51 protein-coding genes (2 of these 51 running past the window's edge) are annotated in these 57059 nt (G+C 68.1%); 30 read left to right on the forward strand and 21 right to left on the reverse strand.

Annotated features, from left to right (window positions below; genetic code table 11):
• Together H7X47_RS16555 and H7X47_RS16560 are read right to left on the reverse strand one after the other, a co-directional pair.
• A protein-coding gene (locus H7X47_RS16555) for a trypsin-like peptidase domain-containing protein (protein ID WP_193369828.1) crosses the window boundary here: on the reverse strand, positions 1-1291 show its 5' portion. It extends 23 nt beyond the left edge of the window; the window shows 1291 of its 1314 coding nt (coding positions 1-1291); its start codon is at positions 1289-1291; the stop codon falls past the left edge of the window.
• A gap of 65 nt (positions 1292-1356) precedes the next feature.
• Complete coding sequence (locus H7X47_RS16560; RefSeq protein ID WP_193369829.1) at positions 1357-2214, reverse strand: DUF1194 domain-containing protein; 858 nt, start codon at positions 2212-2214, stop codon at positions 1357-1359.
• A gap of 208 nt (positions 2215-2422) precedes the next feature.
• On the opposite strand from H7X47_RS16560, the gene H7X47_RS26140 reads away from it, so the two are divergent.
• The 9 genes from H7X47_RS26140 (at position 2423) to H7X47_RS16600 (ending at position 9010) form a co-directional block, all read left to right on the forward strand.
• Positions 2423-2557 (forward strand): hypothetical protein, encoded by a 135-nt coding sequence (locus tag H7X47_RS26140; protein WP_264373099.1) that lies wholly within the window; start codon positions 2423-2425, stop codon positions 2555-2557.
• A 12-nt stretch (positions 2558-2569) separates the two neighbouring features.
• Positions 2570-3190: a sulfite exporter TauE/SafE family protein gene (locus H7X47_RS16565; protein WP_227010552.1), complete on the forward strand. Its 621-nt coding sequence runs from the start codon at positions 2570-2572 to the stop codon at positions 3188-3190.
• 145 nt (positions 3191-3335) lie between these two features.
• Positions 3336-4418: a pseudaminic acid synthase gene (pseI, locus tag H7X47_RS16570; protein WP_193369830.1), complete on the forward strand. Its 1083-nt coding sequence runs from the start codon at positions 3336-3338 to the stop codon at positions 4416-4418.
• Positions 4415-5119 (forward strand): pseudaminic acid cytidylyltransferase, encoded by a 705-nt coding sequence (gene pseF, locus H7X47_RS16575; protein ID WP_193369831.1) that lies wholly within the window; start codon positions 4415-4417, stop codon positions 5117-5119. Before pseI ends, pseF begins: the two co-directional genes overlap by 4 nt.
• Positions 5116-6000, forward strand: coding sequence for a methyltransferase domain-containing protein (locus H7X47_RS16580; protein ID WP_193369832.1), 885 nt, complete (start codon positions 5116-5118; stop codon positions 5998-6000). The genes pseF and H7X47_RS16580 overlap by 4 nt, the downstream gene beginning before the upstream one ends.
• An 11-nt stretch (positions 6001-6011) precedes the next feature.
• Positions 6012-6767 (forward strand): class I SAM-dependent methyltransferase, encoded by a 756-nt coding sequence (locus tag H7X47_RS16585; RefSeq protein ID WP_193369833.1) that lies wholly within the window; start codon positions 6012-6014, stop codon positions 6765-6767.
• Entirely contained in the window at positions 6764-7378 is a 615-nt protein-coding gene (locus tag H7X47_RS16590; protein ID WP_227010553.1) for a GNAT family N-acetyltransferase, read from the forward strand. Before H7X47_RS16585 ends, H7X47_RS16590 begins: the two co-directional genes overlap by 4 nt.
• 5 nt (positions 7379-7383) lie before the next feature.
• A complete protein-coding gene (locus H7X47_RS16595) occupies positions 7384-8352 on the forward strand; it encodes an ATP-grasp domain-containing protein (RefSeq protein ID WP_319633622.1) in 969 nt (322 codons plus the stop codon).
• Entirely contained in the window at positions 8336-9010 is a 675-nt protein-coding gene (locus H7X47_RS16600; protein ID WP_193369834.1) for an HAD family hydrolase, read from the forward strand. The genes H7X47_RS16595 and H7X47_RS16600 overlap by 17 nt, the downstream gene beginning before the upstream one ends.
• Here H7X47_RS16600 and gph read toward each other — a convergent pair.
• The 8 genes from gph to H7X47_RS16640 form a co-directional block, all read right to left on the reverse strand.
• Positions 9007-9732, reverse strand: coding sequence for a phosphoglycolate phosphatase (gene gph / locus H7X47_RS16605; RefSeq protein ID WP_193369835.1), 726 nt, complete (start codon positions 9730-9732; stop codon positions 9007-9009). The two genes, H7X47_RS16600 and gph, sit on opposite strands and share 4 nt — an antisense overlap.
• The gene (gene cbbX / locus H7X47_RS16610) at positions 9729-10685 is read right to left on the reverse strand and encodes a CbbX protein (RefSeq protein WP_193369836.1); all 957 of its coding nucleotides are present in this window, start codon (positions 10683-10685) and stop codon (positions 9729-9731) included. The genes gph and cbbX overlap by 4 nt, the downstream gene beginning before the upstream one ends.
• Before the next feature lie 98 nt (positions 10686-10783).
• Positions 10784-11209, reverse strand: a complete 426-nt coding sequence (locus H7X47_RS16615) for a ribulose bisphosphate carboxylase small subunit (RefSeq protein ID WP_193369837.1) — start codon at positions 11207-11209, stop codon at positions 10784-10786.
• A gap of 11 nt (positions 11210-11220) precedes the next feature.
• The gene (locus H7X47_RS16620) at positions 11221-12681 is read right to left on the reverse strand and encodes a form I ribulose bisphosphate carboxylase large subunit (RefSeq protein WP_193369838.1); all 1461 of its coding nucleotides are present in this window, start codon (positions 12679-12681) and stop codon (positions 11221-11223) included.
• Between the two features lie 31 nt (positions 12682-12712).
• Positions 12713-13792: a class II fructose-bisphosphate aldolase gene (fba, locus tag H7X47_RS16625; RefSeq protein ID WP_193369839.1), complete on the reverse strand. Its 1080-nt coding sequence runs from the start codon at positions 13790-13792 to the stop codon at positions 12713-12715.
• A 34-nt stretch (positions 13793-13826) separates the two neighbouring features.
• Positions 13827-15845 carry a transketolase gene (tkt, locus tag H7X47_RS16630; protein WP_193369840.1) on the reverse strand — a complete coding sequence of 673 codons (2019 nt, stop codon included), beginning with the start codon at positions 15843-15845 and terminating at the stop codon, positions 13827-13829.
• 30 nt (positions 15846-15875) lie between these two features.
• On the reverse strand, positions 15876-16751 hold the full coding sequence (locus H7X47_RS16635) for a phosphoribulokinase (RefSeq protein ID WP_193369841.1): 876 nt from the start codon (positions 16749-16751) through the stop codon (positions 15876-15878).
• Positions 16752-16768: 17 nt separating this feature from the next.
• Positions 16769-17836 (reverse strand): class 1 fructose-bisphosphatase, encoded by a 1068-nt coding sequence (locus H7X47_RS16640; RefSeq protein ID WP_322096505.1) that lies wholly within the window; start codon positions 17834-17836, stop codon positions 16769-16771.
• A gap of 182 nt (positions 17837-18018) precedes the next feature.
• Between H7X47_RS16640 and H7X47_RS16645 the strand changes: the two genes are divergently transcribed.
• From H7X47_RS16645 to H7X47_RS16690, 10 genes are all read left to right on the forward strand, one after another.
• Positions 18019-18933, forward strand: coding sequence for a LysR family transcriptional regulator (locus tag H7X47_RS16645; RefSeq protein WP_227010554.1), 915 nt, complete (start codon positions 18019-18021; stop codon positions 18931-18933).
• A 240-nt stretch (positions 18934-19173) separates the two neighbouring features.
• Complete coding sequence (locus H7X47_RS16650; RefSeq protein WP_193369843.1) at positions 19174-20166, forward strand: HlyD family secretion protein; 993 nt, start codon at positions 19174-19176, stop codon at positions 20164-20166.
• 5 nt (positions 20167-20171) lie between these two features.
• Positions 20172-22904, forward strand: a complete 2733-nt coding sequence (gene rbbA / locus H7X47_RS16655; protein WP_193369844.1) for a ribosome-associated ATPase/putative transporter RbbA — start codon at positions 20172-20174, stop codon at positions 22902-22904.
• A 2-nt stretch (positions 22905-22906) separates the two neighbouring features.
• Positions 22907-24031 carry an ABC transporter permease gene (locus H7X47_RS16660; RefSeq protein WP_193369845.1) on the forward strand — a complete coding sequence of 375 codons (1125 nt, stop codon included), beginning with the start codon at positions 22907-22909 and terminating at the stop codon, positions 24029-24031.
• Between the two features lie 76 nt (positions 24032-24107).
• The gene (locus tag H7X47_RS16665) at positions 24108-25139 is read left to right on the forward strand and encodes a sodium:calcium antiporter (protein WP_193369846.1); all 1032 of its coding nucleotides are present in this window, start codon (positions 24108-24110) and stop codon (positions 25137-25139) included.
• Positions 25140-25237: 98 nt separating this feature from the next.
• Positions 25238-25915 (forward strand): hypothetical protein, encoded by a 678-nt coding sequence (locus H7X47_RS16670; RefSeq protein ID WP_193369847.1) that lies wholly within the window; start codon positions 25238-25240, stop codon positions 25913-25915.
• Positions 25916-26059: 144 nt separating this feature from the next.
• Complete coding sequence (locus tag H7X47_RS16675) at positions 26060-26800, forward strand: hypothetical protein (protein ID WP_193369848.1); 741 nt, start codon at positions 26060-26062, stop codon at positions 26798-26800.
• Positions 26801-27070: 270 nt separating this feature from the next.
• Positions 27071-27613: an ATP-dependent zinc protease family protein gene (locus tag H7X47_RS16680; protein WP_319633623.1), complete on the forward strand. Its 543-nt coding sequence runs from the start codon at positions 27071-27073 to the stop codon at positions 27611-27613.
• A complete protein-coding gene (gene rimK, locus H7X47_RS16685; RefSeq protein WP_193369850.1) occupies positions 27610-28515 on the forward strand; it encodes a 30S ribosomal protein S6--L-glutamate ligase in 906 nt (301 codons plus the stop codon). Before H7X47_RS16680 ends, rimK begins: the two co-directional genes overlap by 4 nt.
• Before the next feature lie 122 nt (positions 28516-28637).
• Positions 28638-29792 carry a succinylglutamate desuccinylase/aspartoacylase family protein gene (locus H7X47_RS16690; protein WP_193369851.1) on the forward strand — a complete coding sequence of 385 codons (1155 nt, stop codon included), beginning with the start codon at positions 28638-28640 and terminating at the stop codon, positions 29790-29792.
• Between the two features lie 10 nt (positions 29793-29802).
• Here H7X47_RS16690 and H7X47_RS16695 read toward each other — a convergent pair whose 3' ends face one another.
• The gene (locus H7X47_RS16695; protein WP_193369852.1) at positions 29803-30579 is read right to left on the reverse strand and encodes a response regulator; all 777 of its coding nucleotides are present in this window, start codon (positions 30577-30579) and stop codon (positions 29803-29805) included.
• Complete coding sequence (locus H7X47_RS16700; protein ID WP_193369853.1) at positions 30557-32311, reverse strand: ATP-binding protein; 1755 nt, start codon at positions 32309-32311, stop codon at positions 30557-30559. The genes H7X47_RS16695 and H7X47_RS16700 overlap by 23 nt, the downstream gene beginning before the upstream one ends.
• Before the next feature lie 289 nt (positions 32312-32600).
• Here H7X47_RS16700 and H7X47_RS16705 point away from each other — a divergent pair, with 289 nt between their 5' ends.
• Positions 32601-33944, forward strand: coding sequence for a mechanosensitive ion channel family protein (locus H7X47_RS16705; RefSeq protein WP_193369854.1), 1344 nt, complete (start codon positions 32601-32603; stop codon positions 33942-33944).
• Here the strand turns inward: H7X47_RS16705 and H7X47_RS16710 are convergent.
• Positions 33941-38308: a translocation/assembly module TamB domain-containing protein gene (locus tag H7X47_RS16710; RefSeq protein WP_193369855.1), complete on the reverse strand. Its 4368-nt coding sequence runs from the start codon at positions 38306-38308 to the stop codon at positions 33941-33943. The genes H7X47_RS16705 and H7X47_RS16710 overlap by 4 nt on opposite strands.
• 1 nt (position 38309) lies before the next feature.
• Positions 38310-40208, reverse strand: a complete 1899-nt coding sequence (locus H7X47_RS16715) for an autotransporter assembly complex protein TamA (RefSeq protein WP_193369856.1) — start codon at positions 40206-40208, stop codon at positions 38310-38312.
• 464 nt (positions 40209-40672) lie between these two features.
• Between H7X47_RS16715 and H7X47_RS16720 the strand changes: the two genes are divergently transcribed.
• The 5 genes from H7X47_RS16720 (at position 40673) to H7X47_RS16740 (ending at position 45221) form a co-directional block, all read left to right on the forward strand.
• The gene (locus H7X47_RS16720; protein WP_193369857.1) at positions 40673-41626 is read left to right on the forward strand and encodes a homocysteine S-methyltransferase family protein; all 954 of its coding nucleotides are present in this window, start codon (positions 40673-40675) and stop codon (positions 41624-41626) included.
• Between the two features lie 31 nt (positions 41627-41657).
• Positions 41658-42542 carry an alpha/beta fold hydrolase gene (locus tag H7X47_RS16725; RefSeq protein WP_193369858.1) on the forward strand — a complete coding sequence of 295 codons (885 nt, stop codon included), beginning with the start codon at positions 41658-41660 and terminating at the stop codon, positions 42540-42542.
• Between the two features lie 34 nt (positions 42543-42576).
• Positions 42577-43893 carry an O-acetylhomoserine aminocarboxypropyltransferase/cysteine synthase family protein gene (locus H7X47_RS16730; RefSeq protein WP_193369859.1) on the forward strand — a complete coding sequence of 439 codons (1317 nt, stop codon included), beginning with the start codon at positions 42577-42579 and terminating at the stop codon, positions 43891-43893.
• A 233-nt stretch (positions 43894-44126) separates the two neighbouring features.
• A complete protein-coding gene (locus H7X47_RS16735; protein ID WP_193369860.1) occupies positions 44127-44600 on the forward strand; it encodes a hypothetical protein in 474 nt (157 codons plus the stop codon).
• A gap of 132 nt (positions 44601-44732) precedes the next feature.
• Positions 44733-45221, forward strand: coding sequence for a YtoQ family protein (locus H7X47_RS16740; RefSeq protein WP_193369861.1), 489 nt, complete (start codon positions 44733-44735; stop codon positions 45219-45221).
• A gap of 97 nt (positions 45222-45318) precedes the next feature.
• Here the strand turns inward: H7X47_RS16740 and H7X47_RS16745 are convergent, their stop codons facing one another.
• From H7X47_RS16745 to H7X47_RS16775, 7 genes are all read right to left on the reverse strand, one after another.
• Positions 45319-45759, reverse strand: coding sequence for a hypothetical protein (locus H7X47_RS16745; RefSeq protein WP_193369862.1), 441 nt, complete (start codon positions 45757-45759; stop codon positions 45319-45321).
• A gap of 104 nt (positions 45760-45863) precedes the next feature.
• Positions 45864-46769, reverse strand: coding sequence for an N-formylglutamate amidohydrolase (locus H7X47_RS16750; RefSeq protein ID WP_193369863.1), 906 nt, complete (start codon positions 46767-46769; stop codon positions 45864-45866).
• 2 nt (positions 46770-46771) lie between these two features.
• On the reverse strand, positions 46772-47806 hold the full coding sequence (locus tag H7X47_RS16755) for an ABC transporter ATP-binding protein (protein WP_319633624.1): 1035 nt from the start codon (positions 47804-47806) through the stop codon (positions 46772-46774).
• Positions 47803-48807 (reverse strand): ABC transporter ATP-binding protein, encoded by a 1005-nt coding sequence (locus H7X47_RS16760; protein WP_193369864.1) that lies wholly within the window; start codon positions 48805-48807, stop codon positions 47803-47805. The genes H7X47_RS16755 and H7X47_RS16760 overlap by 4 nt, the downstream gene beginning before the upstream one ends.
• Before the next feature lie 13 nt (positions 48808-48820).
• Positions 48821-49753 (reverse strand): ABC transporter permease, encoded by a 933-nt coding sequence (locus H7X47_RS16765; protein WP_193369865.1) that lies wholly within the window; start codon positions 49751-49753, stop codon positions 48821-48823.
• Entirely contained in the window at positions 49750-50727 is a 978-nt protein-coding gene (locus tag H7X47_RS16770) for an ABC transporter permease (protein WP_193369866.1), read from the reverse strand. Before H7X47_RS16770 ends, H7X47_RS16765 begins: the two co-directional genes overlap by 4 nt.
• A gap of 98 nt (positions 50728-50825) precedes the next feature.
• Positions 50826-52442 carry an ABC transporter substrate-binding protein gene (locus H7X47_RS16775; protein WP_193369867.1) on the reverse strand — a complete coding sequence of 539 codons (1617 nt, stop codon included), beginning with the start codon at positions 52440-52442 and terminating at the stop codon, positions 50826-50828.
• 229 nt (positions 52443-52671) lie between these two features.
• Here H7X47_RS16775 and H7X47_RS16780 point away from each other — a divergent pair, with 229 nt between their 5' ends.
• From H7X47_RS16780 to H7X47_RS16800, 5 genes are all read left to right on the forward strand, one after another.
• Positions 52672-53631, forward strand: coding sequence for a LysR family transcriptional regulator (locus H7X47_RS16780; protein ID WP_193369868.1), 960 nt, complete (start codon positions 52672-52674; stop codon positions 53629-53631).
• Positions 53632-53659: 28 nt separating this feature from the next.
• Positions 53660-55210, forward strand: coding sequence for a M81 family metallopeptidase (locus H7X47_RS16785; RefSeq protein WP_193369869.1), 1551 nt, complete (start codon positions 53660-53662; stop codon positions 55208-55210).
• On the forward strand, positions 55210-56181 hold the full coding sequence (locus tag H7X47_RS16790) for a M14 family metallopeptidase (RefSeq protein WP_193369870.1): 972 nt from the start codon (positions 55210-55212) through the stop codon (positions 56179-56181). Before H7X47_RS16785 ends, H7X47_RS16790 begins: the two co-directional genes overlap by 1 nt.
• Before the next feature lie 34 nt (positions 56182-56215).
• Positions 56216-56821 carry an HAD family hydrolase gene (locus H7X47_RS16795; protein WP_193369871.1) on the forward strand — a complete coding sequence of 202 codons (606 nt, stop codon included), beginning with the start codon at positions 56216-56218 and terminating at the stop codon, positions 56819-56821.
• 72 nt (positions 56822-56893) lie between these two features.
• Positions 56894-57059, forward strand: the 5' end (the start) of a protein-coding gene (locus H7X47_RS16800) for a CDP-alcohol phosphatidyltransferase family protein (protein ID WP_193369872.1). It continues 440 nt past the right edge of the window; only the first 166 of its 606 coding nucleotides appear in the window; its start codon is at positions 56894-56896; the stop codon falls past the right edge of the window.

Consider the following 57059-nt stretch of genomic DNA (forward strand, 5'->3'; position numbering starts at 1 on the left):
GCTCCACGCGGAACACCAGGTTGCCGAGGCGCAGCTCAGCGCCGGGCTTGAGCAGCGCCGCGCCGTTCTCGGGGTCGACCGGCTTGGCGTCGATGGCCGTCCCGGTTTCCGAATGCAGGTCCTTGATCCCCAGCTCCTCCCCCAGCGGCACCAGTTGCGCGTGGCGCCGGTCGATGCCGTCAGCGGCCAGGCAGCGATCGCAGGCGGTGTCGCTGCCGATCACCAGCCCATGCGGCGCCCGCCGCAGATCGTCTTCGTCGATGACGATGTCGATCGGCCGGCCCTCCTCGACCGCATCGCAGTGCAGCCTCCAAGTGATCTTGCGCGGCTTGCTCCCGGCTCGCGGGTGCAGGATGAGGTGGCCGAGGGCGCGCGCGCCGTTACGCGCGGCATCGCGGCTGATCACCACTACGTGAATCACGCGCCGCGGCCAATGTTTCACCAGGAGCAGCACAAGAACGAGAAGGACGACAACCGCCGCCGCGGCGTACCAGGGATAGTTTGTCGAGGCGACCCCGAAGATGACGCGGCAGACCTTCGGTGAGCCGCTGTAGGGCACGTCCAGTTCGTTCAGCTTCTCGATCAGCACCGAGACATGCGAGGCGAAGAACACCCCCTGGATGACGTCGTAAACGATCGGCAGGCCGGTCGGCGTCACCAGCATCGCCATCTCGCGCTCGGTGTTGATACCGACGACCTGGCCGCAGGGGTTGACGATTGGCCCGCCGCTGTTGCCCGGATTGGTGGCGGCGGAATGCTGGATGATGCGGATGCGCGCGCTCTCGGCGGTCCAGGCGCCGACAAAGATGCGGTTGGCCATGCCGGCGGTGAAGCTCATGCCGGCGCCGGCGCCGAGCCGCGCGCCGGCCGCCGGATAGCCGATGGCGAAGATCTCGCTGCCTTGTGCCGGGAGGTCCAGATCGGCTTCGCTGAGGGTGACTGGCGGCCGTTCCAGGCCCTCGACCTTGAGAACTGCCAGGTCTTCCTCGGGATAGGTCCCGACCACGGTGGCACTGTGGCGGGCCGCCGGCGCGGCGCCGCTTTCCAGCACAAAGAGTTGCCAGCCGGCTTCGATATGCGGCCGCAGCATGTGAAAGGCGGTTGCCACATGGCCCTCGGCGCTGACCAGGAAGCCGCTGCCGCTGGCCCGCCTCTCCGGTCCCTCGACCAATACCTGCACCATGCTCGGCTCGACCATGCGCGCGACCGCGGTCGGCTCGATGGCGGCGGCCGGCCCCGCTGCCAGCAGGCAGACCGCGCCGAGGACGAATCGTGTGCTGCGGTGTGACATGGCCCTGATACTAAGCCAAGAGCGTTCTCTTGGGAAAATCTACTCCTTTATTATCCTGGCCGGGGCTAGAAGTCTTCGTTCCGAGATCGCAGCAACTGCTCGCCGATGTCGCAGGGCGGGCTGATACGGGCGTCGCCGTCGTCGATGAACTGGGCGGGCCGGAGCGGCGGGACCGGCCTGGCGGGAGGAGGAGTCAAGCCGGCGATCTCCAGGATCAGCTTGCGGCGGATCGCGCTGGCGAAGGCGGTGAAATCCTCGGCCACGACAATGAAGGCCGCCGGACCGCCGATGACGCAGTCGCGGTAGTAGAGGTCCAGATTGGGGATGTTGTAGCGCGAGAAGGGTCCCGTGCTCTGGTCCAGGATCGGCAGGCCGTTGATGGTGATGCCCTTCTTCACGGCGCGGTCGCGGGCGTGGATCACCAGGTCGCCCCAGTTGTTGGGACCGTCGCCGGAAACGTCGATCACCTGGCGCGTGCCCTCGAAGCCATTGTCCTTGAACAGGGCGGCGCCGAAGTCGATGGCGCCGCTGATGGAGGTGTAGTGCGCCGGACCGGGGCGCCGCGAGGCCAGGGCGGCGGCGAAGCGCTCGGCGGCGGCCGGGGATTCGATCAGTGTCCAGTCGACGATGAGTTGGGTGTGCGCCGAGTTGGCCCACTCGAAATAGGTGACCGCGATGCGCCCCAGGATGCCGCCGCCGATGGCGTCCACCACCAGGGGGTCGCGAAAGGCCTGCACGTAGCCCTGGCGCTGCAGCTGCGCCTCTTCGGAGTCGACGCTAAGCGAAACGTCCACGGCCAGCACCAGCTCCAGGTCCACCGCGATACGCGCGCGAGCCTGAGCCGCGGAGCCTTGGGCCGGTGCCTGGATCGGGGCGAGGGCTGAGAGCAGCAGCGCCGCGAGGAAACCTCCGATCCGCACCATCAACACCTCCTTGGGGTGGACGACCCTGCTAGCATGCCACCGCCCAGGGGCCTGGTCCAGCGGGGGGCGGAGTCGTTCCAGGCTCCGGGGTTTCACTTCGCGGTGAGGCCGCCGGCGGCGCGGCGCGGCACGCCTGGCGGGGCGTTGCCTGTCGGGTGCTTCTGGGCCAGTCTCTCCTTCCCACCGTCAGTTGATCTGTCGCCTGCCTATGATTTCCGATCCCTGGTTCTACCTCGCCGCGGTGCCGGCCGTGATGATCGCCGGCATTTCCAAGGGCGGATTCGGCGCCGGGCTGGGCATGCTGGCGGTGCCGATGATGGCGCTGGTGCTGCCGCCGGTGTAGGTCGCCGCCATCATGCTGCCGATCCTCTGCCTCATGGACCTGGTTGGGGTCTGGGCCTACTGGAAGAAGTGGGAGCCGCGGGTGCTGACGCGCCTGGCCCTGGCCGCCGTTGTCGGCATCGCTGTCGGCACGCTGACCTTTCACGTCATGGCGCCCTGGATGATCCGCCTGCTGATCGGCGTCATCGCCCTCGGCTTTACCGCCAACTACCTGCTAAAGCGCCTGCGCCGCCGCCAGACCACCGGCTTTGCGCCGGGGCGGGCAAGCGGCTGGTTCTGGGGGGCGGTCTCCGGCTTCACCTCCTTCACCGCGCACGCCGGCGGGCCGCCGGTCAACGTCTACCTGCTGCCGCTGGGTCTGCCGAAGACCCAGTACCAGGCCACCACCGTCGGCTTCTTCCTGCTGGTCAACTACGTGAAGCTGCTGCCCTATACGGCGCTCGGCCTCTTCACCACGCAGAACCTGGCGACCTCGGCGGCGCTCTTCCCGGTTGCCGTCCTCGGCATCCTGGCCGGAATCTGGCTGCACAACCGCGTGCCCAGCGGTCTTTTCTATGCCGCCTGCTATGTCTTCCTGGCGATGACCGGCGTTAAGCTGATCTACGACGGTCTTGCGGGGGCGGGGCTGTTCTAGCCCGGAATGCCGAGGCCGGCCGGAAAAGCCGGAAAAATCTCCCTTCTTTGGCGACTTGCCGGGCTGGTGTTAAGGCTTGGGAAAACAAAATTAACCATTATGCGATACTAGAGCGAGGTGCGACGGTAAGAGATTGTTAAGGCCTATGGCTTCGATCAGGACGTTGGAGATCGACGGGCGCCGAATCGGCCCGGACGATCCGCCGTATATTATTGCCGAGATGTCGGGGAACCATAACGGCGACATCCGCCGGACCTTCAGCATTCTGGAGGCGGCGAAGGCCGCCGGCGCGGACGCGGTGAAGCTGCAGACCTACCGCGCCGACACCATCACCATCGACCACCACGGCCCGGAGTTCATGGTCGAAGGCGGGCTGTGGGCCGGCCGGCGTCTCTACGAGCTCTACGAGGAAGCGCACACCCCCTGGGAATGGCACCCGGAGATCTTCGCCCGCGCGCGCGAACTGGGGATCACGGTGTTTTCATCGCCCTTCGATCCGACGGCGGTCGACTTCCTGGAGAGCCTGGGCGCCCCCGCCTACAAGATCGCCTCGCCGGAGATCATCGACATTCCGCTGATCCGCAAGGCGGCGCGCAGCGGCAAGCCGATGATCATCTCGACCGGCATGGCGAGCCTGGAGGAGATCGAGGAAGCGGTGGCCGCGGCGCGCGGCGAGGGCAACGAAGACATCGTCGTGCTTCACTGCACCGCGGCCTATCCGACGCCGCCGGAAGAGGCCAACCTGGCGACCATTGCCGATCTGCAGAAGCGCCTGGGCGTGACCGTCGGGCTTTCGGACCATACGCTCGGCACCACCGTCGCCACCATTGCCGTTGCCCTGGGCGCGGCGGTGATCGAAAAGCACTTTACCCTGTCGCGGGCCGACGGCGGGGTGGACAGCGCCTTTTCGCTGGAGCCGGCGGAACTGGCGCGCCTGGTCGAGGAGTCGGCCATCGCGCATGCCGCCGTCGGCGCGCCGGCTTACGAGCCGACCCGTTCCGAGGCCTCGGTACTGCGCAACCGGCGTTCGCTCTATGTGGTGGCGCCGGTCGCCAAGGGGGAGGCCTTCAGCTACGAGAACGTCCGCTCGATCCGGCCGGGCAACGGCATGAAGCCCAAGTACCTGGACGTGGTGGTCGGCCGCAAGGCCGCGCGCGACCTGGCCTTCGGAGAGCCGCTGGATGCCTCCATGATCGAGGGCGGGCTCGGGGAAGGTGTGGCGACATGAGCAGCGGCGCGCTCACCTCTGTGGCGATCATCCCGGCGCGCGGCGGCAGCAAGCGCATTCCGCGCAAGAACATCCGCCCCTTCCGCGGCAAGCCGATGCTGGCCTGGTCGGTTGCCGCGGCGCTGGAGGCCGGGGTGTTCGACGCGGTGATGGTCAGTACCGACGACGCGGAGATCGCTGAGGTGGCCCGGGCCTGCGGCGCCGAGATTCCTTTCATGCGCTCCTCAAAGACCGCCGACGATCACGCGACGACCAGCGACGTGCTGGTCGAGGTGCTGGCCCGCTACCGGGATGCCGGGCAGAGTTTCGATCTTGCCTGCTGTCTCTATCCGACGGCGCCTTTCGTGCGGGCCGAGGATCTCTCCGCCGGCAAGGCGCGGCTGCTGGAAGAGGGGTTCGACGTCCTGATGCCGGTCGCCGCCTTCAGCTATCCGATCTGGCGCTCGCTCAGGCGCGCCGACGACGGGCGGGTGACACTGAACTTTCCGGAGAACCTCAACGCGCGATCCCAGGATTTGCCGTCCGCCTATCACGATGCCGGCCAATGGTACTGGTTCCGCACCGCCGCCTTCCGGCGCGACGGGGTTCTGATGGGGCCGAACACCGGGTCCCTGGTGCTGCCCGCGCTGCGCGTCCAGGACATCGACAGCGAAGACGACTGGGCCCTGGCCGAGCTGAAGCACGAGAGGATCTTTGGATGAACGATCCGCGCCTGAAGCGCAACGCGCTGGGCTTCCTGGAGGTCGTGTCGCGGCCGAGCGAGGAGGAACTCTCCGACTACTACGCAAAGACCTACTACCAGCAGGAAAAGAGCAGCTACCGGAAGTCCTACCCGCCCGAGGAGTTGGCGGTCATCGACCTGCGCATCACCCAGCGCGGCGCCCGTGCGCTGGAACTGCTGGAGCGGGACGGGACGGGCAGCCTGCTGGACGTGGGCTGCGGCGAGGGTTTTGTCCTGGCGGCCTTCGCGAAGCGGGGCTGGACCGTGGCGGGTGTCGATCACAGCCGGGCAGGCGTCGAGTCGATGAACCCGGATTTCGCCGACAAGGTCGAACAGGGCGATCTCTTCGCACTGCTGCGCCAGAGGATCGAGGCGGGCGAGCGCCACGACCTGGTCTGGCTCGGCAACGTGCTGGAGCATGTGCTCGATCCCCTGGGGCTGCTGGACTCGCTGCATTCCCTGGTCGCGCCCGGCGGCCTGCTGGTCGCCACGGTGCCGAACGACGGCAACGCCTATCACGAGGACCTGCTGGCCGGCGGGGCGATCCCGGAGCGCTTCTGGATCGCCATTCCCGACCATATGTCCTATTTCACCATCGACAGTCTGCGGCGCACCGCCGAGGCGACCGGCTGGGATTGTCTCGACGTGCAGGCCGATTTCCCGATCGACCTGTACCTGGCGCACGAAGGCTCGAACTACGTCCGCGACCGCTCCCAGGGCGGGGCCGCGCACCGCGCCCGCCTGCAGCTGGAGCGGATCATCGGCATGGCGGGGGCCGAGGCGGCCAACCGCCTCTATTCCGCCCTGGCCGACGTCGGGCTGGGACGGAACATCACCGCGTTCATGCGGCCCAAGGGCTGAGGAGAGATTTCATGACGGCGAAGAAAGAGATCCGGACGCTGGTGGGCTCGACCCGGGGCGAAACCGACCGCAAGCAGGACCTGGTCGACAAGCTGCGGGGCGCCCCGATTCCCGATGCCGAACTGCTGGACAACATCGGGCTGTTCCTGACCCGCCAGACCCTCTCGCGCATCAACTTCATGCAGAAGCTCTACGAGATGATCGTGCCGGTGCATGGCGTCATCATGGAATTCGGCGTGCGCTGGGGCCAGAACATGGCTCTGTTCTCCTCACTGCGCGGCATTCACGAGCCCTACAACCACAACCGCAAGATCATCGGCTTCGATACCTTCGAGGGTTTCCCCGCCGTGGCGCCCGAGGACGGCGGCCACGCCAAGGCCGGCGACTACAGCGTGTCGGAGGATTGGGCCGCGCAGCTTGAGACGATCCTGGAGTTCCACAACGCCAACTCACCGATCCCGCACAAGCGGAAGTTCGAACTGGTGAAGGGCGACGCCACCCGGGCGCTGCCGGCCTATCTGAAGGAACACCCGGAAACCATCGTGGCGCTGGCCTACTTCGACTTCGACATCTACAAGCCGACGCGCGGCTGCCTGGAAGCGATCCAGCCGCACCTGACCAAGGGCAGCGTGCTGGCCTTCGACGAACTCAACATGCCGGAGTTTCCTGGCGAGACCTTGGCCCTGAAAGAGGTGCTGGGGCTGTCGCGCTATGCGATCCGGCGCGATCCGGCGAGCCCGCTGACCTCCTACCTGGTCGTGGAATGACCAAGGCCGGCCTCAGCGTAACGAAGCCGGAGGGCCGCGGCGGCTACCGCTGCATGCCGCGCGCCGAGATCGCCGACGGCCGCTATGCCGTGCGCGCGGTCGAGCCGCAGCATATCGAGGCGATCCGCCAGTGGCGCAACGCCCAGATCGACGTGCTGCGCCAGGCCGCCCCGATTTCGCCGCAGCAGCAGGCCGACTACTACGCGCGGGAGATCTGGCCGACCAAATCCGTTGCCGAGCCGCGCAACATCCTGCTGATCTATCTGGAGGACGGCGAGCCGATCGGCTACGGGGGGCTGGTTCACATCGCCTGGGAACACCGCCGGGCGGAGGTCTCCTTCCTGCTGGATCCGGCGGTGCCGCGCAGCGACCAGGCGCTGGGCGCGCTCTTTGCCCGGTTTCTGAAGCTGATGAAGGAGCTGGCCTTCCGGGACCTGGGCCTGATGCGTCTGCACACAGAGACCTATGCCATACGTCATGTCCACATCGCGACGCTGGAGGCCTGCGGTTTCCGTCGTGAAGGCTGCCTGCGCCACCACGTGATCATCGATGGCCGCCCGACCGACGCCCTGCTGCACGGCTGCCTTGCAGACGACGCCGTAGCGGAGTGACGGGCGTGGACGGTCCGGCGGAGAACATCCTGATCACCAGCGCGGCCCGCAAGGCGCCGCTGGTCCGGGCCATGAAGTCGGCGGCCACGCGGGCGGTGCCCGGCGCCGCCGTGATCGCCGGCGACATCGACCCGCAGGCCCCTGCGCGCTACGTCGCCGACGGCTTCTGGCAGATGCCCCGCCTGACCGAGGCCACGCCACAGACTTTGCTGGAGGGCTGCCGCGAGCGCGGCATCGGCACTGTGCTGCCGACGCGCGACGGGGAACTAGCATTCTGGGCCGACGCCAGGGCGCCGTTCGCAGAGGCCGGGATCGACGTCATCGTCTCGGCGCCGGAAAGCGTCGAGCGCTGTCTCGACAAGCTGGCCTTCGCGCGCTTCGGGGCGGCGCAGAGTTTACCCTTTATTTCCGCGTCCACCGACCTCGACGAACTGGAGGGCGAGACCTTCGTGGTGAAGGAGCGCTTCGGCGCCGGATCGCGTAGCATCGGGATCGACCTGCCGCGCGCGGCGGCGCTGGACCATGCCCGCAGGCTGGAGGATCCGGTCTTCCAGCCTTTTGAAGCGGGCGCGGAGATCAGCATCGATGCCTGGATGGACTGCGCCGGCGCGCCGCGCGGCCTCGTCCTGCGCCGCCGCGACCGCGTGGTCGGCGGCGAATCCCAGATCACCACGACGTTTCGCGATGCCGCGCTGGAGGCCGCAGCCTTTGAGGTGCTTGCTGCGCTGGACCTGCGCGGTCCCGCCGTGATGCAGGCCATCGTGCCGGCCGGCGGCGGGCTGCGGGTCATCGAGTGCAACTGCCGCTTCGGCGGCGCCTCGACCGCCTCCATTGCCGCCGGGCTCGACATGCTCTACTGGAGTCTCGCCGAACGGCACAGTCCGGAGGCCGCGCCGGCCTTCCTCCGTATCGAGGGCGAACTGCGCCAGGTGCGCCTGCCCGAAGACATTGTCCTCCATGATTTTGATCTTTGACCTCGACGACACGCTCTACGACGAACGCAGCTTCGTCGAGAGCGGGCTGCAGGCCGTCGCCCGGCATGCGGAGCGGGAATACGGCTGGGATGCGGCGGAGTCCTTCCGCTTTATGATCGAAGCGCTGGACGGCCAGGGGCGCGGCCGCATCTTCGATGCCCTCCTGGAGCGCCACGGCAAACGGACTCGGGGCGGTGTCGAGGCCCTGGTGAAGGCTTACCGCCATCACAAGCCGTCGCTGTCGCTGTTCCCGGCGGCCCGCCGGGCGCTCGACCGCTACGAAGGCCGCGCGCCGCTCTACCTGGTGACCGACGGTCACAAGATCGTCCAGGAGAACAAGGTCGAGGCCCTGGACCTCTGGTCCCGCTTCCGGCGGGTGATGATCACCCACCGCTTCGGCCTTCGCCACGCCAAGCCGTCGACCTATTGTTTCGAGCGGATCCGCGCCGCCGAGGGCTGCGGCTGGGGTGACATGGTCTACGTGGCCGACAACCCCGCCAAGGACTTCGTGAACCTGAACAGGCAGGGTATGCCGACGGTGCGGGTCCTGACCGGCCTGCACCGCGACGTTGAGGCCAGGCCCGGCTACGAGGCGCGCTTCCGCATCGCCGATCTCGACGCGCTGCCGGGCGTGCTGGAAAAGGTGTTCAAGGACTAGACCGCTTTCCTGGCCGGCTTCGGAAACGGCAGAACGGTTGCGGGCCCCTGGCCCTCTTGCAGACACCTTGCGGCCAAGGCCTGGACCACCTGGGGCAGCAGCGCGAAGTGTGCGAAGGCGGCGTCGTGGGGCAGGCTCGCCAGCGGCGCGCTGCGGTAGCCCCCGCTGTAGAGCAGGAAGGGCACGCCGGCGTGGTGGGCGGTGTGGGCGTCGGTCTCGCTGTCGCCGACGTAGACCGCCTCGTCAGGTTTCGCGCCACAGGTCGAGATGCAGGCCAGCAGCGGCGCCGGGTCCGGCTTCTTGGCCAGGCCGCTGTCGCCGCCGACCACCGCCTGGAACAGCCCCTCGATCCGCAAATGACGCAGAATCTCCAGGGCCGGGCCGCTGTCCTTGTTGGTGCAGAGCCCCAGCGCCACGCCGCTGCCGGCCAGGCGGCGCAGGGCCGCGTCGGCGCCGGGCATGAAGCGGGTGCGGCGGTGGCCCTCTTCGGCGTAGAACTGCTTGAAGCGGGCGACCTGTGCGGGCAGATCTTCCGGCAAGGCGCCGTGGCGGGCAAAGCAGCGCTCGACCAGCCGGGCCATGCCGTTGCCGATGAAGCTGGTGACGGTGGCCAGGTCCAGCTCCGGACGGCCGTTCTGGCGCATCAGCCGGTTGGCGGCGGCCTGCAGGTCCGGCGCGCTGTCCACCAGGGTGCCGTCCAGATCGAAGATCACCGCCTTCATGCGCTACCGCCTTCTTCGCCGCCCTTTGCGCCGTTCAGGCCGCCGGTAAAGACGCGGCTGGCGCGGATGTCGGTCTCGTCGATGGCCGAGAGGGCGGCGGCGTCCAGCGGCCCCTCGGCGTTCTCGAAAAGCCTGTTGGCCTGGCGCAGCCGCGCACGGTCCAGCGCATTGCGGATCGAACGCGCGTTGGCGAAGTGCGGCTGCCGGCGGCGGGCCTCGATGTAGTCCTTCAGCGCCGCTTCGGCCGCCGGGGTCAGGCTGTAGTTCTGCTCGTCCAGCATGTGCTCGGCGATGTGGAGCAGCTCGTCGTCGCTATAGTCGGGGAAATCGATGTGGTGGGCAATGCGCGAGCGAAAGCCCGGGTTGCTCTCGAAGAAGCGGTCCATGCGGTCGGCGTAGCCGGCCAGGATCACCACCAGGTCGTCGCGCTGGTTCTCCATGACCTGCAGCAGGATCTCGATGGCTTCCTGGCCGTAGTCGCGCTCGTTCTCCGGGCGGTAGAGGTAGTAGGCCTCGTCGATGAACAGCACGCCGCCCATGGCCTTCTTCAGGATCTCCTTGGTCTTGGGCGCGGTGTGTCCGATGTACTGGCCGACCAGGTCGTCGCGCGTGACGGTCACCAGGTGGCCCTTGCGCACATAGCCCAGGCGGTGCAACAGGTCGGCCATCTTCATGGCCACGGTGGTCTTGCCGGTGCCGGGGTTGCCGGTGAAGGACATGTGCAGGGTCGGTGTCTGGTGGGCGAGGCCCAGGCGCTTGCGGGCGCGCTCGACCAGCAGCAGCGCCGCGGTCTCGCGGATGCGCTTCTTCACCGGCGCCAGGCCGATGAGGTCGCGGTCGAGTTCCTCCAGCACCTCTTTCACGCCGGAGGACTCGTACTCCGCCCTGAGGTCGATTGCCGTTTCGGCAGTTTCCTCTTCAACTTCCGGCGTTGCGGCTTCGGCGCTGCTCATCGCGTTCTCCTAGAACCTTAAGCGGGGAAGCGGCGGGCGGCGGCAGCAGGGTATCGCCACCGCCCGCCTTTGTCCTACGCCCCACGGACTTGGGGTCCTCAGGTGTAGCGCTCACCTTCGGGTTTGCGTGTGGCGTAGGGATGGGTGGTGTAGCGGATGTTGCGGCCCTGGCCCTCGCTGCGCTGCAGCCAGAAGCCGGCTTCCTCCGCCTTGGGGCGGTTGACGATGAAGGACAGCTTCACCGACTCCCAGCCGTGACTGGCGTCGAAGGCCGAGAGGCGGATGTAGTGGCTGTCACCGTAGACCTTGCGGCACTCGTTCAGCTCGTAGAGCACGCCGGCGGCATCGGCCACGTCGAACATCGGGTGGCCCCACATGTCCCAGTAGGTGTTGCGGGGGTGGGGGTCGTCGGTGAACTCCAGGTTCACCGCCCAGCCGTTGTCGATGCAGTATTGCACCTGCCTGGTGATCTGCTCGTCGGTCAGGTCCGGCAGAAAGGAAAAGGCGCCTTGGGTGATACGCATGTCGATGCTCCTTATTCAGCGGCCGTGACGCTCGGCACGAAGTCCGGCGAGTCGGTCGAGGCATAGTCGAAGGTGACGTTCTTCCAGGTCTCCAGCGCCTGCTGCAGCGGGCTGCAGGTCTTGGCGGCGGCGGCCAGGATGTCGGGGCCTTCGTTGAGGATGTCGCGACCCTCGTTGCGGGCCAGCACCATGGCCTCCAGGGCGACGCGGTTGGCCGTGGCGCCCGCGGCGATGCCCATGGGGTGGCCGATGGTGCCGCCGCCGAACTGCAGCACAACGTCCTCGCCCAGCAGGTCGAGCAGCTGGTGCATCTGGCCGGCGTGGATGCCGCCGGAGGCGACCGGCATCAGCTTGTTGAGGCTGGCCCAGTCCTGGTCGAAGAAGATGCCGTTCTCCAGGGCCATCGGGTTGAACTCCTCGCGGCAGATGTCGTAGTAGCCCTTGGTCGTCGCGGGGTCGCCCTCCAGCTTGCCGACCACGGTGCCGGCATGGATGTGGTCGACGCCGGCGAGGCGCATCCACTTGGCGATGACGCGGAAGGAGACGCCGTGGGTCTTCTGCCGGGTGTAGGTGGAGTGGCCGGCGCGGTGCAGGTGCAGGATCATGTCGTTGGCGCGCGCCCACTTGGCCATGGACTGGATCGCCGTGTAGCCGATCACCAGGTCGATCATGACGATGCAGGAGCCCAGTTCCTTGGCGAACTCGGCGCGCTCATACATGTCCTCCATGGTGGCGGCGGTGACGTTCAGGTAGGTGCCCTTCATCTCGCCGGTCGCCGCCTGGGCCTTGTTCACCGCCTCCATGCAGTAGAGGAAGCGCTCGCGCCAGTGCATGAAGGGCTGCGAGTTGATGTTCTCGTCGTCCTTGGTGAAGTCGAGCCCGCCCTTCAGCGCCTCGTAGACCACGCGGCCGTAGTTGCGGCCCGAGAGGCCCAGCTTCGGCTTCACCGTGGCGCCCAGCAGCGGGCGGCCGAACTTGTCCAGGCGCTCGCGCTCCACCACGATGCCGGTGGCCGGGCCCTGGAAGGTCTTCACGTAGGCCACGGGGAAGCGCATGTCCTCCAGGCGCAGGCCCTTCAGCGGCTTGAAGCCGAAGACGTTGCCGATGATGGAGGCCGTCAGGTTGGCGATGGAGCCGGCCTCGAAGAGGTCCAGGTCGTAGGCGATGTAGGCGAAGTACTGGCCCTCGGCGTTCGGCACAGGGTCGACCCGGTAGGCCTTGGCGCGGTACTTCTCCGCCGCCGTCAGGCGGTCGGTCCAGACGACAGTCCAGGTGGCCGTGGAGCTCTCGCCGGCAACCGCCGCGGCGGCCTCGATGGGGTCGACGCCGTCCTGCGGGGTGATGCGGAACAGGGCGATGACGTCGGTGTCCTTGGGCTCGTAGTCCGGTTCCCAGTAGCCCATCTTCTTGTATTCCATCACGCCGGACTTGTAGCGGTCCTTGCCGGTGACGGTCTGCGACTTGCTATCCATGTTTCCTCTCCTTCGTTCGGGGGGGGCGCCGTCAGGCGGCTTTGGCGGCGGCGATCTGCGGATCGAGCGCGCCGCTCAGGTAGCGCTCGGCCATGGCCGCGGGGGTGAGGGGGGTGATCCTGGAGGCCTGGCCGGCGGCGCCGAACTGCTCGAAGCGGTCGCGGCAGAGCTGCTCCATGGCGTCCCATGACGGTTTGAGGAACTTGCGCGGATCGAACTCCGCCTTCTTTTCCTCGGCGACGCGGCGGAACTGGCCGGCCATGGCCAGGCGGCAGTCGGTATCGATGTTCACCTTGCGCACGCCGTACTTGATGCCGCGCTGGATTTCCTCCACCGGCACGCCCCAGGTCTGCGGCATCTCGCCGCCGAACTTGTTGAACAGCTCCTGCAGTTCCTGCGGCACGGAGGAGGAGCCGTGCATCACCAGGTGGATGTTGGGCAGCTTCTCGTTGATGGCCTTGACCACGTCCATGGCCAGGATGTCGCCGTCGGGCTGACGCGAGAACTTGTAGGCGCCGTGGGAGGTGCCCATGGCGATGGCCAGGGCATCGACCTTGGTCTTGGCGACGAAGTCGACCGCCTGGTCCGGATCGGTCAAGAGCTGCTCGCGCGAGAGCTTGCCTTCGGCGCCGTGGCCGTCCTCCGCCTCGCCCTCGCCGGTCTCCAGGGAGCCGAGGCAGCCCAGCTCGCCCTCCACCGAGACGCCGATGGCATGCGCGGTCTCGGTGACCTTGCCGGTGATGGCGACGTTGTAGTCGTAGCTGGCGGGTGTCTTGCCGTCGGCCTCCAGGGAGCCGTCCATCATCACCGAGGTGAAGCCCTGCTGCATGGCGGAGTAGCAGGTCGCCTCGTTGTTGCCGTGGTCCTGGTGCAGGCAGACCGGGATGCGAGGATAGGTCTCCTCCACCGCCTCCACCATCTTGCGGATCATCACGTCGCCGGCGTAGGAGCGCGCGCCGCGGCTGGCCTGCAGGATCACCGGCGCGTCCACCGAGGCGGCGGCCTGCATGATCGCCAGGATCTGCTCCATGTTGTTCACGTTGAAGGCGGGCAGGCCATAGCCCTGCTCGGCGGCGTGGTCGAGAAGCTGACGGAGGGTGATACGTGCCATCGAAGGTCTCCTTTGTGTCTTAAGCGCGCGGCGCCTACTGGATGAGGCCGCGCGCCGCGGCGGCCACGGCGTCGGCGGTGATGCCGAAGTGCTGGTAAAGTTGTTCGGCCGGGGCGGAGGCGCCGAAGCCGGACATGCCGACGAAGGCGCCTTCCGGTGTGATCCACTGGTCCCAGTCGTTGCGCAGGGCCGCCTCGACGCCGACGCGCGGGGCGTTGCCCAGCACCTGGGCGCGGTAGGCGGCGGGCTGGCGCTTGAAGAGCTCCCAGCAGGGCAGGGAGACCACGGCGGCCTCGATGCCCTCGGCGGCCAGGGTCTCGGCGGCCTCCATCGCCAGAGCGACTTCGGAGCCGGTGGCCAGCAGGGTGACGTCGCGCGGGCCTTCGCTCTCGCGCAGCACGTAGCCGCCGCGCGCGACCACGTTTTCCTCGCTGTGTTCGCTCCGCTGGGTCGGCAGGCCCTGGCGGGTGAGGCAAAGCATCGAGGGCCCGGTGTCGTTCTTCAGCGCGCAGGCCCAGGCCTCCGCCGTTTCCACCGCGTCGCAGGGGCGGAAGACCAGCAGGTTGGGAATGGCGCGCAGGCTGGCCAGGTGCTCGACCGGCTGATGCGTGGGCCCGTCCTCGCCCAGGCCGATAGAATCGTGGGTCATGACGTGGACGACCCTTGTGCCCATCAGCGCGCCGAGTCGGATCGCCGGGCGGGAATAGTCGGCGAAGACCAGGAAGGTGCCGCCGAAGGGGATGAAGCCGCCGTGCAGCGCCAGGCCGTTCATGGCCGCGGCCATGCCGTGCTCGCGCACGCCGTAGTGGATGTAGCCGCCGCCGTAGTCCTCGGGCGTCACCGGCTTGTAGGTCGCGGTCCTGGTGCCGACCGAGCCGGTCAGGTCGGCGGAGCCGCCGACGAGGCCGGGCACGGCGGGAACCAGCGCCTCCAGCACCTTCTGTGAGGACTGGCGGGTGGCCAGCTTGGGCCGCTCGGCCGCGAAGCCGCGCTTCACCTGGTCGACCAGCTTGTCCAGGTCGGCCGGCAGGTCGCCGGCGACGCGCGCCACGAAGGCGCCGCGCTGCGCGCTGGCCTCCAGGCGCTGGCTCCAGGCCTCGCGTTCGAGCCGGCCGCGCGCTCCGGCCTCGCGCCAGGCCTGGCGGATTTCCTCCGGGATCTCGAAGGGCGGGTGGCACCAGCCGAGTTCCTTGCGGGCGGCGGCGATCTCCTCCTCGCCCAGGGGTGCGCCGTGGGTGGCGGCGCTGCCCTGCTTGTGGGGCGCGCCGTAGCCGATCACCGTCTTGCAGGCGATGAGGCTGGGCTTGTCGCTGCGCCTGGCGGCGGCGATGGCGTCGTAGATCGCGCCCGGCTCGTGGCCGTCGACGGAGAAGACGGACCAGCCCGCCGCCGCGAAGCGGGCGAGCTGGTCCATAGACGTGGCCAGGGAGGTGGGCCCGTCAATCGAGATGGAGTTGTCGTCGAAGAGGACGATCAGCTTGTCCAGCTTCAGGTGGCCGGCCAGGTCGATGGCCTCGTGGCTGATGCCCTCCATCAAACAGCCGTCGCCGGCCAGCACGTAGGTGTGGTGGTCGACCAGCTCCTCGCCGAACTCGGCGGCCAGCTTGCGCTCGGCCAGCGCCAGGCCGACGGCGGTGGCGATGCCCTGGCCCAGCGGGCCGGTGGTCACCTCGATGCCCGCGGCGTGGCCGTATTCCGGATGGCCGGCGGTGCGCGCGCCCAGCTGGCGGAAGTTCTTCAGCTCCTCCAGCGTCATGTCCTGATAGCCGGTCAGGTGCAGCAGGGCGTAGAGAAGCATGGAGCCGTGGCCGGCCGACAGCACGAAGCGGTCGCGGTCGGGCCACTGCGGATCGCTGGCGTCGAACTTCAGGAAATCGGTGAAGAGCACCGTGGCGACGTCGGCCATGCCCATGGGCATACCGGGATGGCCGGAGTTGGCCTTCTGCACGGCGTCCATGGCCAGCGCGCGGATGGCCTTGGCCATTTGGCCCGCGGCGACGGCGGTGCGCGGTGTTGCCGTGGCGGCGGCCTCAGAGGTTTGGGCGAGGGACATAGCGTAGCTCCTTGATGCTCCTGTGCCGGCTCACTTGGCCCGGCGGCCGCGTTCGACGAGGCGGATGATCAACGGCGTCAGGACCAGCTGCATGGCGAGGTCCAGTTTGTCGCCGGGAATGACGATGGAGTTGGCGCGGCTCATCCAGCTGCCCTGGATCATCGAGACCAGGTAGGGGAAGTCGATGCCGCGCGGGCTCTTGAAGCGGATCACCACCAGCGACTCGCCGGCGGTGGGAATCCAGCGGGCGATGAAGGGGTTCGAGGTGTCGACCACCGGCACGCGCTGGAAGTTGATGTCGGTCTCGGTGAACTGCGGGCAGATGACGTGGACGTAGGAGTGCATGCGCCTGAGGATGGTGTCGGTCACCGCCTCGGTGGTGTAGCCGCGAGAGGCGTAGTCGCGGTGGATCTTCTGGATCCATTCCAGATTGATCACCGGCACCACGCCGATCTTCAGGTCCGCCTGGCCGGCGATGTCGATCTCCGGGGTCTTAACCGCGCCGTGAAGCCCTTCGTAGAACAGCAGGTCGGAGCCCTCGCCGAAGTCGTGCCAGTCGGTGAAGTGGCCGGGCGGCACGCCGTAGCGGTCGGATTCTTCGTCGTCGTGCACGTAGTGGCGGGTGCGCCCCTTGCCGGTTTCGCCGTAGGTGCGGAAGGTGTTCTCCAGCTCGTCGAGGATGTTGGCCTCGAGGGAGAAGTGGCTGAAGGTGTGGTCACCCTCCTCGGTGCGTCGCGCCAGCTCGGCCTTCATGTCGGCGCGGTTGTAGCGGTGGAAGGCGTCGCCTTCGATGGCGGCGGCGTTAATCTCCTCGCGGCGGAAGATCTGCTCGAAGGTGTGCTTCACCGTGGAGGTGCCGGCCCCGGAGGAGCCGACGACGGAGATGATCGGATGCTTGACGGACATGGCTATCGACTGCTCTCTCAGGAACTGAACAGGCCGCGCTCGCGGAACAGCGGCGGGGTATCGCGGACCAGGGTGGGCTCGACGTGGTAACCGACGATGAGGTGCACCCTCTCGGCGCAGCCGAAGACCAGCGGCGTGCGCTGGTGCAGCTCGCCCGGCACCTTCAGGAGGATGCGCTCGATGCCGTCGGTGGCCGCGCCGCCGGCCTGCTCGGCCAGGAAGGCGATGGGCGCGGCCTCGTAGATCAGGCGCAGTCGGCCCTTCTCGTAGCCGGGGCGCCGGTCGGCGGGGTAGAGGAAGACGCCGCCGCGCGAGAAAATGCGGTGCGTCTCGGCGACCAGCGAGGCGACCCAGCGCATGTTGAAGTTCTTGCCGCGTGGCCCCTCGGCGCCCTCCAGGCAGTCGTCGATGAAGGTGCGGATCGGGGGAAACCAATGCCGGGAATTGGAGGCGTTGATGGCGAACTCCGTCGCCGCGGCAGGGATGGTCAGGCCGCTGCGGGCGAGGCGGAACTCGTGGTCGTCCGGGTCCAGCACGAAAAGGTCGACGCCCTGGCCCAGGGTCAGCACCAGGGCTGTGTGGGGGCCATAGACGAAGTAGCCGGCGGCGAGCTGCTCTTCGCCCGGGCGGAAGAAGGAGGCGGTGGCGCCCTCCGGGTTGGTCGGGAAGATCGAGAAGATGGTGCCGATGGAGACGTTGACGTCGATGTTGGAGGAGCCGTCGAGCGGATCAACGGCTACAGCCACCGGCGCGTCCGGCGCCAGGGTGAGGATGGCGTCTTCCTCCTCGGAAGCGAAGTAGGCAACCGGCGCATCGTGCAGGGCCGACAGCACCAGCTCGTTGGCCTGGACGTCCAGCGCCTTCTGCACGTCGCCGTCGGCGTTGGCGGCGCCGGTGGCCTCGCCCAGGGCGCCGGCAAGCGGGCCCTTCGCGGTCAGCTTGGCGATTTCGACCGCGGCCGTCGCCAGGGCCGCCACGGTCTCCGCCGCGGCCTGCAGCCGGGGCGCGGCGGCGCCGGTCTCGGCAAGGTAGGCCGGGAGGGACATGCCGACAGGGGATGCGTTTCGCTGTGCGACAGCGACCATTTTCCTTCCTCCCGAGCGGCCTTTCGGGCGCTCTTGCGGCCGCCTTGGGCGGTCCTTTGTTTCGAGGCTCCCCGGGAAGGGCCTCCCGGGGCAGTGGACTTTTTTGTTGTCCGGAGCCGCATGCTCGGGGAAAATCGACGAAAAGAAAATTTAAAAAAATGGAAAGAGGATTAAGAAAAACTTTGGTCGATTTCCGCAGTCTCTCCCTGAAGCAGCTCCGCGCCTTCGCCGCGACGATCCGCAGCGGCTCGGTCACCCAGGCCGCGGCGGAGCTCTTCGTGACTCCGCCGGCCGTGACCACACACCTGAAATCATTGGAGAAAGTTGTCGGCCAGCCGGTCTACGAGCGCAACGCCGAGGGGCCGGAGCCGACCGAGGTGGGCCGCGAGCTGCTGGAGGCCGCCGACGAGATCGAGAAGGTGATCGAACGCTGCGGCCAGCGCATCGACGCCCTGAAGTCCGGGGCCACGGGGTCGGTGACCCTGGGCGTGGTCAGCACCGGCAAGTACTTCGCCCCCAGCATCGTCGCCCGATTCCGCCAGTTGCACCCGGAAATCCGCGTCCAGCTGGCGATCGGCAACCGCACGGAGATCATCAAGGGTCTGGAGCGGCGCGAATACGACCTGCTGATCATGGGCCGGCCGCCGGCCCATGTGGCGGTGGAGCGCGAGGTCCTGGGCGACCATCCCCACGTGCTGGTGGCCGCGCCCGACCACCGCCTGGTCGGCGACCCTGACATCCTGCCGGAAGACCTGCTGAGCGAGACCTTCCTGGCCCGCGAGGAGGGCTCCGGCACGCGCTTGCTGATGACCCGCTTCCTCGACCGCATCGGCGGCGGGCGGACCTTCAACATGGTCGAGATGGGCACCAACGAGACCATCAAGCAGGCGGTCATGGCCGGGCTCGGCATCGCCATCATCTCGGCGCACACCTGTCACAGCGAGGTGGCGGAGGGCAAGCTGGCGGTGCTGCAGGCCGAGGGCCTGCCGCTGGTGCGACAGTGGTTCCTCATCTACCGCAGCGACCGCCCGCTGACCCGCGCGGCCGAGGTGCTGCACCACTTCATCATCGACCACAAGGGCGACATCCTGCCTTGAGGCCGCCGGCGGGCGGGCGGCGTCGCTGGTGTGGCAAAAGGCCGCGCCGCGCAGAGCCCCGACTTGCGCAGGCCCGACCGCCGGCTCCGGCCTTCTTTCGGGAACGCATTGCTGCGCTGCGGCGAGCCGCGTTGCGGCGGGGTGGGAGGCATTGTAGGTTCGGCCTGTCAGGCGCTCGGTCGAGCGGGCTCTTCCTGTGACGCCGCCGAAAGCCCGCCTTGCCGGTCGGAAAGGTCCTGGATGAGCAAACGTACTTTCCTTGTTCTGGTCGTGGTCGCGCTGCTGGCCGCCGCCGCCGGCTATCTCTGGTGGCGCGACAACCACGACCAGCTTCCCGACTACATCGCCAGCGGCAACGGCCGCATCGAGGCGGAAGAGGTGCAGGTCGCCACCAAATACGCCGGGCGCGTGGCCGAGGTGCTGGTGAACGAGGGCGACATGGTTGCGGCGGGCCAGGTGCTGGCCCGCATGGACACGGCCGAACTGCGCGCCTCCCTGGCCGCCGCCAAGGCGAGCATCGCCCAGGCTCAGGAGAACGTCATCGAGGCGCGCGCCCAGATCGTGCAGCGGCAGAGCGAGCTGAAGTACGCCGAGGAGGAGCTGGCGCGCGCGGAAACGCTGGTCGCCAAGGGCCACATCTCCAAGCAGCTCGCCGACCAGCGGCGCACCGACCGCGATACCGCCAGGGCGGCGCTGGAGGCGGCGCGGGCGCGCCTGGCCAGCACCCAGCGCGCCGTCGAGGCGGCCGAGGCGCAGGCCGAGCTCATCCAGACCCAGATCGACGACTCGACGCTCACCGCGCCGCGCGACGGGCGGGTGCAGTACCGCCTGGCGGAGCCGGGCGAGGTGCTGGCCAGCGGCGGGCGCGTGATCACCCTGCTGGACCTCACCGACGTCTACATGACGATCTTCCTGCCGACGGCGCAGATCGGGCGCCTGCTGGTCGGCAGCGAGGCGCGCATCATCCTGGACGCCGTGCCGCAGTTCGTGATTCCGGCCCAGGTCTCCTTCATCTCCGCCGAGGCCCAGTTCACGCCGCGCGAGGTGGAGACGCGCAGCGAGCGCGAGAAGCTGATGTTCCGTATCAAGGTCAAGATCGCACCGGAGCTGCTGCGCGAGCACATCGAAAAGGTGCGCAGCGGCCTGCCCGGCGAGGCCTACGTCATGCTCGGCGGCGGCAACACCTGGCCGGAGCGTTTCGCCGTCAACCTGCCGCCGGCTGACGGGCAGTGACCGGGATGGGGGCGCTGGCTGCAAAGCTGGAGGCCGTCTCCCATCGCTACGGCAAGACGGTGGCGCTGCAGGCGGTGTCGCTGGACCTGCCGGCCGGCGGCGTGACCGGCTTCATCGGCCCCGACGGCGTGGGCAAGTCGACCCTGCTGGCGCTCATCGCCGGGGCCCGCAGGATCCAGGAGGGCCGGGTCGAGGTGCTGGGCGGTGACATGGCCGCGCGCCGCCACCGCGAGGCGACGCAGCCGCGCATCGCCTACATGCCCGAGGGGCTGGGCAAGAACCTCTACATGGACCTCACGGTGGCCGAAAACCTGCAGTTCTTCGGCCGCCTCTTCGGCCAGGGCCCGAAGGAACGGCGCCGGCGCATCGACACGCTGCTGAGGAGCACCGGGCTCGACCCCTTTCCCGACCGCCGCGCCGGCAAGCTTTCCGGCGGTATGAAGCAGAAGCTCGGACTCTGCTGCGCGTTGATCCATGATCCGGACCTGCTGATCCTCGACGAGCCGACAACAGGCGTCGACCCGCTGTCGCGCCGCCAGTTCTGGGAGCTGATCGAGCGCATCCGCGGCGAGCGACCGGAAATGGCGGTGCTGGTCGCCACCGCCTACATGAACGAGGCCGAGGCCTTCGACAACCTGGTGGTGATCAACGACGGCAAGGTGCTGGCGGCCGGCAGCCCGGCGGAGATCAAGCAGGCCCAGGGCGTCGAGACCCTGGAGGAGGCCTATATCGCCCTGCTGCCGGAGGAGAAGCGCCGCGGCCACCGCAAGCTGGAGATTCCGCCGCGCCGCGACCACGATGGCGCGCCGGCCATCGTCGCCGAGGGCCTTACCCGGCGCTTCGGCAATTTTACCGCCGTCGACGACGTCAGCTTCCAGATCGAGCGCGGGGAAATCTTCGGCTTTCTCGGCTCAAACGGCTGCGGCAAGACCACGACCATGAAGATGCTGACCGGCCTGCTGCCGCCCAGCGAGGGCGAGGCCTGGCTGTTCGGCGAGAGGACCCGCTCCCACGACATCGCCTCACGCAAGCGCGTCGGCTACATGTCGCAGTCTTTTTCACTCTACGGCGAGCTGTCGGTGGAGCAGAACCTGCTGCTGCACGCCCGCCTCTTCCACCTGCCGGCCGAGCGCGTCGCGCCGCGCGTCGCGGAGCTGATGAAGCGTTTCGATCTGGCGCACTACGCCGAGGCCCTCTCCGGCGACCTGCCGCTGGGCGTGCGCCAGCGCCTGTCCCTGGCCGTGGCGGTGATCCACGAGCCGGAAGTCCTGATCCTCGACGAGCCGACCTCCGGCGTCGATCCCCTGGCCCGCGACGGCTTCTGGGAACTGCTGATCGACCTGTCGCGAAACCAGGGGGTCACTATCTTCATCTCCACCCACTTCATGACCGAGGCCCAGCGCTGCGACCGCATTTCCCTGATGCACGCGGGCAAGGTGCTGGCCAGCGATGCGCCCGCAGCCCTGGCCGCGGCGCGCGGCGTCGAGACTCTGAAGGAAGCCTTCATCGCCTACCTCGAAGAAGCGACCGGGGAAGAGGCGGCGCCGGCGGCAGCGGCCGAGGCGCCGCTGGTGCGGGAAAACAATAGGGGCGCGCGGCGCGGAGCCTTCGGATTCAGCCCGCGCCGCCTGCTGGCCTATAGCCTGCGCGAGGGCCGCGAGCTGCTGCGCGATCCGATCCGCCTCACCTTCGCGCTGGCCGGCACCGCCCTGCTGCTGTTGGTGTTCGGCTATGGCATCACCTTCGACGTGGAGAACCTGACCTACGCCGCCTTCGACCGCGACAAGACGCCGGAAAGCCGGCGCTACCTGGAGAATTTCGCGGGTTCGCGCTATTTCGAGGAGCGTCCGCCGATCGACAGCTACGAGGCTATGGACCGCCGGCTGAAATCGGGAGAGGTCACCCTGGCGATCGAGATTCCGCCGAACTTCGGCAGGGACCTGCTGCAGGCGCGCCGGCCGCAGGTCGCGGGCTGGATCGACGGCGCCATGCCGTTCCGCGCCGAGACCGTGCGCGGCTACCTGGAAGGCCTGCATCGCGGCTACCTCGCCGACCTGGCCCGCGAAACGCCGGACCTGGCCCTGCCGGAGCTGCCGGCGGAAATCGAATCCCGCTACCGCTACAACCAGAACTTCGAAAGCGTCAACGCCATGGTGCCGGCGAACATCGCCATCATGCTGATCTTCATTCCCGCCATCCTCATGGCGCTGGGCGTGGTGCGGGAAAAGGAGCTGGGCTCGATCACCAACCTCTACGTGACGCCGGTCAGCCGCTTCGAGTTTCTGATCGGCAAGCAGCTTCCCTACATCGCCGTCGGCCTGGTGAACTTCCTGGTGATGACGGCGATGGCCGTCTTCCTCTTCGGCGTGCCGGTCAAGGGCAGCTTCCTGGCGCTCAGCTTCGGCGCGCTGCTGTACGTCGTCGCAACCACGGGGATCGGCCTGCTGGTCTCCTCCTTCACCCGCACCCAGATCGCCGCGCTGTTCGGCACCGCCATCTTCACCATGGTGCCGGCGGTGCTGTTCTCGGGGATGATGCAGCCGGTGTCCTCGCTGGAGGGCGGCGCGGCGGTCTTCGGCAAGACCTTCCCCACCGGTTACTTCATGAACATCTGCGTGGGTACCTTCACCAAGGCTTTGGGCTTTGCCGAACTGAAAGAGGATTTCCTGGCGCTGGCCCTGTTTTTCCCCGTCCTGACGGCGATCAGCCTGGCGTTGCTGAAGAAGCAGGAGCGCTGAGCATGGGAAGTCTCGCCAACATCTATAACCTGGGCGTCAAGGAGCTCTTCAGCCTGCGCCGCGACGTGGTGCTGCTGGCCCTCGTGGTCTGGGCCTTCTCGCTGTCGATCTATACCGCCGCGACAGGCATGAGCCACGACCTGCGCAACGCCTCCATCGCCATTGTCGACGAGGACCGCTCGCAGCTCTCCAGGCGGATCGGCGAAGCTTTCCTGCCGCCCTTCTTTCAGGAGCCGCAGATGATCACCTTCGCCGAGATCGATCCCGGCATGGATTTCGGCGTCTACACCTTCGTCATCGTGATCCCGCCGGACTTCGAGGCCGATGTGCTGGCCGGGCGCGACCCGGCGCTACAGGTCAACATCGACGCGACGGCGATGATGCAGGCGGGCATCGGCGACGGCTACATCCAGTCGATCATCGGGCAGGAGGTGCGGACCTTCCTGCATGGTACCGCGCCGCCCGAGACCGCGGTCGAGCTGGAAGCGCGCTACGCCTTCAACCCCAATATCGAAAGCTCGTGGTTCACCAGCGTCATGCAGGTGATCAACAACGTGACCATGCTGTCCATCGTGCTGACCGGCGCCGCGCTGATCCGCGAGCGCGAGCACGGCACCATCGAGCACCTGCTGGTCATGCCGCTGACGCCCTTCGAGATCATGATGGCCAAGGTCTGGGCCAACGGTCTGGTGATCCTGGTCGCCGTCGCCCTCTGCCTGCTGCTGGTGGTGGAGACGCTGCTGCAGGTGCCGGTGGCGGGCTCGCGCAGCCTGTTCTTCATGGGATTGATCTTCTATCTCTTCTTCGCCACGGCGCTGGGCATCTTCCTCGCCACCGTGGCGCGCTCCATGCCGCAGTTCGGCCTGCTGTTCATGCTGGTGGCGCTGCCCATGAACCTGCTGTCCGGTGGCCAGACGCCCATCGAAAGCCAGCCGGAGTGGCTGCAGACTTTGATGGAGGGAGTTCCCTCCAAGCACTTCGTGGGCTTCGCCCAGGCGATCCTCTTCCGTGACGCGGGCCTGGACGTTGTCTGGCCGCAGTTCGCCCTGGTGGCGGCCATCGGCGGGCTGTTCTTCGCCTTCGCCGCCTTTCGCTTTCGCAAGAGCATCGCCGAGATGCAGGGCTGATCCGGCCGCGAATTTCCGGAACTCGGCTTGCGGCGGCGCGCGTGGCGTTCTATGTGGGGAGGGCAGGGAGTAACTGATGGATCTCTTGGCGCAACCGCTCTGGGCCGCTTTCGCGGTCTTCGGCGTGACCGTGCTGGTCATCGCCGCCGCCGGCACCGCCATGGCCCAGGTCGCCGACCGCCTGGCCGACCGAACCGGCCTGGGCGAGGCGATCACCGGCGGGTTGCTGCTGGGCGCCAGCACGTCGCTCTCCGGCTTCATCACCTCGGTCTCCACCGCGTGGCAGGGGTTTCCCGACCTGGCGCTCAGCAACGCCGTCGGCGGCATCGCCGTGCAGACCGCCTTCCTGGCCGTGGCCGACATCACCTACCGCCGCGCCAACCTGGAACACGCCGCGGCTTCGCTGACCAACCTGACCCAGGGGGCGCTGCTGATCGGCCTCCTGAGCATTCCTCTGGTCGCCGGACTGGCGCCGCCGGTGACGTTGCTGGGCTGCCATCCCGCCAGCTTCGTCATTCTCATCGCCTACCTCTTCGGCATGCGGCTGGCTTCCCAGACGCAGAAGGAGCCGCTGTGGGGCCCGAAGCAGACGGAGGAGACGCGCACCGACGTGCCGGAGGAGCCGCAGGGCGGCCGCACGCTCTATGTCCTGGCGGCGCGCTTCGCCTTGCTGTTCGTCATCGTCGGCTTTGCCGGCTACGCCCTTGGACAGGCAGGGATCGCCATCGCCGGCAAGACCGGCCTCTCCGAGACCATCGTCGGCGCCCTGCTGACCGCCGTTTCCACCTCGCTGCCTGAGCTGGTGACCACGCTGGCCGCGGTGCGCCGCGGCGCCCTGACGTTGGCGGTGGGCGGCATCATCGGCGGCAACACCTTCGATGTGATCCTGGTGGCGGCCTCCGACATCGCCTACCGCGATGGTTCCATCTATCACGCCACCTCACAGCAGCCGGCCTTCATCATCGCGATCACCATCATGCTGACGGCGGTACTGCTGCTCGGCCTGCTGCGGCGCGAGAAGTACGGCTTCGCCAATATCGGATTCGAGAGCCTGCTGGTCCTGCTGATCTACCTCGGCGGCACCGCTCTGCTGGTCGTGAGCGGGTGAGCGGCCTTTCAGCTATAGAACGCGAGGCCCATTTTGAACCCAACGGTCCCCGGGGCCGACCAAAGGGCAGCAACACGCTTTTCGGGGTGGAGACGAGAATGAGAAAAGCAGTGCAGAGAGCGCCCCTCCTGGGGTCGCTGGGATGTGTCCTGGCGGTGTTCCTGTGCCTGGGCGGCCCGCAGAGTGCCGCCGCACAAGATGCCGAAAGCATCGTCCGCCAGCTCGAGGAGAGCTGCGGCAAGCCGCGGGCCTGCCTGCGCGAGGCCTTCGTCTACGAAGGCAAGGCCATTCATCCGCTGATCGTCAAGGCCCTGGCCGGCCTGCCCGCCGACGGGCGGGCGGTGGTGACTGCCGTCGACCTGCTGGCCGCCCAGGGCGCCAACCAGTTCTGCTGCGGTGACAGCTTCGAGGTGTCGCTCGACGAAGCGGGGCGCATCGGCGCCAGCATCGACCTGGTTGAGACCTTCTCCGCCGCGCAGCAACCCAAGGAAGACTGCCCGGAAGGCTGCTGGTTCAGCTACCGCTTCATCGGCAGCACCAGGAACGATGTGCAGGTGGTCGTCACCTGGGAGAAGAGCGGCGGCGGCAGCACCTTCTCGGCGCTGCTGTTCCTCAAGCCCCGCAAGGCGCTGATCTTTGATGGCGAGCGCTGGTCCACGCGCCTGCAGCTGACCGCCATCGGCAAGATGAACCTGGTCGCCGAGGCCGAAACGCCGGTGACCATCGACGGCGGCACCGTGCATGTCGGCGACCGCGAGATCCCGGTCGCGAACTAGCCGCGCTACTCTCTATCGAGCCGGGCCCGTGGTCCGGGCTGCGCCTCTGGCGCGGCGGCACAGAAGGAGACTTTTTCCATGCTTATAAAACTTCGACCGCTTTGCATCGTCTTGAGTGCCGTCGGAACCCTGGGAGCCTTGTTCATGGCCGCCCCGGCTTCCGCCCAGGCCTGCAAGGAGATCATCGCCGTCGCCTACAAGGGCAGCGATCAAGGCAGGCTGACCCTGCGCGTCAACGAGGTCACCCTGCTGCGCGACCACAGCAGCGACATGGCGAACTTCGTGCCGCCGAACCTGCTGCTGGAAGGGGAGAACACCCTGACCATCGAACTGGCCGCCCAGGACGGCGGCACGCCCAGCGCGAAGGCCGAGGTCTTCAAGGGCTGCTGGGGTGAGATGCCGAAGGATCCGGGCCAGAACGACAACGTGCTGGGCACGGTCGTCCTGGACGCGCCGGGCAGCGACAGCGTCGCCTTTACGGTCAGCGGCCTGCCGGCCTACAGCTACCTCGCGGCCGGGCCGAGTGATGACGCGGGCCTGCGGGAGGCGGTTGCCGATCTCATCGAGACCACCCGCAACAAGGATATGGAAGGCTATTTCGCCTACCTGGAGCCGATGGTCCGGGACTTTACGCTGGACGACCCCCAGGCGCCTGAGATGCTGCGCCAGATGACCGACTATCTGTTCGGCCAGCCCTCGGAGGTCGTCGATCCCGGCGAACTGACCGTGACGCCGGTGCTCGGCGGCCGCGCCTTCCAGGTGCAGGACGCCGCGGGCAATGCGCCGCTGCAGTTCGCCATGTCGGTCGACAACGGCAAGGAAACGCTTTGGCAGGCCGGCATCTGGATGAAGACCGCCGGGGGCTGGAAGGTGCTGCGCCACTGAACCGCCCCGCGATGCGGTGGTCCGGGGGGGCCGGCGGATGACGCCGGGCCCTTCCTTTTTCACAGCTTTTTCACCCTGTCCGGCGACTTCTGCGAATGGCTTTTTGACAGCGCGTCGTCAACAATGCTTATCCTGTGGAGGAGCAGCGAAGCTTCGTATGGGTACGACTGGGGACAGGTGAATTGGGTCAGGGCTTGTGTTGAACGCCGCGGGGAGCGTCGGTTCGAAGCTTCGCCCGGATGGCTGTCCGTCATCCGCCGGGGGGGTATCGTGAAACGCGTAAAGAGGCCTAAGGCGGTCATCGGTTGGCGCGAGTGGGTCGGCCTGCCGGGCCTTGGCGTCGACAGGATCAAGGCCAAGATCGACACGGGGGCCCGTACGTCCGCGATTCATGCCTTCAAGATCCGCCCTTTCGATCGTGACGGCGAGCGCTGCGTCAGCTTTTCTCTGCACCCGGTGCAGCGTCGCGGCACACCGGTCGTCGATTGCGAGGCCAGGGTGGTCGATGAAAGAACCGTGACATCGTCGAACGGTGAGCGCGAACAGCGCTATGTTATCGAGACTCAGATCAAGCTCGGCGAAGAGTCCTGGCCCATCGAGATGACCCTGACCAATCGTGATGAGATGGGGTTTCGCATGCTGCTGGGCCGCCGCGCCGTGCGCCGGCGCTTCGTGGTGGACCCCGGAGGCTCCTTCAAGTTGTCCGGCAAGCCGAAAGCCAAGCTCTCCGGCAAGTCGAAGAAAAAACTCAAGGCCAAAGCGTCCGAAAAGACGGGCCGAAAGAAACTCAAACCGAAAGCGAGGCCGGCATGAAAATCGCCCTTATGGCGCGCAACGCAAACCTCTATTCGCACCAGCGATTGATCGAAGCCGCCGAGGACCGCGGCCATGAGATCGATGTGATCGACACCATGCGGGTCTACATCCACATCGCCTCGCACCGGCCGGAGATGTATTACCGCGGCGAGAAGGTCGAGGGCTATGACGCGGTAATTCCGCGTATCGGCGCCTCGGTGACCTTCTTCGGCACCGCCGTGCTGCGGCAGTTTGAGATGATGGGGGTCTATCCCCTGAACGAATCCGTCGCCATCAGCCGTTCGCGCGACAAGCTGCGCAGCCACCAGCTGCTGGCGCGCCGCGGCATCGGCCTGCCGGTCACCGTCTTCGCCCATTCGACAAGCCGCGCCGACGACATCGTCGAGATGCTGGGCGGCGCGCCGGTGGTCATCAAGCTGCTGGAAGGGACCCAGGGCATCGGCGTGGTGCTGGGCGAAACACCGGGCGCGGCCAAGAGTATGATCCAGGCCTTCGGCGGACTGAAGGCCAACATCCTGGTGCAGGAGTTCATCAAGGAATCCGGCGGCTCCGACATCCGCTGCCTGGTGGTGGGCGAAAAGGTCGTCGCCTCGATGATGCGCAAAGGGGCGGAGGGAGACTTCCGCTCCAACCTGCACCGCGGCGGCTCGGCGGCCTCGGTGAAGATCACGCCGGAGGAGCGCTCCACGGCGGTGCGCGCGGCCAAGATCATGGGCCTCAACGTCTGCGGCGTGGACATGCTGCGCTCCAACCACGGCCCGGTGGTGATGGAGGTCAACTCCTCGCCGGGGCTGGAAGGCGTCGAGAAGGCCACCGGCAAGGACGTCGCCGGGGCGATCATCGCCTTCCTGGAAAAGAACGCCAAGCCGAACAAGACCCGTACCCGCGGGCGCGGCTAGAAGCTGGGGCCGCCGCGCAGGCACGCAAGCTAGTTGATGTCGCCGCCGCAAAAGGCGAGACTCCGGGTCAGGGGACGGGGACCGCAGGGGGCGGCCCTGCGGGCGCCACTGGCAGCGACAGCATGACCCACAGCAAGAAGAAGGCCGGGCCCAAGGGCGGCACCAAGGCGAAGGCTCAGGCCCGGACCGAGGCGCCGAGCCAGGAGGCCCCGGCGCGCAAGGCGCGCCAGAAGCCGATGGTCATCGGCGGCGTGGAGATTCTGCCCGGGCAGCGGCGCACCATCGACCTGCCTGTCACCGACCTCTCGACCCATACGCCCATCACCATGCCGATTCACGTGGTGCGCGGACGCCGCGCGGGCCCCTGCCTCTTCGTCTGCGCGGCCCTGCACGGCGACGAGATCAATGGCGTCGAGGTCATCCGCCGGCTGCTGCGCCTGACCGCGCTGAAGCGCCTGCAGGGCACGCTGATCGCCGTGCCCATCGTGAACGTGCTAGGCTTTCTCTCGCAGTCGCGCTACCTGCCGGACCGCCGCGACCTCAACCGCAGCTTCCCGGGCTCGGCGCAGGGCTCCCTGGCCGGGCGCCTGGCGCGGATCTTCCTGGACGAGATCGTGGCCAACGCCACCCACGGCATCGACCTGCACACCGCCGCCATCCACCGTGACAATTTCCCGCAGATCCGCGCCAACCTGGACGACACTGAAAGCGAGCGGCTGGCCCAGGCTTTCGGCGTGCCCTTCGTTATCAACACCGGCTTTCGCGAAGGCAGCCTGCGCGAGGCAGCCTCGGGGTTCTCGGTGCCGGTCATCGTCTACGAGGCCGGCGAGGCCCTGCGTTTCGACGAGAGCTGCATCCGCGCCGGCGTGAAGGGCGTGGTGCGGGTCATGCGCGCGCTGGAGATGCTGGCGCCCTCGCGCCGCAGGACGCAGCGTACCAGCCCCCTGGTCATCCGCTCCAGCAAGTGGGTGCGCGCGCCACACAGCGGGCTGCTGCGCTCGGCCGCGGCGCTGGGCAGCGCGGTGAAGGAAGGCCAGATATTGGGTGTCGTTTCCGACCCCTTCGGCGAGAACGAGGTGGAGGTGCGCGCCAGCGTCGGCGGTGTGATCATCGGGCGCAGCAACATTCCCTTGGTGCACGAAGGCGACGCGCTGTTCCACATCGCGCGCCACGAAGGCACCCAGGTCATCGCCAGGTCGCTGGACGACTTCGAGCCCGAAGCGGCCTACGAGAGCGGCCTGACCTCGGAACTGGCCGGCGAGGCGCCGATCGTCTAGCCGCCAGCCGTCAGGCGGAGGGCGCTTGAGATTTCCTCGGTTCGGCGACGTTCAGGTAGTGCAGGGCGGGGTTGGCCTCGCAGATACCGACCAGGCGCTTGACCATGTCCTCGCTCAGTTCCAGCCCGGCGGCGACGATCAGCCGCCCGCCGCTGCTGTAGAGGTTGTTTTTCAGGATCATGCCCGGCCGGACGCGGCTGTAGTGCGTTTCGCCTTCCTGAGCGGCGCGGACGGCGGCGCTGGCCCGGCGCGCCATCTCCGCCGCGGTGACGTAGGGCGCTTTCGGCGGGAAGATCTCTTCCTTCAGGATCCAGGCGTTGCTTGTGGTGCGCGGCGCGGGCACGTACTCGGCCCGGTTCACGTCGACGATGCCGTAGGTTTGCGCAGACCTCAGCGAGAGGGGCGTCTTCGCGACCATGTCCAGGCGCGCCTTCATCTGCGTCTTGGAGACCGGCTTCGACAGGAAGGCCGAGACGTCCAGCTCGCCGGCGATGCGCACGATGTCCTCGTCGGCGTGGCCGGTCAGCAGCAGCACCGGAAGGTCACGTGGCTGCCCGGTCCGTCCGCAGCGGATTTCCTGCAGGATCTCCAGGCCCGTTACGTTGGCCATACGGTGGTCCAGGATCACCATGTCCGGGCGCGCGGCAAGCTGCTGCAAAGCCGTGTGGCCGTCCGGGGCGTCCAGGGTGCGGTAGCCCAGCTCACGCAGCATGGATACCAGGAGGGAGCGGATGAAGCCTTGGTCATCCGCGATAAGGATGAGTTTAGGCGCTTCGGCGGTTTTCATAACCAATCACTCCCGTATCGGTCAGATATGTTTGCAGTCGGTAGGTTTCGGTCTGCAGGTCTTCCAGGGCGGCGGCGCAGTCGGCCCGACGGCCGTCGTGCGCCAGCGCCTCCAGGCGGGCGCAGCCGGCGGCCAGGCGGTGGGCGGCGCCGTAGCGCGCCGTGCCCTTGGCGGCATGAGCGGCTTCGGCGAGCCCCTCGGCATCCGCTTCCGCGTAGCGCCGGACGATGTCGGCAAGGGATTCCTGCCAGCACTCAAAGAAATCGCGGGCCAGCCTGTCGATCGAGGGCGCGTCGTCGCGGCCGATAAGCTCCGCCAGGACGCCACGGTCGATGGGCGCGGCTGCCGCGTCCTTGTGGTGTGGCGCGGCGGCGGGCTCCTCCGGACGCTCCTGCGTCAGGAAAGCGGAGAGTGCCGTGAGCTTCAGCGGCTTGGCGAGGAAGGCGTCGGCGCCGGCCTCGCGGCAGTCCTCCGCCAGGCCCTTGATGGCGTTGGCGGTGAGTACGACGATGCGGGCGCGCGGACGGCGGGCAATCTCTTCTTCGGTGCGGATCCGGCGGATCAGTTCCAGCCCGTCCATGCCCGGCATGGCGCAGTCGGTGATGATCACGTCGTAGTGGCGGTGGTCCAGCAGGGTCAGGGCCTCGAGTCCATCGGCCGCCATGTCGCAGTCGATGCCCAGGCGCCGCAGCTGGCGCGCCAGGATATTGCGGTTCATCGGCTGGTCCTCGACGACCAGCAGGCTGGGCGCCGCGCCGGGCGCGAAACGGTGCAGCGGCGCGGCGCGGTCGCTCGGCGGGGCAGGGGGCGCCGCCGCGGCGCGTTCTTCGGTGTCCCATGCGGAGGCCGGCACGGTGAGGCTTACCTTGAAGCTGGCGCCGGCGCCGGGCTCGGCCGTGCAGGTGATCTCGCCGCCGTGCAGCGCCACCAGGCGCTGGGTGATGGCCAGGCCCAGCCCGCTGCCGCCGAAGTCGCGCACCACGGTGCTGTCCGCCTGGCGGAAAGGTTCGAAGAGCGTCGCCGCCGCTTCTGCCGGAAAGCCGATGCCGGTGTCTTCCACGGTGAAGTGCAGGCGTGCCGAGCCGGCGTCGATGCGCTCGGCCCGGACCGCCAGGCAGATGCGGCCGGCCTCGGTGAACTTCACGGCGTTGCCGAGCAGGTTGCAGAGGACCTGACGCAGCCGCATCTCGTCGGCGACGATGCGCCGGGGCGCCGTGCCGCGGACGGCGGTGGACAGCTCGGTCTGCTTGTTCAGGGCCGCGCTGCGGTAGATCGAGGCCACGCTGTCGAGCATCTCCCGCAGGTCGAACTCGGCGGGGGCGAGCGTCAGCTTGCCGGCCTCGATCCTGGAAAGGTCGAGGCTGTTGCCGATGACGCCCAGCAGGCCCTTGCCGGCGTTCATGCAGCCGTCGACCAGGTCGCGCTGATCGCGGGTCAGCTCGCTAGCGCGCAGCAGCTCCAGGTTGGCGATGACGCCCGACAGCGGGGTGCGCAGCTCGTGGTTCATCTGCGCCAGGAAAGCCGACTTCACCGCGGAGGCGCGCCGGGCCGCCGCCTGCTGGCGGTAGAGCCGCAGCAGCAGGACCGTCAGGGCGGCGGAGGCCAGGGCCACGCCCGCCGCCAGGGCCTCCACGTTCAGCCGCCCGGCCACGGCCAGCCAGGCCAGGCCCGCGAAGAGCGCGGCCTGGGTGGCGGAGAGGCAGAACAGGGCTGCCGGTCTTGAAAGCGTCATTGCAGTCATGCCTGCAAGGTTACCGAAGTCTTTACAGCGTTGCAATGTAGAATTATTTCAAATTCTAAGTAATATTAAGCAAAGATCGTTAATAGATAAAATTTGTACTTTATTTTTCCGACGAAGGCGCCCGAAAACAAAGATTTTTGGGGGCTGGGGACTATGAACGCCGCGAAGCCTTCGGAAGAATCTTTTTCGGCGGCTCAAGGCCATGGCTTTGATATTTCGGGAAATCCCGAATCCGCATTAGCATGAAAGCCTGGAACAGGCGGGAGCGCGGCGCGCGGCGATGGACGACCTGCTGAACGACAACCTTCTAAGCAGCGAGAAGGTGACGGCGGCCCTTCAGGGGGCCGGCGACTGGCTGGTGCAGCACGTCGCCAACGTCTGGACCCTGGGACAGCTGGTGCTGCTGGTGCTGCTGTTCGGCCTGTCGCTGCTGGCGGGACGGCGCCTGCGGCCGCGCCTGGAGGCCTGGATCGGCCGCAGCGCCCTCTCGGCGCGCTTTACCGCTCAGGTGCGCGCCCTGCCGGACCTCGTCACGCCTTTCATCTATCTGCTGCTGCTGTGGCTGGCGATCGCCGTCATGCAGCGGAGCACCTGGCCCAGCCGCAGCTACCTGCTGAGCACCATCGCCAGCCTGCTGACCGCCTGGGTGGTGATCCGCCTGGTCACCACCTTCGTGCGCAACCCGGCCCTGGCCCGCATGCTGGCCTTCAGCGCCTGGACCATTGCCGCCCTCAACATCACGGGGCTGCTGGACCCGACGGTGGCGCTGCTCGATTCCCTGGCGGTTTCCTTCGGTGATCTGCGCATTTCCCTGCTGACGGTGGTCAAGGGCGTGCTGACCCTGGCGGTGCTGCTGTGGGCCGCCTCGTCCCTGTCACGCTTCCTGGAGCGGCGCATCAGCGGCATTCCCGACCTCACGCCCTCGGTGCAGGTGCTGCTCGGCAAGCTCTTGAAGATCACGCTGATCACCCTGGCCGTGGTCATGGCCCTCAACAGCGTCGGCATCGACCTGACGGCGCTGGCGCTGTTCTCCGGCGCCGTGGGCGTGGGCATCGGCTTCGGCCTGCAGAAGGTGGTCTCCAACCTCATCAGCGGCGTCATCCTGCTGCTCGACAAGTCGATCAAGCCGGGTGACGTCATCGAACTGGGCGAGACCTACGGCTGGATTTCCTCGCTGGGCGCGCGCTACGTCTCCGTGGTCACCCGCGACGGCAAGGAGTACCTGATCCCCAACGAGGACCTGATCACCCACCGCGTGGTCAACTGGTCCTTCACCAACCAGCTGGTGCGCATGGAGATCACCTTCGGGGTCTCCTACGACAGCGACCCGCATGAGGTGCGGCGCATCGCCTGCGAGGCGGCGAGCAAGCCGGAGCGGGTGGATCCGTCCACCCCGCCGGTCTGCCACCTGACGGGCTTCGGCGACTCTTCGCTGGATTTCGTGCTGCGCTTCTGGATCCGCGATCCGCAGGACGGCGTCGCCAACGTGAAGGGGCAGGTGCTGCTGGCGATCTGGGACGCCTTCAAGGAGCACGGTATCCAGATCCCCTACCCGCACCGCCACCTGCTGGTGACCGAACCGATCCCGGTGGAAACGCGCGGGCGACCTGCGGAAGGAACCTAGTAGTCCAGCTGGAAGCGCACGCCGGACTTGTTGTCACCTTCGCCGGTGGTCTCGGTCTCGACGGTGATGTTGGGCGTCAGCTCCACTTCGACCCCGACGCCGCTGTCCTCCGGCTTGGCGCCCTGCTTGACGCCGACATAGACGTCTTCCGTCACATATTTGCCCGCTTCCACCGCGGCCTTGCCCTCGGCGGTGGTGTCGACGCGCAGCACGTCGACACCCAGCGTCCTGCGGGCGAAGCCCATGACGTCGGTGCCGCCGCCTCGCCCGGTCAGGTCGCGCAGGGCGAGGGCAAGCTGCGCGGCCTCCGCTCCCGAGAGCTGCGAGGCGGACTTGTTGAACAGCACCCGCGAAATGATCTCGTCCTGCGGCACCTCTGGAACGGAGGTGAGTTCCAGCGACGGCTCGCTAAGGGGCCCAATCATGTGCGCGGTGACTTCCAGCTCCTTGCCCTCATGGAGGGCGCTGACGTCGATCGTGGCTTCGCCGCCGCCGTCCTGCGGCAAAGTCACCTTGCCGTCCTGCAGCACGAACGTCTTGCCGACAACAGACATCACGCCGCGGACCAGATTCACCTCGCCGCTGATCGACGGTTCGGCGGTGGTACCGGTCACGACAATGCGCCCGGCCCAGTCGGAATCGAGCCCGCGGCCGCGTACGAAGACCCGCCCCGGCATGTCGACGATGATATCCAGCTCGGCGTTCACCGGCGGAGCCGCCTGCTCTTCCGCGACGGGTTCCTGCACCACCCCGTCCTTCACTTCGATCACGTCCAGCTTCACCACGTTGGGCGGCAATTGCGCGGCCAGGCTGATCTCCACGGTCTCCGTGGTGAAGCGCCCCTTGATGCGCGGCGTCTGCGCGTCGCCCGACAGCTCGACGGTGCCGCCGGCCACCGCGGTGACGTCGTCGCGGCGCAGGGCGCGGAACTTGTCAAACTGGATCTCGACGTCGAAGGGGAAATCCCGCGTGGGATCGATGTCCAGCTCGCCCTTGCCGCTCAGCTTGCCGCCGGCGCCGTCGTTGGCGGTGAGGCTGGCCAGCGTCACCCTGTCTCCCGCCAGCTCCGCGCGCAGCGCCAGGTCGCGCAGGACCGTGCCGTGCTCCAGGCTCTCGTAGCGGCCCTGGGCCAGGGCGAGGCTGCCGTCGAACTGCGGCGCGCCGACGGTGCCGCGGAGCGTGACGGCGATCTCGGCGTCGCCGCTGAGCCGGTGCTGCGGCAAGGGGGCGAAGAGCAGCAGGGTGTTGAGGCCGCCGCGCCAGTCGAGGGCGCCGGTCAGCGCGCCGCTTTCCGGCATCTCCAGCCCGCCCCCGGCGGTGAAGCGCAGCGGCGCCGTGGCGTTGAAGCTGGCGGCGGTCACCTGCGCGCCGCCGAGACGGCCGTCCAGCATCACCTGTCCGTCGCGCCATTCGGCGGTGCTGGTGAGCTCCAGCGCCGGCAGGTCCTTGTCGCCGCGCGGACGCAGGCCGGCGACGGTCAGGCCGGCGCTGCCGCGGGGGGCACCGGTCGGACCCTGCAGGTCCAGCGTCGCCGAGACGCTACCCTCCAGGCCGCTTTCCCAGAAAGCATCGACGGTGGCCAGGGGCAGAGCCTCCAGGAGCGCCGTGGCGGTGACGTTCTCGCCATCCAGGCGGCCCTCGGCGGTAAGGCGGGTGTCGCCGGAGGCGAGGTCGAGGCCCTCCAGCCGGGTCACGCCGGGTGCGAGGGTGAGGGTCGCGGTCTCGCGCAGCGCCAGCGGCTGTCCGAAGGCCGAGCCCTTCGCCTCGCCGAGGGTGACGGTGAGGGTTTCGCCCGCCTGCGCGACGCGCCCCGCGGCCTGCAGCTCCAGCGGTTCGACCCAGGCACCCGCGGCGGCCAGCCGCAGGTCGAGCGCATCGAGGGTGCCGTTGCCGTCGAGATCCAGGCGCGCCAGTTTCAGGCGCTGCCAGGTCAGGGTCTCGGCCTTGGCGGCGAAGGTTGCCGGCTGCGCCAGGTCCGGCCCCTGGGCCTGCAGTTCCAGGCGCAGGCGATCGATCTTCACGGCCTCGGCGTCGGGCTCGGGCCGCAGGGTCAGCGCGGCGAGATCGGCCGTCGCCAGCAGCGGCGCGGCGGCGCCGGCCCGGTTCCATTGCAGCGTCACCTTGCCCTTGCCGCTGCCCTCCAACCCCGCGGTGGCCAGCCAGACGCCGAGGTCCGCGATCTCTCCGTTCAGTTCGGCCTGCGGGTCGCCGCCGTCCAGCGGCAGCACGACCTCGCCCGCGACCCTGGTCTCGGGCAGGCGGGCGCTCAGCGCCGCCAGGGTCACGGCATCGTCGCGGACCCGCAGCTCGGCGTCCGCCTCGGCACGGCCATAGGGGCTGGCGAGGGCAAGGCTGACCGGGCCGTCGACCTCCGCGCCCTTGAGGCGCAGGTCGTAGCGGCCGGTGAGGTCGCTCAGCTTCTGCTCGGCGAGGGTGAGGCCCGCGGCCTGCACCTCGCCGGCCAGGGCGAGTGCGTCGAAGGGGCCGGAGAGGGTGCCTTGCACCTGCGCCGGGCCGGCGAAATCCGCGCCCAGCTCCGCCGCCAGGACCGCCGCATCCTTTAGCGTCAGGCTGTAGCGGCCGTCGCGCAGTTCGTCGCCGGCGACGATGAGGGCGAGGGAGAGGTCGGTGGTGGGCGAGCGGGCCGTCGCCTGCTCGATGCGCACTTCGCTGTCGGCGACGGCCAAGCGGGCGGTGATGTCGAGGCCCTGGCCGGCGGCGGCGGTGATGAGCCCGATGTCGCTGGAGGGGGTATCCCAGCGCCCGGCCAGATCGGCCCGCAGATCGCTGCCGTAGTTCTGCAGGGTGAGGGGACCGGCCAGGCGCGCCTGGCCGCCGAGGGTGATCTCGGTCAGCGGCTGCAGCCTGGCGAGGTCGGGCACCACGAGGGTGGCCTGGAGGTCCGCCGTGCCGGCGTCCAGATTGAAGGGCCCGCTGCCTGAAAGCTGCGCGGCGTCGATGCCGGCCTCCAGCGCGGCGATGTCGAGCACCAGGCTGTCGAGGTCCAGCTTGGCTCGCAGCGTGAAGGGCAGTTCGGCGCCGAGCACCTGATTGACGGCGTCCTCGCCCGGCAGCCGCGGCCCGTCGATGCGCCCGGCCAGGTCGAGGGCCAGCACTTGCGCGGCGCCGGTGATGTTTCCCGTGACGCTGGCTCCCGCAGCCGCCACGTCCGGGCCGGCCAGGCCCTCGCCGTGCAGGGCAATCTCGGCCTGGGGTGCGTCGAAACTGCCGCTCAGCGCCACTTCGGCGGAGAGCTTGTCCAGGCGGTCGAAGTCGATCAGGCGGGCCAGGGCCTGCCCCTGGTCCACGGCCAGGTTCAGCGTCAGGTCCAGCGCGCCGCTTTCCGGCTCCACCGTGCCTTGGGCGCCGAGGCGCAGCCGATCGTTGGCGATTGTCAGCTCCGCAAGGTCGAGGCGCCGCGCGTCCTGCCAGACGCCCTGGAGGGTCAGCGCCGTGTCTCCCGCGGCCAGGGCCCAGAGGTCGCTTTGCGAAGGCGGCGCGATGGTGGCCTGGCCCCGGAGGCTGAATCCGAGATCGCCGCCGGCATCGCGCTGCAGGCCGATCGTCGCCCCTGCCTGCGCGACCGTGCCCAGCGACAGCGCGAAGTCACCCTTCCAGTCGCGCAAGGGGCCGCTGCCGTTCAGCTTCATCTCGGCGCGCGGCAGGTCCGGAATTTCCAGCAGCGTGGCGAGGAGTCCGCCGGGGGCCTCTGCGGCATCAATTGCGGCTGTCAGGGCGTCGCCGGCGGGATCGTAGTCCAGCTCGGCGCGCAGCTTGGCCTCCACGCCGTCCAGTCGCTCCAGGTCGAAGCCGACTTCGAGGCTGCCGTCTTCGCGGCTGCCGGCCACGCCGGCCAGGGTGAAGCGGGCGGCCTGGCCCAGCACCGGCGCCCCCAGGGCGATCTCGTCGGCTGCAAGGCGGGCGATACGGATCTTCACCGGAAGCTGCGGCAGGCCGCTGCCGCTTTCGTCCTCCGCTTCAGGCGTTTCCGCCGGCGCCGCCGGCAGGCGCGCCAGCTCGACGCCCGAAAGAGACAGGGAGTCCACCTCGAGGGTCCTGCTGAGCAGGGCCCAGGGCCGCCAGGCGAGGTCCAGCCCCGCGATGGTCAGCCAGGCACCCTCGGTATCGCGCAGCACCACGTCGCGGGCCTGCAGCTGCGCGGGCAGGGCGCCTTCCAGGCGGCCGATGCTCAGTTCCATCTCGCCGGGCGTGCTCGCCGCGTCCTCGATCTGGCGCGCCAGCCAGGCGCGGCCGCCCTCGCTGTTGAGCCAGGCATAGCCGAGCGCCAGGGCGGCGGCGCCGAGCAGCAGCAGGCCGCCGAGGCCAATCAGCCCCCACTTCGCAATGGACTTCGCCCGGCGCATTTCAGAATGCCTGTCCGAAGCTGACGTAGAACTGGAACGCTTCGTCGACGCCGTCGCGCGGGTTCAGCGGGAAGGCGACGTCCAGCCGCAGCGGGCCGAAGCCCGTGAAGTATCTGAAGCCCAGACCGGCGGCCCAACGCAGGGTTTCGCCGCTGTTGAAATAGGGCTCGTCGTAAACCGTGCCGCCGTCGACGAAAGGCACGATACCAATATCCTCGGTGACGCGCACGCGCAGTTCGCCGCCCAGCTCCAGCAGCGAGGTGCCGCCGAAGGGGTCCTGGTCATCATCCAAGGGGCCGACGAGCTGATACTCGTAGCCGCGGATCGACCCGCCACCGCCGGCGTAAAAGCGGCTGGAGGCGGGCAGGACATCATTCTTCTCACCAAGAATGATGCCGACGCGCGCGCGGCCGGCGAGAATGAAGCGCTCGTCCGCGTCGAGGGCATAGTAGGCCGAGCCGCCGGCCACGGCGGTGAAGAACAGCAGCGAGTCGTCGCCGACGCCGGTGTAAGGCGTGAGCAACAGCTGCAGGCGGCTCCCGGAAGCCGGGTCCAACAGGTCGTCCCGGGTGTCGCGGGCCGCGGTCAGGGGCAGGCCCAGCAGCGTGAACTGGCGCTCGCCTTCGCCGGTGTCGGCGCCGTCATCCTCGATCTCGAACCCCAGGGAAACGCCGGCCGAAGCCCGCCAGTTCTCGAAGAGGGGCCGCTCCAGGGCGAGCAGGCCGTCGACGGCCTGGCGCTGATAGGCGTCGTTGTCCTCAAAGCCGCCGGAGAGGGCGGGCAGCCGATCCTGGTCGGGTCGCAAGAAGGCCGGCTTGCGGAAACCGATCTCCGCGGTCTGCTCGATCTCGGAACCCGTGGCGCTGAGCCGCAGCTTTTCGTTCTGACCCAGGAGGTTGCGGTGTTCCCAAAAGATCTCGGCGCCGGGCCCGACATCGCTGGAGTAGTTGACGGTCCCGCCGATGGACCGCTGCTCGCGCTCCACCAGTGTCACGGTGACGGGCAGGGTGCCGTCGGGCGCGGGCTCCGCTGCGGTCTCGGCGTTGGCCGAGGAGAACAGCCCGGTGGCTGCGAGGCGGCGCTGCAGGTCGCGGACCACCCGACGGTTGTAAGGCTCGCCTTCGGGCCAGTCGGCGATGCGGTACAGGTAGTCCGCCTCGACCTCCTCCTGACCGGTGAAGGAGAGAGGACCGAAGACGGCGCCCGTTCCGGCGTCGACGGCCAGTTGCACCGTCATCTCGGTCTTCTCGTGATTGACGAAGGTCTTGCGCTCGCGCACCCGGGCAAAGGGGTAACTGCGCTGTTGCAGCAGGGTCACCAGTTCCTGCTCTGCGCTCACCACGGCGGGCGCGCGCGCCGGCATGCCGAGCTCGATGCCGATCTCGGCCAGGGTGGGCTGATCGACCTCGGCGGGCGGCGGGTTGCCGTCAAAGGTGATGTCGTAGGCCTGGAGCTTGTAGCGCGGCCCGGGGGTTATGCGCAGCGTCACCTCGGCCGGGGCGGCTTCGCTGTCGATCTCCAGATCGACCTCCGGCTGGTAGTAGCCTTCGGAGCGCAGCGCCGTGCCCAACCGCTCGATATCGCCCTCCGCCCGCCGGCGCAGGCCGACGACTGTAGCCGGTGGCTTTTCGCCGAGGGCGATCAGCTGCGAGGAACCTTCGAGAATCGCGCGCAGATCGGCGTCTTCCACGCCCTCCAGGACCGTCCGGTAGGAGACCACCCCCTCTTCCGTCGCGGCCGGCACCGGTTCCGAGGGACCGACGAACTCAGGGGCCTGCCCTGCCAGCGCCGGAGGACCCGCCAGGATCTGGCCGACGCTGAGGAGGCAGAGCGCAAGGGCGCCAGGACTCCGCCGAAAACGCTCGAGACCGCTCCGCAGGGAAATGGCCTTGGTTCTCAAAGAGCGACTCCTGCCCCTACCGTCATAGCGCCAGCGCCGCCGGCGGCCGCCGGACGGTCTGTCTGATTGCATCGAAGAGGCAAGGTCCTGTTTCTTTGCCCATCATGAAGCCCTGCAGATCAATATAGGGATCAGCCCCGGTTTTGCCACGCCGCAGCAGACCGGCGGTTGCGGGAATCCCGCGCCGGCGGCCCTTCTAGCACGCCCGGAAGCCGCGGAAGAGGCGGCATTTGCGGGGGACAGCCCTGCCGGTTTCGCGGGGCCGGGACGGTGACGCCGCCGGGCGAAGCCTACTACTTCCGATTGTTCGGGGCCGCCGCCGCTTCGGCTGTGCGGTGTTTCAATTCTGTTGCGCCGCCGCGGCCCTTTGTTTCCGCGCCGGGACATCATGCAGAAATAGTGAAGGCGTAGGGTCCTCCGCCATTGCCGGCCCGAACGGCTGCAATCGAGTGAGGAGACTCTCAATGGCCAAGTATCGAGACAACCTGCCGCAACTTTCCGGCGGTCTTTTCCTGACCGACGGCGGGATCGAAACCACCCTGATTTTCCACGACGGGCTCGACCTGCCCTACTTCGCCGCCTTTGACCTGCTGAAGGATCAATCGGGTCAGGCGGCGCTCAGGCGCTATTTCACCACCCACGCCACGATCGCCCGCGACAACGGGCGCGGCTTCATCCTGGAGAGCCCGACCTGGCGCGCCTCCTCCGACTGGGGCGCCAAGCTGGGCTACACCAAGGCCGACATGGCCGAGGTCAACAAGCAGTCCATCGCGATGCTGGCGGATCTGCGCCGCACCCTCGAGACCGAACAGTCGCCGATGGTGATCAGCGGCTGCATCGGTCCGCGCGGCGACGGCTACAACCCGGGCGAGGTGATGACCGCCGAGGAGGCCCAGGCCTACCACGCCGACCAGATCAACGCCTTCGCCGAGACCGAGGCCGACATGGTCACCGCCATCACCACGACCAACGTGCCCGAGGCCATCGGCGTCACCCGCGCCGCCCAGGCCGCCGCCATGCCGGTCGTGATCTCCTTCACCGTGGAGACCGACGGGCGTCTGCCGTCCGGCGAGACCCTGAAGGAAGCTGTCGAAGCGGTCGACACGGCGACGGACAACGGCCCGGTTTACTTCATGATCAACTGCGCCCATCCGGACCACTTCGGCCAGGCGTTGGCCACCGGCGAAAGCTGGGTGAAGCGGATCAGGGGGCTGCGCGCCAACGCCTCGCGCCTCAGCCACGCCGAACTCGACGAGGCCGAGGAACTGGACGACGGCAACCCTCAGGAGTTCGGCGAGCAGCACAGCGACCTGCACCGCCTGCTCAATCACCTCGTCGTCATGGGCGGCTGCTGCGGCACCGATCATCGACACATCGAGGCGATCTGCCACGCCTGCACGACCGCCAAGGCGGCCTAGGCGGCAGGGCGAGACCGAGGACATAGCGAAGATGTCGAACGGGACCCGAACCCATCTGTTCCCCGCCAGGCAGGCCTCTGCCTGTCGAAGCGGGAACAACCTGCCGGTGGTGGCGCTGCATTCCTCCGCCTCCACCGGCGGCCAGTGGCGCTCCCTTGTGGAGTGTTTCGCCGGCAAGCGCCAGGTGGTGACGCCCGACCTGCCGGGCTACGGCTTCGCCGCGGCGCCGGATCATCACGACCGTGCCGACAGCCTGGCCGCCGAGGCGGCGGCGGTGCTGCGGGCGGTCGGGCCGTCGGCCCCGGCCTTTCACCTGGTCGGGCATTCCTACGGCGGCGCCGTCGCCCTGAAGATCGCGCTCGCCTATCCCTGGCGGGTGCGCAGCCTGACGCTCATCGAACCGGTGGTCTTCCACCTGCTGGCCCGGGACGCCCGGGGGAGCGGCGGTGACGCGGACATGCGGCTCTACCGCGGCATCCTGGGGGTGCGGGACCGGCTGCGCGGTGCCGTGGCGGCCGGCTGGCCGGCCTACGGCATGGCGGCCTTCGTCGACTTCTGGAACGGCGCCGGTACCTGGGACAGGGCCGAGGCGGCCCAGCGTCAGCGCCTCGCGGCCCAGGCCCGGGCGGTGACGCGCAATTTCGCCAGCGTGCTGGGCGAGTCCTGGCCGCTGTCCGACCTCACCCGCCTTGCCGTGCCGCTGCTGGCCATCACCGGCGAGACTTCGCCTGAGGTCGCCCGGCGGGTGACCGACAAGCTGGTCGACACTGCTCCCGACGCGACGGCGGCCCGGATCTTCGGCGCCGGCCACATGGCGCCGCTGACCCACGCGGCGGCGGTCAACACCCTGATCGAGCGGCACGTTCATCTGGCCGAGATGCCGGCCGCGGCGCCGCGCCGTGCCTCGGCTGCCTGATTGCTTAAACCCTTTTTATCTCAAGGATACAAAGATGGATTTCACCAAGAACCCCGAAACCGCCGTCCTGCACAGCGGCTACCGCGCCGATCCGACGACCAACGCGGTGGCGGTGCCGATCTACCAGACCACCTCCTATCAGTTCGAGGACACGGGCCACGCCCGCCGGCTCTTCGCACTGGAGGAGATCGGCAACATCTATACCCGCGTGATGAACCCGACCAATGACGCCTTCGAGCAGCGCATGGCGGCGCTGGAAGGCGGCGTGGCGGCGCTCGCGGTCAGCTCCGGCCAGGCGGCGACCACGCTATCGATCCTCAACATCGCCGGGACCGGCGACAACATCGTCAGCGCCACCGGCCTCTACGGCGGCACCTGGAACCTCTTCGCCAACACGCTGAAGACTTTCGGTATCGAAGTGCGCTTCGTCGACGCCTCCGATCCGGAGAACTTCCGCCGGGCGACCGACGAGCGCACCCGCGCCTACTACGCCGAGACCTTGCCGAACCCGATGCTGAAGGTCTTCCCGATCAGCGAGGTTGCGGCGATCGGTGAGGAACTGGGCGTGCCCCTGATCCTCGACAACACCGCCTCGCCGGTGATCTGCCGTCCCTTCGACCACGGCGCCCACATCGTCGTCTATTCCTGCACCAAGTACATCGGCGGGCACGGCAACTCCATCGGCGGCGTCATCGTCGACGGCGGCCGCTTCGACTGGGAAAAGCACGCCGGGCGCTTCCCGATGCTGAACCAGCCGGACCCGAGCTACCACGGCGCGGTCTGGACCGAGGCGACGAAGCCCATGGGCCCCGTAGCCTACATCATGAAGGCCCGCTGCACCCTGCAGCGTGACCTCGGCATGGCGCTCAGCCCCTTCAACACCTTCAACTTCATCCAGGGCCTGGAGACGCTGCCCCTGCGTATGCGCGAGCATTGCGCGAACGCTCAGGCCGTGGCCGACTATCTGGCGGGCCATCCGCTGGTCGCGAAGGTGATCTATCCGGGCATGAGTGCGTCGGAACCTCAGGAGCGCGTCGAGCGCTACCTGACCGGCGGGCGCGGCGGCCTGGTCGGCTTCGAGTTGAAGAACGACGATCCCGAGGCCGGCGCCCGCTTCATCGATGCGCTGCAGATGATCTACCACGTGGCCAACATCGGCGACACGCGCACCCTGGCCATCCACCCGGCCAGTTCGACGCACCAGCAGCTCAGCGCCGAGGACCAGCTGGCCACCGGCGTGACCCCGGGCTACCTGCGTCTTTCGGTCGGCATCGAGAATATCGAGGACATCCTGGCCGACATCGGCCAGGCGCTCGACGCCAGCGCCGACGCCAAGGCGGTGGCGGCGTAACGAATTCGGCGCCGCTTCGTCAGACAGGGCGGCGCCGGATAAAGCAAGGGACGGCTCCCATTTCTTGGAAAGGGTCCCGCCGTCCCCCTGCTTTCCTCCCCTCAAGGGCGGCCTCCGAAAGGAGGCCGCCTTTTCTTTCGGCAGTCGCCGACTTCGTGAACCCTTTTGGGGCGCAAGGCGACTTACCCTGCGATAAGGTCAGGGCCAAGAGGGCAGAAAGAGGTCTTCGCTTCATGTCTGGGAAATCGATCTTCGGCGGTTCGGTCGTCATTGCAGCGGCCGTGGTCGCCTATCTCGCTGTGGCGCTGCATTTCGGCTCGTTCGACCCGCGCGCCTTCTTCGTCGCGGAGCCGGGTCTGAAGCAGCTTGCAATGCTGTCGCGGGACAATCCCCGGGTCGACCTGGAGAGTCTCCTGGAAGGAGACTGGGACGCTGCCTGTTTCCTGTCTCCCTACCTTGACTTGGCGGCCGACCCGGCGCTGGCCGGCGTTGAAGTGCCCTGGATCGACAATGACGGCTTCAACACCGTGGTGCTGAAACGAGGCGCGGAATACGAGCTCCAGAAATTCAGCCGTGGCGAGATCTCGATTTTCGAACTGACGGGCCTGCCGGACGGCCGGCTATGCTACGACGGCACCGCCTTGGTGATCGAGGTCGTCCCAGGCGGTGGCGAGCCCTTCAAGACCCTGCGCGTGGCGCCGCGGTAAGCCTGCGATCCGGCGCCAGAGGAGTGCGCTTCATACCAATTTCTCACGGGGGAGGGGCTGTCGCGGCCGGGGCTTTGTGCTAGAACAGCGCCCAACACATTCCCCAATAGCCAATACCCGAGGATCAGCAAGATGAGCGAACGGCTCTGGAAGGTTTATCTTTCCGGCGAAATCCATTCCGACTGGCGCGAGCAGATCGCCGAGGGCGTGGCCGAGGCCGGCCTGCCGGTGCGCCTCGACGCGCCGATCACCGTGCACGAGGACAGCGACGACTGCGGTGCGGTCATCCTGGGCGAGGAGGAGAGCCCCTTCTGGCGTGACCAGAAGGGCTCGCGCATGAACGCCATCCGCACCCGCACCCTGATCGGCGAGGCCGACATCGTGGTGGTGCGCTTCGGCGACAAGTACAAGCAGTGGAACGCGGCCTTCGATGCGGGCACGGCGGCGGCGCTGGGCAAGTCGCTCATCACCCTGCACGACCCGGCGCTGACCCACGCGCTGAAGGAAGTCGACGGCGCCGCCCTTGCGGTCTGCGAGACGCCGCAGCAGGTGGTGCAGACCCTGGCCTACGTCATCCGCGGCGCGCTGCCTGGCCGCAGTTCCTCCTTGGCGGCGGAATAGACGGCGCCCGGCTGGCGGCTTCGACCGTCTGTAAAGGAAGAGCCCGCTCTGCAGTCTGCAGAGCGGGCTTGCTTTTGGGGTCGTCCGTGCCGGGGATCTAGTTCCGCGGGCAGTTGTCCCCGTTGCACTCGTGGCAGCCGAAATCCGCCTCGCCTGTGTTGGACAGGGAGACGTAGCAAGTCTTACCGCCGTGCCAGCAGCCGAACTGGTACGGCTCGGCCCCGGTGGAATTCCAGCCGCAGCCGAAGCCGACCGTCCCGCCGGGCCCTGCGTCGAGCTTCTTGCTCACCTGCGGCTGCTGCCCTTCGGCTTTCTTCAGGGCGGCGAGCACCTGATCCATATGGCGCTTTTCCCTCGGACCGAGCTGGGAGTAGTGAAGCGTGGTCGTACCCTGATCGGTCTTCTTGACGATCGGGATGGCATTCTTGTTCGTAGGGAAACTCTTGGTGCCCTCAGCCGTGGCGCCGGCCACGGAAGCACCGAGCAGAGCCAGGGCCAGCAGGGCCGCGCGGCAAGCTCTCGCAAATTTACCGGGCATGATCATTTCCTATCCTTGCAGTTGAACACCTCCATCTGTCGTCGTGTGACAGGGAAGGGTTCACAACTCAAAGTAGGTATTGCGTGGCGTCAAACTTGGCGGTTCTAGGCCGCCTTGGCTTCCTGCGTCCAGGCGGCGACCTCGGCGACGAGGCGGCGCAGGTCGGCCTTCAGCCTGGCGTAGCCCGCGGTGGCGGTGATGGTCGCCTCGTCCATGTAGAGGGCGCGGCTCATCTCGATCTGCAGGGAGTGGCGGTTCTCCGCCGGGCGGCCGCAGGTGCGGATGATCTCCGCGCCCTTGTAGGGATCGTTGACGGCGACGCTGTAGCCCATGGCGATGAGCCGCTCGGCCACGAAGGCGGTGAAGGCGGGATCGCAGCTCTCACCCTCCAGGTCGCCGATCACCATGTCGGGGCGGCGCACGCCCGGCCCGTCCGGCGTGATCTCCGTGCCCACGGACTTCATGGAATGCATGTCGATGTGCCAGACCGCGCCGTGGCGCGCGTGCAGGCGGTCGAGGGTGTCGTTCAGCGTGCGGCGGTAGGGCCACCAGCAGCGCTCGATGCGCGCCTGCAGGCCTTCCACCGACAGCGGGCCGGCGAGCAGCGGCTTGCCGTCGTTGGTCTTGGCGCGGAACAGGCCGATGCCCAGCGCCGTCTTGGGGCCCGGGTTCAGCGGCTCGCGCCAGGTGCCGTCGATCAGGGCAGGGTCGATGTCGTCGAGGCGCCGGTTGGGGTCGATGTAGGCGCGCGGGAAGCGGGCGGCCAGCAGGGTGGCGCCTTCCAGCGGCGCTTCGCCGACCAGGTCGTCGACCATCCAGTCTTCGGCACCGCGCAGCACCAGCGCCGTCACCCGGGTCTGGAAGTCGGCGGGATAGACGCGGCCGGAATGAGGCGAGTCGATGAGCAGCGGCGCTTCCTCGCCCTGGGGCTCGAAGAGGTCGTAGGCCCAGCTGTCGAAGGGCGCGGCGTCGGCGCCCGTGATGTCCGAAGTCGGGTCCTTGGGGTTCATGGTCAGTCGTTGAGGTGACAGGCGGACAAGCGTCCGGGGGCAATCTCCCGCAGGGCCGGGCGCTCGGCGCGGCAGCGCTCCGTCGCGTGTGGGCAGCGGGGGTGGAAGTGGCAGCCCGACGGCGGATCGAGCGGCGAGGGGATCTCGCCCTTGACCGGCTGGTAGTCACGTCGGCGCAGCTCGATGCGCGGCACCTCCGACAGCAGCGCCTGAGTGTAGGGGTGGTTCGGGTCATCGAAGATGTCTTCGGTTGTGGCGATCTCCACCACCCGGCCCAGGTACATGATGACGACGCGGTCGGCGATGTGCTCCACCACCGAAAGGTCGTGGCTGATGAAGAGATAGGTGAGGTCCAGGTCCGCGCGCAGGTCCATGAAGAGGTTGATGACCTGCGCCTGGATCGAGACGTCCAGGGCGGCGATGGCCTCGTCGCAGACCAGGAAGCGCGGCTTCACCGCCAGGGCGCGGGCGATGCCGATGCGCTGGCGCTGGCCGCCGGAGAACTGGTGCGGGTAGCGGCGGCGGAAGTCCGGGTCCAGGCCGACGCGCAGCATCACTTCCGCCACGTAGTCGCCGATCTCCTTGCGCGGCACCATGCCGTGCACGACGGGCGCCTCGCCGACGATGTCCTGCACCCGCATGCGCGGGTCGAGGGAGGCGAAGGGGTCCTGGAAGATCATCTGGACCGCCAGGGCCGTTTCCCGCGCCGTCACCCTGCCGCCGTTCCAGATCGGCTTGCCGTCGAAACTCAAGGTGCCCTCGCTGGGCGGCAGGATGCCGGCCACCATGCGCCCGAAGGTCGACTTGCCACAGCCGGACTCGCCGACTAGGCCCAGAACTTCGCCCTCGCCGACCGAAAGGCTGACGCCGTCGACCGCATGCACGGTTTCCTCGCGGATCGAGGAGCCGAGGCGCCGGGCGATCTTGCCGGCCAGGTCGAGACGCTTGACGAAGCGCTTGCTGACGTCCCGGGCCTCCAGAATCCGGCGCCGGGCCACAGGCGATCCCGCCGTCTCTGTCGGGTGCGGCGCGTTCACGACAGCATCTCCTCCAAGGGTTCGTCATGGGGATGCACGCAGCGCACCTGGCGGCCCTCGGTGGCGGTGTGCACCGGCGGCTCCTCCAAGCAGGCGATGTCGGCGCGCGGGCAGCGGCTGCGAAAGGCGCAGCCCTCCGGCAGGTTCAACAGTGAGGGCGTCATGCCGGGGATCTGGAACAGCCTGCCGCCGCGCCGGTTGCGGCTGGGCACCGAGCCGATGAGGCCGACGGTATAGGGATGCGCCGGACGGTCCAGCACCGCGTCGATGGGTCCCTGCTCGACCATCCGGCCCGCGTACATGACGCAGATGTGGTCGGCCAGGCCGGCGACCACCGCCAGGTCGTGGGTGATCCAGATCATCGCCGTGCCGGTCTCGCGGCACAGCGCCTGGGCCTCGTGCAGGATCTGGCCCTGGATGGTGACGTCCAGGGCGGTGGTCGGCTCGTCGGCGATGATCAGCTCGGGCTCGTTCAGGAAGGCGGTGGCGATGGCGACGCGCTGGCGCATGCCGCCGGAGAACTGGTGCGGATAGGACGCAAGGCGCTCGTCCGGCGAGGCGATGCCCACCTTCACCAGGGCCTCGCGGCAGATCTCCAGGGCGCGTGCCTTCGAGACGTCGCGGTGGGCCAGCACCGCCTCGGTCATCTGGGTGTCGATGCGCAGCACCGGGTTCAGGGTCATCATGGGGTCCTGGAAGATCATGGCGATCTTGGAGCCGCGCAGCTTGCGGCGCTCGCTCTCGGGCAGCGGCACCAGGTCGCGGCCCTGGAACAGGATCTGCCCGCCGGCGATGCGCCCCGGCGCGTCGACCAGGCCCAGAATGGAGAAGCCGGTGATCGACTTGCCGCTGCCGGACTCGCCGACCAGGCCCAGCACCTCACCGGGCGCGACCTGAAAGCTCACCCCGTCGACCGCCTTGATCACGCCCTCCCGGGTGAAGAAGTGGGTCTTGAGGTCCCTCACTTCCAAGGTGGGAGCTTCCGGTGTCGGCGCGCTCATCGCTGGAGCCCTTTCATCGCTTCAGCCGGGGATTGAGGACGTCGCGCAGCTGGTCGCCGACCAGGTTGATGGCGACGATGGTGGCCACCAGCGCCACGCCGGGGAAGAAGGCGACCCAGTACTTGCCCGACAGCATGTAGTCGTAGCCGTTGGCGATCAGCAGGCCCAGGGAGGGCTCGGTGATCGGCACGCCGACGCCGAGGAAGGAGAGGGTGGCCTCCAGGGCGATGGCGTTGGCGACCTGCACCGTGGCCACCACGATCAGCGGCGGCAGGCAGTTGGGCAGCAGGTGGCGGAAGACGATGCGCCGGTGCGACAGGGCCAGGCAGGTCGCCGCTTCGACGTACTCCTTGCGGCGCTCCACCAGGGCGGTGCCGCGCACGGTGCGCGCGTAGTAGGCCCACTGCACGGTGATGAGGGCGATGATCACCTTGTCGACGCCCTTGCCGAGGACCGCCAGCAGGATCAGGGCGATGAGGATCGCCGGGAAGGAAAGCTGCAGGTCGACGATGCGCATGATCACGGCATCGACCTTTCCGCCGAAGTAGGCGGCCAGCACGCCGATGCACATGCCGAGGGAGAGGGCGATGACGGTGCTCATGGCGCCGACGCCGAGACTGAGGCGCAGGCCGAAGATGATGGCCGAGAGCATGTCGCGGCCCTGGTCGTCGGTGCCGAGGTGAAAGGTCATCTCGCCGTCGAAGGTGGTCTCTCCCGGCGCCAGCATGTTGTTCATGATGTCGAGCTGCATCAGGTCGTAGGGATTCTGCGGCGTGATGAAGTCGGCGAAGAGCGCCAGCAGCGCCAGCAGCAGCGTCACCAGCAGTGCAGCCACGGCGACGGGGCTTTCGGCGAACTCGGCGCCGAAGCGCAGCAGGGGCGAGGCGCGCCAATGCGGCCGCGCCGTCGTGTCCCGGGTTTCCGTGTCTTTCAGCACGTCGGTCATGCTTTGGCCTCCGAGAGGCGCACCCGCGGGTCGAGCACGCAGTAGAGCATGTCGACGATGAAGTTGATGATGATGAACATGAAGACGGTCAGCATCAGATAGGCGACGACCACGGGGCGGTCGAGCAGGTTGATCGAGTCGATCAGCAGCTTGCCCATGCCGGGCCAGGCGAAGACCGATTCGGTGACCACGGCGAAGGCGATCATGCTGCCCAGTTCCAGGCCCAGGATGGTGACCACCGGGATCATGATGTTCTTGGCGATGTGCACCAGGACGATGCGTTGGGACGAGAGGCCCTTGGCGCGCGCGAACTTCACGTAATCCTGCAGGGCCGCCTCGCGGGTGCCGGCGCGCGCCAGGCGGATCACCAGGGATGTCTTGAAGAGCGCCAGGTTGATCGCCGGCAGCAGCATGTGCGACAGACCGTCGAGGGTGAGGAAGCTGAAGGGGATGCCGAAGAGCTCGGCCGTCTCGCCGCGCCCGCCCGAAGGCAGCCACTTCAGGAGGACCGCGAAGAGCAGGATCAGCATCATGCCCTGCCAGAAGTTCGGCAGGCTGAAGCCCAGGATGGAGCCGGCCATGATGGACTTGCCGGCGAGGGAGTGGGGCCTGAGGCCGGCGATCATGCCCAGCGGCACGCCGATGAAGACGGCGAAGACCAGCGCCAGCATGGCCAGTTCCATGGTGGCCGGCAGCTTGGCGAGGATGATGGAGACGGCGTCGGTGGAGTAGACGAAGCTCTTGCCCAGGTCGCCCTGCAGGGCGTTGCCGACGAAGATGAAGAACTGCTCCCACAGCGGCTTGTCGAGGCCCAGGCGGGCGATGGCCGCCTCCATCTCCGCCTGGTCGGCATCCGGGCTGATCATGATGTCGATCGGGTTGCCGATCGCGTAGACGCCGACGAAGACCAGCACCGCCATGGCGGCGACCACGAAGAGGCTCTGGCCCAGGCGGCGCAGAAGGTAGACGAGCATCGGCTGTGCCCTGCCGCTGTTGGCGGTTCGTCGAACCTTGGAAAGATACCACTGCGAGGCGGAGAATCCTCTCCGCCCCGCGTGGGTAAATCAGGCCGTCAGTTGGCCGGCTTCACGCCGAGGGCCAGGGTGTACTGGTCCGTCCGCGGCGCGTAGCTGATGCCCTTGCGGAAGGCCCAGGGCGTCACCTCGAAGTGCAGTGGCAGGATGCCGTAGTCGGCCATCACCAGGCCGCTGGCCTGCTGCAGGATCTTCTCCCGCTTGTCGTCGTCGACCGTGGCCAGGGCTTGGTCGATCAGCGAGTCCAGCTCCGGGTTGGAATAACGGCCGCGGTTTGTGCCGCCGTAGCCCTTGTCCTTGTTGCGGGTGGCCACCAGCGCGCGCAGCGGCGAGGACATTTCGCCGGTGCCCGAGCCCCAGCCGGCCAGGTACATGGAGAACTCGTACTGGTTCCGGCGCTTGAAGAAGGTGCTGGCGGTGACCGCGTCGACCTGGGTCTCGATGCCGATGCGGGTCAGCATCTGCGCGACCGCCTGGGCGACCTGGGCATCGTTGATGTAGCGGTCATTGGGCGAGCCGATGGTCAGGCCGAAGCCCTCGGGGTAGCCCGCCTCGGCGAGCAGCTTCTTGGCGGCGTCGGGATTGTACTCCTCCGCCGCGGCGCCCGGGGTCGAGCCGAACATGCCCGGCGGCAGCAGCTCGCCGGCCGGCACGGCGACGCCGCCCATGATGCGCTCCTTGATGGCCTCGCGGTTGATCGCCATGGAGACGGCCTTGCGCACGCGGACATCCTTGAAGGGGTTCTTCTCGGTGCCGGTGACGCCCGGGGTCGGCTCCTGCTCCTGGTCCATGTGCAGGTAGATGACGCGGTTGGAGAGGCCCTGGGCAACCTGGAAGCCTTCGCTCTTGATGCGCTCGAGGTCCTGCAGCGGCGGCTTGTCGATCATATCCACGTCGCCGGCCAGCAGGGCGGCCACGCGCGGGCCGTCACTGGTGATCGGCCGGAAGGTGACCGTGGCCCAGTCGGCCTTGCCGCCCCAGTAGTTGTCGTTGCGCTCGAAGACGATTTTGTCGCCGCGGCTGTACTCCTTGAACTTGTACATGCCGGTGCCGACGGCGGCCTTGCCGGTGTTGAAGTCGTCGGTCTTCGGGTAGTCGCCGGTGCCGCTGCAGCCCTCGCGGCTGAAGCCGATGTCGCCGGTCACGCCGTTGGCGGCGGCCGAGAGCACGCCCCAGGTGGAGACCTCGACCGGCAGCAGCGGGTAAGGCGTGTCGGTCTTGATGATCAGGGTGTGCGGATCCGGGATCTGCATGTCCGCGATGGCCTTGGTGTAGACCGTGAAGGAAGAGGGGCTGTTTTCCACGTTGGGGATGCGGCAGACGGTGTAGACCACGTCCTTGGCGGTGAAGGGCGAGCCGTCGTGGAAGGTCACGCCGTCGCGCAGCTTGAATTCCCAGGTGGTGTCGTCCAGCGGCTTCCAGGAGGTTGCCAGGCCCGGCTGCAGCCGTTGCTTTTCGTCCTGCAGCACCATCGACTCGAAGATGTGACGCCGCATGGCGTTGTTCGGGCCGAGGTTGTGATAGTGCGGATCCAGGGCCGAGGGCTCGGCCGAGACGGCGATGGTCAGATCCTGCGCGGCGGCAGGTGACGCCAGTGCCGGTGACACCAAGACGGCGGCCAGCGAGGCCGCGCAAAGCAGAGTGCTCTTTCGCATGAGTTCGTTCCCCGTAAGACGTTGATGCGCCTGTTCCTGTGTCCCGTGGCGGGGCGCCGCCCACCCGGAATCTGCTTATTGGTCCTTCCCATCTCTCGACGGCGGGACCTTCCTGGGTATAATGCGAGTGTCTAGAGAAGCTGTCAAAGTGAAATGCCCATTCGGGGCCTAATCGTATTCCCACAGGCAAAACCTGCCATTAGGATCATAGAGGCTATAACAAATTGTTATGAGCTACAGTCTCGATCCCCAGATTGACCCGGAAGGCCGGCGTCTGCCGACGCCGCGAATGATGGAGGCTTTCCAGGCGGTTATGGAGGCGGGCTCGGTGAGCGCCGCGGCGCGCTACCTGGGCGTGTCGCAGCCGGCGGTAAGCCGCCTGCTGAAGCAGTTCGAGGAGGAACTCGGCTTCTCCCTGTTCCACCGCGCCAAGGGCAAGCTCACCCCGACGCCGGAGGCGCACCGCCTGGCCATCGACGTCGGCCAGGCGCTGGACGGCATCGACCGCGTGCGCCGCTCCGCCGAAGACGTGCGGCGCCACGGCACCGGGCGCCTGCGCATCGGCGTTACGCCGATGCTCTACGAGGCGGTGCTGCACCGCCTGCTCGACGGCTTCCTCAGCGAGCATCCGCACCTTGTGCTGACCATGGAGACCGGCCTCACCGAGATGATGATCGACTGGCTGCTGCGCGATCAGGTGGAACTGGCCTTCGCCTCGCTGCTGGAAAGCCATCCGGGCATCGACGCCATTCCCTTGATCGAGACGCACTCGGTCGTCCTCATGCCGCCGGATCATCCCTTGACCGCCAAGCACGCCATCGGCGTCGAGGACCTGGCCGAGGTGCCGCTCATCACCATGACCCGGCGCTATCCCTCGCGCCACCGCATCGAGCAGATGTTCCGCCGCGCCGGCGTGCCCATGCGGCTGCGCGCCGAGACCAACCTTTCCGGCACCATCTGCGATCTGGTGCGCCTGGGTCAGGGCGTGGCCATCCTGAACGCGCTCTCCTGGGGCGGTGCGGGGCGTGGTGACCTGGCGGCGCGGCCGCTGACGCCGCGCCTGGTCAACCGCTACGGCGTGCTGCACCTAGCCGACCGCGGCTTTTCGCGCCCGGCCCAGCAGCTCATCGCGGCGCTGCGCGCCCATCTGGGCCAGGCCATGGGCAACGTCTACCTGGGCGAGGGATAGCCTTATGACGGCGGGGAGGTCGCAGGGCTTGCGCGTCGCCGTGGGCGGCTTCGCGCTGGAATCGGTCTCCTTCCTGCCTTTGGAGACGGACCTCGCCGACTTCGAACGCGAGGCGCGGCGCGGCCGCGGCCTCACCGAAGGCCTGGCCGGCACCGCGACCGTGGCCGGGGGCTTCCTCGACGTGCTCGCCGCGGCGGGAGCGGAAGCGGTGCCGCTGGTCTATACCGACTGCTCGGCGGCGGGCCACGCCGGCGACGCGGCCTTCGACCATTTCCGCGACGAGTTGATCGGCCGTGTGACGAAAGCAGGCCCGCTGGACGGCCTGCTGCTGTTCCTGCACGGCGCCATGACCACGCCGCAGCGCCCCGACCCGGAAGGTGACCTGCTGCAGGCACTGCGTGACGCCGTCGGTGTCGATCTGCCGGTCATGGTGGCTTTCGACCTGCACGCCAACCTCTCGCCGCGCACGGCCGGGCTCTGCGACGCGCTCTTCGGCTTTCATTTCTCTCCGCACGTCGACATGGCGGAGACCGGCGCCCGCGCGGCGCGCTGGCTGCTGGCCAGGCTGAACGGCGCCGCCGATCCGCAACTGGCCCTGGTGAAGCCGCCGGTGGTGCTGCCCTCCATCTTCACCGCCACGGCGCTGGCGCCGCTGAAGGACATCGTCGCCGCGTCCCTGACGCTGCCGGAGCGGGTGCCGGGCATCCTCGACGCCTCGGTGTTCTGCGGCTTCGCCTATGCCGACACCCCGGACCTGGGCTTCTCCGTTGCCGTGGTGGCCGACGGCGACCGCGCCCTGGCGCAGCGCGAAGCCGAACGCCTGGCCGGGCGTGTCTGGGCCGCGCGCGAGGCCCTGCTGCACGAAGAACTGGTCGACGACCTCGACGGCGGCCTCGCCAAGGCCAAGCAGATCGCGCGGGACGCGGCGCGGCCCGTGGTGCTGCTGGAACACGCCGACCGCATGAACGATTCGACCTGGGCGCTGAAGCGTCTGATCGCGGAGAGTGCCAGTTCGGAAGGTGGGGGCCTCTCGGTGTACTGCCCCTATCTCTGGGATCCGGAGACCGCCGCCGCCGCGGTGGCGGCGGGGGCGGGCGCGCGGCTCACCGTGGCCCTGGGCGGTAAGTCCTCCGACCGTACCGGCGGGCCCATCGCGGCCGAAGCGGAGGTGCTCTGGGCCGGCGACAAGGTTTTCACCGGCACGGGGCCCATGCGCAAGGGACGGCGCATCGACCTCGGCCCCTCGGCGCTGCTGCGCTTCGGCGGCGTGACGGTCAGCGTGGTCTCCGTCTGCACCTCCGCCATCGACCTGGACGCCCTGGAACAGTTCGGCATCGACTTTGCCGCCCAGGACATCGTGCTGCTGCGCTCCAAGACGCATTTCCGCGCGGTCTATGAGCCGCTGGCCGCGGCCATCGTCATCGTCGACACGCCGGACTGGGGCACCGCCGACCTCAAGCGGCTGCCCTACCGCCACGCGCCCGCGGGAATCTTTCCCCTGGCGCGGGACGCCACCTGGCCGCGCGCGGCGGATACATCCGAAATCATGAAGCAAAGTTCTGGTCAGGGAGACGACTGATGCCATCGCCGATCGTAGAGAACGAGTACCCCATCGAACTGACACCGCCGGATATCGCGCCCTACAAGGCCGGCAACACCGGCATCGACTACATCACCCGCTTCGACAGCGGCCAGCCCGGTCCGCACGTGATGATCACCGCGGTGGTGCACGGCAACGAACTCTGCGGCGCCATTGCCCTGGACTGGCTTTTCAAGCATGACGTGAAGCCGCTGCGCGGAAGGCTCTCCCTCGGATTCATGAACGTCGACGCTTTCCTCAGCTTCGATCCGGCGACACCGACCGCCTCGCGCTTCGTCGACGAGGACTTCAACCGCCTCTGGACCGCCGAGGTGCTGGGTGGCCCGCGCCAGTCCGTGGAACTGACCCGGGCGCGCGCGGTGCGCCCCTTCATCAACACCGTGGACATACTGCTCGACATTCACTCCATGCAGCGCAAGCAGCCGGCGATGATGATGGCCGGGCCTCTGGCCAAGGGCCGCGAACTGGCGAAAGCGGTGGGCCTGCCGGAGATCGTGGTGACCGATGCGGGCCACGCCGCCGGCAAGCGCATGCGCGACTACGAGGGCTTCGCCGATCCCGCCAGCGCGAAGAACGCCCTGCTGATGGAATGCGGCCAGCACTGGGAGGCGGCGGCGGGGCCGCTGGCGATCCACACTGCCCTGCGCTTCCTGCTGGTGACCGAAATGGTCGATGCGGATTGGGCCGCCGAGGGCCTGGCCGGCGTCGAGCTGCCGCAGCAGCGCTTCATCGAGGTGACCGGCCCCGTGACCATCGAGAGCGAGAACTTCCGCTTTGTCGAGAACTACACGGGCCTGGAGGTGATCCCCAAGGCCGGCAGCGTCATCGGCTATGACGGCGACAAGCCCGTCACCACACCCTACGACGACTGCGTGCTGATCATGCCGTCACGCCGCCTCAGCCCCGGCGCCTCGGCGGTTCGCCTGGGCCGCTACGTGGACGTGGACTGAAAAGAGATCGGCTGAGACGAAGGACAGGAGAGTGATGGACCACGCCGACTGCATTATCTTTGACATGGACGACGTGCTCTGCCGCTACGATTTCACCCGGCGCATGGACATCATGGCCGAGGGACTCGGCATTCAGGCGGAGACCATCGTCGCCCGTATCTATGACTCGGGCCTGGACGAGCGCGCGGACGCCGGTGAGTTCACTGCCGAGACCTACCTGGCCGCCTTGACCCGTGAGCTCAAAGTCGAGGTGCCGCTTGAGCTTTGGCTCCGGGCGCGGCGGGAGTCCATGCGCGCGATCCCCGAGGTTTTGGAGCTCGCCCGGCGCCTTGGCCGGAAGCATACGGTTGCCATGCTCACCAACAATGGCGACCTGCTGCGCCGTCACATCGCGATGGTGTTCCCCGAAGCGCTGGAGGTTTTCGGTGAGCGGGCCTACTTCTCCTGTCAGTTCGGCGCCGCCAAGCCGCAGCCGGAGGTCTTCCTCTCCCTGCTGGGGCGTCTGGGCCACGCGCCCCGGGATGCCCTCTTCATCGATGATACGTCGGAGTACGTTGCCGGGGCCCGTGAGGCCGGCTTGCAGGCTCATCTCTTTACCGGCTATGAGGCTCTGCCTTCCTGGCTGAAGGAAATGGCCTGAATGCCGAGGGGCTGACGCAAGCGTGACCGACTGACCCCTGGCGCGGAAGCGCCGGGCGGGGTATGGGAAAGCATGCTGGACGCCCGCCTGCGTAAGATCATCGATCCACCGCTCGACCGAGTGGGGCGGCGGCTCGCGCGGCTGGGCGTCACCGCCAACAGCGTCACCTGGACCGGCTTCTTCGTCGGCACGGGCGCTTGGGCGCTGCTGGCGCTGGAAAGCTATCTTCTGGCGCTCG

Origin of the sequence: Pelagibius marinus, from assembly GCF_014925385.1 — a bacterium.
GTDB classification, from domain to species: Bacteria; Pseudomonadota; Alphaproteobacteria; order Kiloniellales; family Kiloniellaceae; genus Pelagibius; species Pelagibius marinus.

Bases quoted from the DNA above. Each gene is read 5' to 3' on its own strand.
- H7X47_RS16560 (WP_193369829.1), bottom strand. From the start codon at position 2,214: ATGGTGCGGATCGGAGGTTTCCTCGCGGCGCTGCTGCTCTCAGCCCTC.
- H7X47_RS26140 (WP_264373099.1), top strand. From the start codon at position 2,423: ATGATTTCCGATCCCTGGTTCTACCTCGCCGCGGTGCCGGCCGTGATG.
- H7X47_RS16565 (WP_227010552.1), top strand. From the start codon at position 2,570: ATGCTGCCGATCCTCTGCCTCATGGACCTGGTTGGGGTCTGGGCCTAC.
- pseI (WP_193369830.1), top strand. From the start codon at position 3,336: ATGGCTTCGATCAGGACGTTGGAGATCGACGGGCGCCGAATCGGCCCG.
- pseF (WP_193369831.1), top strand. From the start codon at position 4,415: ATGAGCAGCGGCGCGCTCACCTCTGTGGCGATCATCCCGGCGCGCGGC.
- H7X47_RS16580 (WP_193369832.1), top strand. From the start codon at position 5,116: ATGAACGATCCGCGCCTGAAGCGCAACGCGCTGGGCTTCCTGGAGGTC.
- H7X47_RS16585 (WP_193369833.1), top strand. From the start codon at position 6,012: ATGACGGCGAAGAAAGAGATCCGGACGCTGGTGGGCTCGACCCGGGGC.
- H7X47_RS16590 (WP_227010553.1), top strand. From the start codon at position 6,764: ATGACCAAGGCCGGCCTCAGCGTAACGAAGCCGGAGGGCCGCGGCGGC.
- H7X47_RS16600 (WP_193369834.1), top strand. From the start codon at position 8,336: ATGATTTTGATCTTTGACCTCGACGACACGCTCTACGACGAACGCAGC.
- gph (WP_193369835.1), bottom strand. From the start codon at position 9,732: ATGAAGGCGGTGATCTTCGATCTGGACGGCACCCTGGTGGACAGCGCG.
- cbbX (WP_193369836.1), bottom strand. From the start codon at position 10,685: ATGAGCAGCGCCGAAGCCGCAACGCCGGAAGTTGAAGAGGAAACTGCC.
- H7X47_RS16615 (WP_193369837.1), bottom strand. From the start codon at position 11,209: ATGCGTATCACCCAAGGCGCCTTTTCCTTTCTGCCGGACCTGACCGAC.
- H7X47_RS16620 (WP_193369838.1), bottom strand. From the start codon at position 12,681: ATGGATAGCAAGTCGCAGACCGTCACCGGCAAGGACCGCTACAAGTCC.
- fba (WP_193369839.1), bottom strand. From the start codon at position 13,792: ATGGCACGTATCACCCTCCGTCAGCTTCTCGACCACGCCGCCGAGCAG.
- tkt (WP_193369840.1), bottom strand. From the start codon at position 15,845: ATGTCCCTCGCCCAAACCTCTGAGGCCGCCGCCACGGCAACACCGCGC.
- H7X47_RS16635 (WP_193369841.1), bottom strand. From the start codon at position 16,751: ATGTCCGTCAAGCATCCGATCATCTCCGTCGTCGGCTCCTCCGGGGCC.
- H7X47_RS16640 (WP_322096505.1), bottom strand. From the start codon at position 17,836: ATGGTCGCTGTCGCACAGCGAAACGCATCCCCTGTCGGCATGTCCCTC.
- H7X47_RS16650 (WP_193369843.1), top strand. From the start codon at position 19,174: ATGAGCAAACGTACTTTCCTTGTTCTGGTCGTGGTCGCGCTGCTGGCC.
- rbbA (WP_193369844.1), top strand. From the start codon at position 20,172: ATGGGGGCGCTGGCTGCAAAGCTGGAGGCCGTCTCCCATCGCTACGGC.
- H7X47_RS16660 (WP_193369845.1), top strand. From the start codon at position 22,907: ATGGGAAGTCTCGCCAACATCTATAACCTGGGCGTCAAGGAGCTCTTC.
- H7X47_RS16665 (WP_193369846.1), top strand. From the start codon at position 24,108: ATGGATCTCTTGGCGCAACCGCTCTGGGCCGCTTTCGCGGTCTTCGGC.
- H7X47_RS16670 (WP_193369847.1), top strand. From the start codon at position 25,238: ATGAGAAAAGCAGTGCAGAGAGCGCCCCTCCTGGGGTCGCTGGGATGT.
- H7X47_RS16675 (WP_193369848.1), top strand. From the start codon at position 26,060: ATGGCCGCCCCGGCTTCCGCCCAGGCCTGCAAGGAGATCATCGCCGTC.
- rimK (WP_193369850.1), top strand. From the start codon at position 27,610: ATGAAAATCGCCCTTATGGCGCGCAACGCAAACCTCTATTCGCACCAG.
- H7X47_RS16690 (WP_193369851.1), top strand. From the start codon at position 28,638: ATGACCCACAGCAAGAAGAAGGCCGGGCCCAAGGGCGGCACCAAGGCG.
- H7X47_RS16695 (WP_193369852.1), bottom strand. From the start codon at position 30,579: ATGAAAACCGCCGAAGCGCCTAAACTCATCCTTATCGCGGATGACCAA.
- H7X47_RS16700 (WP_193369853.1), bottom strand. From the start codon at position 32,311: ATGACGCTTTCAAGACCGGCAGCCCTGTTCTGCCTCTCCGCCACCCAG.
- H7X47_RS16705 (WP_193369854.1), top strand. From the start codon at position 32,601: ATGGACGACCTGCTGAACGACAACCTTCTAAGCAGCGAGAAGGTGACG.
- H7X47_RS16710 (WP_193369855.1), bottom strand. From the start codon at position 38,308: ATGCGCCGGGCGAAGTCCATTGCGAAGTGGGGGCTGATTGGCCTCGGC.
- H7X47_RS16720 (WP_193369857.1), top strand. From the start codon at position 40,673: ATGGCCAAGTATCGAGACAACCTGCCGCAACTTTCCGGCGGTCTTTTC.
- H7X47_RS16725 (WP_193369858.1), top strand. From the start codon at position 41,658: ATGTCGAACGGGACCCGAACCCATCTGTTCCCCGCCAGGCAGGCCTCT.
- H7X47_RS16730 (WP_193369859.1), top strand. From the start codon at position 42,577: ATGGATTTCACCAAGAACCCCGAAACCGCCGTCCTGCACAGCGGCTAC.
- H7X47_RS16735 (WP_193369860.1), top strand. From the start codon at position 44,127: ATGTCTGGGAAATCGATCTTCGGCGGTTCGGTCGTCATTGCAGCGGCC.
- H7X47_RS16740 (WP_193369861.1), top strand. From the start codon at position 44,733: ATGAGCGAACGGCTCTGGAAGGTTTATCTTTCCGGCGAAATCCATTCC.
- H7X47_RS16745 (WP_193369862.1), bottom strand. From the start codon at position 45,759: ATGCCCGGTAAATTTGCGAGAGCTTGCCGCGCGGCCCTGCTGGCCCTG.
- H7X47_RS16750 (WP_193369863.1), bottom strand. From the start codon at position 46,769: ATGAACCCCAAGGACCCGACTTCGGACATCACGGGCGCCGACGCCGCG.
- H7X47_RS16760 (WP_193369864.1), bottom strand. From the start codon at position 48,807: ATGAGCGCGCCGACACCGGAAGCTCCCACCTTGGAAGTGAGGGACCTC.
- H7X47_RS16765 (WP_193369865.1), bottom strand. From the start codon at position 49,753: ATGACCGACGTGCTGAAAGACACGGAAACCCGGGACACGACGGCGCGG.
- H7X47_RS16770 (WP_193369866.1), bottom strand. From the start codon at position 50,727: ATGCTCGTCTACCTTCTGCGCCGCCTGGGCCAGAGCCTCTTCGTGGTC.
- H7X47_RS16775 (WP_193369867.1), bottom strand. From the start codon at position 52,442: ATGCGAAAGAGCACTCTGCTTTGCGCGGCCTCGCTGGCCGCCGTCTTG.
- H7X47_RS16780 (WP_193369868.1), top strand. From the start codon at position 52,672: ATGAGCTACAGTCTCGATCCCCAGATTGACCCGGAAGGCCGGCGTCTG.
- H7X47_RS16790 (WP_193369870.1), top strand. From the start codon at position 55,210: ATGCCATCGCCGATCGTAGAGAACGAGTACCCCATCGAACTGACACCG.
- H7X47_RS16795 (WP_193369871.1), top strand. From the start codon at position 56,216: ATGGACCACGCCGACTGCATTATCTTTGACATGGACGACGTGCTCTGC.